Source organism: Flavobacterium sp. (assembly GCF_046153165.1).
Taxonomy (GTDB): Bacteria; Bacteroidota; Bacteroidia; order Flavobacteriales; family Flavobacteriaceae; genus Flavobacterium.
Genome location: NZ_JBJXEN010000096.1, coordinates 57672 through 108463 on the forward strand (window position 1 = coordinate 57672; position 50792 = coordinate 108463).

Genomic DNA, 50792 nt, shown 5'->3' on the forward strand with positions numbered 1-50792 from the left:
TATAAATTGCAAGTGTGTTAATGCTTCTAAACCGCCAAAATCTCCAGATGAAACTGTAGAAAAAGCAATAATCTTATTTTGCCATTCTTCATATAATAAATCGATAACATTTTTTAGACTAGCAGGAATACTTCCGTTATATTCTGGTGAAACAATAATAATTGCATCTGATGCAATTATTTTATTTTTGAATTCAAGTGCTTCTAAACTTGGTGATTTTTGATTTTTTAATCTTTCATCAAAAACGGGAAAATTGTATTGTTTCAAGTCTAAAATTTCAGCAGTTGCTAACTTATTTGTTTTCAAGTATTCTTGAAAATAAAGAGCAACGTTATGGCTTTTTCTATCTATTCTAATACTAGATGATATGATTGAAATATGATACATTTTTTATATTTTTAAATTTCGAAATGAACTTCCGAAGTTATAGGAATACTCAAAGCTTTAGAAATTAAGCAATTTTTTTCGGCATCTTTAGTAATCGTTGCAAATTCTTCTGCATTTATACCTGGAATAGCTCCTGATATATTTAAATGAATTCCAGTAATATTTAATCCTTCCATTGTAAGAGTAGCTTCTGTATCTAATTTATTAGCGGTAATTCCTTTTGCATTAAGCATTGATGAAACTGCCATTGTAAAACAACCTGCGTGTGCTGCTGCTAATAATTCTTCAGGATTTGTACCTTTTTCTCCTTCTTCGAAACGAGTTTTGAAACTATAATTTGTGTTTTCTAGAACGCCACTTTGAGTAGATAATGTTCCCTTTCCTTCTTTGAGGTTTCCCTCCCAATGTGCTTTTGCAGTTCTTATCATGATTTTTTCTTAATTTATTGTCCTTTATCTTCTTCTAAGTCATTGTGATTATCTCCTCCAATACTATAAGAATTATTTTCTTCGTCCTCACTTCCTATATTTTCTTGATCATCATCAAGCTCAGAACCTGGAATATCTAAATCACTACCAGATTTATCTTGATTAAAATTTTTCTCATTCCAAGTAGGAATTTTATCAATTTTAATAATTTCTTTCTTTTTAGAAATATTTTCTGGATCTATATCAAATTCTTTATCAAATTTGTTATAAATATCTTCACTTTCAGGATACTTAGGATAACCATCTTTATTTTCTAACTGTTCATTTGATGCTTTCGGAAATTTTTCTTTCTTTTTCATTTTATAAAAATTTAAGATTTTTTCAATTCTTCTTCTAGAATTTTTTTCTTATCATAATATTCAGATTCTGTTATTTGTCCATTTGCATATCTTTTTTGCAAAACATCAAAAGCAGTATCTTTTTTACGTCTTTGACCAGGAATATCGTAAGGAATTGCGAAAATCCAAAATAATAAGATTACCCATAAAACCCACCAAATGATATTCATTCCCCAATAATAATTTTCGTAATTCATAATTATATTTTTTAATTTAAATAACGTCTTAATATCCAAGCAATCGTTTCATGCTGTTGTAAAATCCCTGTAAGTAAATCGGCAGTTCCTGCATCATGACTTTCATCAATACAAATGTCAATGTCTTTGCGTAATTCGGCAATTAGTATTTCATGATCTGATAAGAGTTCAGAAATCATGGCTTCTTGAACAGGATATTTGTTTGGATGTTCTACAATTCGAGAAAGTAAAGTAAACTCATTCATTGTCCCAATAGTTTTGCCGCCTAATTTGTTTATTCTTTCAGCAACTTCATCTATTACTTGTTCTAATTCTGAATACTGTTTTTCGAATAGTTTGTGTAATTCCATAAAACTTTCTCCAGCAACATTCCAATGAAACTTTCTAGTTTTTATGTATAATGTCATTTCATCAGATAAAATAACGGATAGTAAATTAATATTTTTATGCAAATGCACTTCGGATATTCCAATTTTTGGTATCATATTTTTAAGGTTCTAAAGGTTGATTTATACTAGTGAAAAGTTCTTCTAATCTTAACAAATGTTCTTGTGTAAATTTTAAATGAATAGTTAATGCTTTAACGATTTCGGGGGACTTCGCATTTAAGATCATTTTAGGTAATGATAAATTTAGTCTCTTTTCTGAGTTATAAATTGTCATTAATTCATCAACAAAAACATTGCAATTATCGCTTGAAACATCATTGTTAGTTTTCGATAAAATATGATTATTTATTGTCATTGTTTTTTATTTTTCATTAAAGAATTAGACTATTTATTTTCTAAATTTTGTTGGTATTTATTTTTGCAACAACATTTACATTAATACAAAGTTGTCACAATCAAAGAGTTAATTTGTTATACAACTATTTGATAATGTTATAATATTCATAGATTTTCTATTAGATTGTTTTCATTCCTAAAAAAACTAAAATGCCTACAACCACAAATAAAAAAATTAAGTATATAAAAAACTGACTTACACCATATCTCAGTTCTAAATATTTTACTGGATAAGTAATTACTTCAAAAATTGTAGCACTTAATTTCTTTTTTATTCCTTTCTCTTTCAACAAGTACCCATCACCTTCTTTTTTATGTAGATCAATCGCATTACCAATATCCTCATTATTAGAGAGAATTATTACTTTAGTTTTTTGATTAATATTTTTAATAAAGTTCACAATTTTAGTGCCTTCATCTCCAAAATAATCATAATCTAATACGACTATACTAGTGTTTTCATCTACTTTTGATAATGCTTTAACAGAATCTGTAAAAGTTGAAATATTAAAAATGGTTCCGAATCGTTTTTCAAGAAACTGATGTAATTTCAATGAATTTTCAAGATTATCTTCGACGATAAACAAGTTTTGAGTTTGATTTGTCATAATTTATAATTATTTAAAATGAATCGTTGTCACCAAATTCATTCAATTTTTTTTTAATTGTTTGTTTAGAATTATCAGATTTTGTTTTAGAATTTGAAGCCTCTGTTTTTTTCTTAGCATCACTTTTTTTAGGTGCTATTGTATGTTGTTTTTTAATTGCCATAATTTATATTTTATGAGATTACTTCTTGATTTATGAGACTTGATTTTGAATACTTTTGTGGAGTTTTTTTTACTTTAACTTTTATATATTTTTCGATAGTTAATCTTGCCATCAGATAACTTACTGTCGATTCTGCTCCTTGGTTTAAATTGATATAAGTATCTTCTAAACCATCATAACAACCACCTGTACAAGGGTTATATATAATTTGATTTAAATGGTTTTTACCTAAAAACCAACTAAAAGCTATTTCCATTTTTTGCAAATAATCTTCTTCATGAAAAGCATCATAAAATTTACTTAATGCTATTATTGAATATGACACATCTATAGGCTGTTCCCCTCCTATTATTTCCTGATGCAATTCGTTATTATTATGTAGCCAACCTTTATTAGAAACTACTTTTATAACATTATTTTTGAATATTTTAGATAATAAAAAATCGAATGAAGTTTTAGCAATTTCTTTGTAAACCTGATTATTAGTAGCTAAAAAAGCACACAGCATTGCTTCAGGCAAAATGCTGTTTCCGTAGGTTAAATAACTTTCAAACCAATGCCAATTTTCATCATTTTCGTGCTTGTACATTTGGACTAATTTATCAGCTAAATGCTTTAAAATATTTATATTATCTTCAGAGTAATTTTTAATATTATTATAATAAATTCCTTTTATTATAAATGCCATAGCTCGTGGCGAATGAATTTTGCAAACATTACCCAATGATAATTGCAATGTTTTTTTAGCATTATCAGCCAGTTCAGTTGGCAATAAATCACTTATTGAAACCAAATATCCTAATGCCCAAATGGCTCTTCCGTTAGAATCGGCAAGATTTTCAGAGTTTTGTTTTGTAAATTTTTTATTCTCATCTACATAATTCAAAAAATAGCCTTCTGGTTGCAAGCAGAATCTAATAAAATTGAAAAATTTATTAATATATACTAAATCATTCTCATCATTTTTTAGTTCGAAATGTTGACACATGGCAACTAATGCACGCGCATTATCATCAAGTGTATAACCAGAATTAATATCAGGCTGATTGATTATAGAAAACTGAATCATTCCAAATTTTGTTGTTAAATTTTTAAAATGATTTAGATTTATTTCTGGAATTTTATAATGTAATTCGATATTTTTATTACTAATATTTTCGAATAATAGCGCATGAGCAATTGCTGAATTTTCCCAAGCAGTTGGTGCTAATTTGTGGATTCCGTTTGATGAAATTTCTTTTCTAAGTTGCTCATCATCTAGCAAATGACTAACTTGTTCTGCTAATTGTTTCGGATTTTCGAAATCGATAATTATACCTGTTCCGTTTTCCAAAACTTCGACAGCATGCGGAATGGGTGTCGAAATAATTGGACAACCGCAACTAATTGCATACGAAAAAGTTCCAGAAACTGCCTGATTTCTATCTTTAGATGTAAATAAATAAATGTCTGTTAATTGTAAGTATTCAAGTAATTCATCTAATGGCAAATATTGATTGATAAACTTCACATTTTTATTCAATTGTAAAGCGGTAATTCTTGCTTCAAGATTTTCGCGATATTTTTCTCCTTCATTTTTTACAACAGTTGGATGCGTTTTTCCTATTACTAAGAACAATACATCTGGATGCTTCTTTACTATTGTTCGTAAAGCATTTATAGAAGTTTCTATACATTTTCCTGAGCTTAACAAACCAAAAGTTGAAATTATTTTTCTTCCAGCAACACCATATTTTTCTTTCAAAACATCTTTATTTGAATGTTCTACTAAATGTGTTCCATGAGGAATTACTGAAATTTTATCCTGATCAATCTGGTAATCTTCAACTAATATTTTTGATGAAGCTTTTGTCATTACAATAAACGAATTAGTGCAATTGTCTATCTCCTGCACCATTTTTTGTATTGTTAAATTAGGATTAGGCAAAACAGTATGAAAAACAACAACGATAGGCTTTTTTAATGATTTTAAAAATTGAATAAAATCCTCTTCATTTGTTCTAAACAATCCAAATTCATGTTGAATTAGAACCATCGAAATACTTTTATTTTCATTAATGTCTTCAGCTAATTGCAGATATGAATTTTGTTTATCAGTTTCTAAAATATACTTTACTTCGTTCGAATAATTGTGCTTTTCGAATTCAGATTCTAAAGCACAAATTTTGATACTAAAAGATCTTTGGAATTTGTTATTTAATGCCTTAATTAAATCTTCGGAATAAGTAGCAATGCCACATTCGCGAGGCGGATATGATGTAATAAATAAAATTTCAGACAACTTATCTTCATTTTTCTGAATATTAGATTTGAAATGATTATTACTTTTAGATTGTATCTTTTTTGAAAATTCATTTCTTTTGGTATTTGTTACTTTAGTTTCCATTTTCCTTTTTATTAAGCATTAATTCTGATAACAATTCTGGTAAAGAGACAGATGCACAAGCAATTCTCTCATCGGCAGCTCCGTAATAAATATATAATTTATCATCAAAAACGACTGCTCCTGTTGGAAAGCATACGTTGTTTACTTCTCCTTTCAATTCCCAAACATATTCGGGTTTAAATAAAGGATAAGGTAATCGGGCAATTTCTTTTTGAGGATTTTCTAAATCTAAAAGTGCAGCACAAGCAGAATAAACATAACCATTTAAACTATCTTTCACTCCGTGATATATTAATAACCATCCAAATTCTGTTTCAATTGGAGGACAACCACCTCCTAAGTAACTTATCTCATGGTCATATTTTGGAGAAAGCAATACAAACTCATTAAAATGAAGAAAGTAATTTTGCCAAAAAGAAAGTGTTAAATCTTCTAATTTATCAATAGCCACCACGATTTGAATTTCAGGGCGAATACGGTGCATAAAATAAAGTTTATTGTTTATTTTTCTTGGAAAAAAAATTACGTTTTTATCCCAAACAAGCATTTCTATTCCATCTTTTTCTAATATTCCATTGTGTTGATTGTATCTAAAATATTTTGAATCCATTGAAGGATTTGTGTTAGACAACTTATTAAATTCTTCATAAGTTATTTGCGGAACTATAATACCTCTTTTTTCAAAATGTACTAAATCTGTAGAAGTTGCCAAACAACCTAATGCATTTACTCCATCAAAAGCAGTATAAGTTAAATAATATAGTTCTTCAATTTTTACTATTCGTGGATCTTCAATGCCATGTGATTCATAATCAAATTCAGGAACTAAAATAGGTTTGTAATGACGGTCTTCTATTTGAAGTGGACCTTTTAATTTGCAATAACCAATACTAGAATGATTTCCTTTATGTACTGCTCGGTAAAATAAATGAACAAAATCACCTTCTTTAATAGCAGCTGGGTTGAGTACGCCTTCATTTTCAAAATCTAATGTTGTTTTTTCTAAAATAACTCCTTCTTTTTTAACATTTAACATAGCTAATCATTTAAAAATTAATTACTTGTAAATAATTATAAAGATCATTTTAATAACATTAAAAAAGTTATAGAACTATATCAATAATTTATAATATTCCTAGGTTTTAATAATTATTCGAAAAAAAAGTTTACTAATTTAAAGGCAAAAAAAATGGCAATCATTTCTAATTGCCATTTTTTATTTGAACTAATAATTATTACTTATTCTTTAGCTTCTTGGTTTTCTCTACTTTTTGCTCCTATTCTGTTTACTTTAAACATAGGGGCTAATTTTACTTTAATAACAGCAATTTTTCTATTATCCTCAGAAGATAGACCTTCTTTTTCAACAGTATTTTTTCTACTATCTAATGCTTCATACATTAACTTAATTTCATCATAATCTTCTCTAGTAAAATCAGATTTATTGTCTTTATAAGATTGGAAAAAATTCTCATAAGTTTTAAGAATATTATCTTTATTTACCCAAGCAAAGCTCATGTCATTACCTATTTTTCCTGCTCCAAATAATCTATCTCTTAAAGTTTGTGATGGATTTGGTTTTACTGTTGTAACAACATCTTCCTTTGTAGCTGGTTCTGTCTTATTTAATGCAATAACTCTATACTCATCATATTTAGCATTAGAAGCATCTAATTTTTCTTGAGATTTTGTTTTTGAATCTTGATCAAGACTTGTCAATGCATCTTTTGCGTTTGCATTTTTAGTTTCAAAATCTTCAGAAATTTTACCCCAATTTGCTTCTCTATCTTCAGCAGATACAATTTTTAAAGAATCTACATAACTTTCTAATTCGCTAATTCGTTTATCAGCCATTTCTTTTTCTTTATTTTTACAAGAAACCATTCCTAATAGAATCATTGAAAATAATCCAAATTTTAATACACTTTTTTTCATAATAATTAAGTTTAAATATATATTTAATTAAGTTTAAATATTTAATGTAAATCTACCCTCTTAAGGAACCCAAAATGTTATATAATTCATTATTTTAGTTATATAATTATGATGATGCAAAAAAAAAATGACTGTCAAAAATTGACAGCCATTTTAACCAAAAACAAAACTAATTCTAACTCTTATTTTTAATAATTTGTTTTCAATTCTACTCTACGATTTTTAGCTTTACCTAGTGTAGTTTTGTTGCTAGCAACTGGTTTAGTTTCTCCAAAACCAATACCTGTTAATCTTGTGTCGGCACTTCCTTTTCCAATTAAATATTGTTTTACAGAATCGGAACGTTTTTGAGATAAAGTCATATTAAAATCATCTGCACCAACACTGTCAGTATGTCCTTCAATAGTTAAACTAGCTCCTTCATATTTGTATAATATTTTTGCTAATTCATCTAATTGTGATAATGAAGCTACTTTAAGTTTATCAGAATTATTTTCGAAGAAAATTTTACTTCCAATATAAGTTATTCTTACAATATCAGCTTTTGCAATTTCGGGACAACCTTTATTTGCTAAGGTTCCTTTTGTTTTAGGACATAAATCATCCATGTCTGCAACTCCATCTCCATCACTATCTGGACAGCCTTTTAGAGCAATAATACCAGCTACGTTTGGACAACGATCCATGTCATCCATAACTCCGTCATTATCGCTATCCATTGGACAACCGTTTGCATCAACTCTAGTTCCAGATTTTGTATTGGCACATTTGTCATCAATATCTGCAACTCCATCATTATCCGCATCTGGACAACCTTTTAGAGAGACTTTCCCTGCTTGGTTAGGACATCTATCATTAATATCTGCAACTCCATCCGCATCTGCATCCGGACAACCGTTCAGTGCTTGTGGTCCTGATTGTTCTGGACAATTGTCTAAATAATCATAAACACCATCGTTGTCTTTATCTAAAGGACAACCTTTTTTATCGACTACTACTCCAGCTGGAGTTTCTGGGCAATTATCTTTTTTGTCAGAAACACCATCATTATCAGAATCTTTTGAACTTCCAAGATTGAAAGTTAATCCAACCATGTGTGATAAGTAAGAGTCTTTATCTTTGAATTTAGTAGTTCCATTGTCTACTCCATCACGTCTGTCTTTGTTAGAAAACATAAATGTTTCTTGTAGATTCAGCATTATTACTGGCGACAATCTAAAATTAATACCCGCTCCGGCAGATGGTAAAATATAATCGTATTTTTCTTGATGAAAATTGAGCTGATTATCAAACAAAATAGCTCCAACTCCAGCAAAAGCATAAGGTCTTATTATATATTCTGGTGCAACCATATTGAAACGTAGATTTATCGAAGCTGCGTTAAAATCTGATTTAAAACCTGCCGTTGTTCCGTTATTATACCCAATTGTTCCTTTAGATAATAATAAATTAGCATCAAATAATTTGCCTAAATACCTAGATACGGATATTCCTCCAAAAGCATACATGGTACTATTGGTTTTGTACCAATCTCTCCCTAAATCTCCGTTGTATTGAGTAACACCACTGTGCAGACCAATATTCCATTTTTTATCTTCTGTTTGTGAATTTGATGTAAATGTAAATCCGATACATATACATAGAAATAGTAATTTTTTCATCTTGTTTATATTATAATTGTTCGGGACAAAGTTCAGTCAGACATCGTCACTTTATGTTATAGAACTATTTTTAAAAGTTGTAATATTCACACAAATAGAAAACTAATGTCTATTTTACTTTATAAAACCTTCTTTCTTCATTTGTTTGTAACCGACTTTGGCAATTTCCTCGGTCATATTTTTCAGCTCATCTGGATTTGTGGTTTCAGTTAATGCTTAAATAATTTTATAAATCATATAAAACCAGATTGCGTTTTCTTGAAGCTTTATTTATGTAAATTATATAATAATTTGAATTAGTTATATAACAATTTTACACATAAAGTGATTAACCTTTGGTATTTTACAATTATTTGAACCAAAAAGATGAAACATTTAGTAGATAAAACATTTACCAAAAACAAAATACAACTCATAAAAAGTGGTAAATCCTATTTTGATTTACTAATAAAACTTATAATACAAGCTACCGAAAGCATACACATACAAACTTATATTTTTGATGATGATGAAACAGGGAATTTAATTGTAGATGCACTAAAAATTGCAGCTGCTAAAAAAGTCAAAATCTATGTATTAGTTGATGGATATGCCTCTAGAAATCTATCATCTATTTTCATTAAAAACTTAAAAAAGCAAAATATCCATTTTCACTTTTTTGAACCATTTTTTAAAAATAATAATTTTTATTTTGGACGAAGACTACATCATAAAATGATAGTAATTGATACAAAATATGCTATTGTGGGTGGAATCAATATTGCGGATCGATACAACGATTTACCCATGATAAATGCTTGGTTAGATTATGCAGTATTTCTAGAAGGTCCAATCGCAAAAGAACTTTATGTGTTGTGTTTGAAAACTTGGAATGGTTTTAAAGTTAAACGAAATTTAAAACCATCCGAAGAGGAAAATATAACATTTGAATTTAAAGAAAATGAAAATTCATTATGCAAAATTAGTCGAAATGATTGGGTAAGAACAAAAAATGAAATATCGGCCACTTATAAAGAAATATTTGAAAATGCAGAGCAACAAATTACAATTATGTGTAGTTATTTTATTGCTGGTAGAACTATAAGAAAGCAATTGCGATATGCAATAAAAAAAGGAGTAAAAGTTAGATTAATATTAGCCAGCCAATCTGATGTGAAAATTGCTAAGTCGGCAGAGCGATGGATGTACGATTGGTTGCTCAGAGAAAATATTGAAATCTATGAATATCAATCGACTGTTTTACATGCAAAAATGTGTGTGGCCGATGAAAGTTTTGTAACCATTGGTTCCTTCAATATTAATGACATAAGTGCTTATGCGAGTATTGAATTAAATATCGATATTGATGATAGTGCATTTGCCAAAAAAGTTACACAAACTTTAGATAAAATTATCAGAGAAGATTGCATCCATATAACTGCAGCAATTCATCACAAAACAAATACTATTTTTAAACAGTTATATCATTGGACTTGTTATAAAATTTTTAGAATACTATTTTTCTTATTTACTTTTTATTTCAAACAACGAGAATAAATTCAGTTTCCTTTCATTCTTTCAAAAAGTGACTCGAATGTTTTTTTATTCCAACCTACAAACCTGCCACGTTGCACTACTAGTGTGTTGTCATAAGGTTCTTGCAAAAAATAATGAAACACAAATTTCCCTTTTGGATTTTCCCAACCTTTCATTTGTCCAAACCGCAAATCATTAAAAACAAGTGTATCATTCCATTTTTCTATGGTATAAAAGTTTTGAGAAAATCGTTTTAATTTATATAAATTTTCTTTATTTTCTATAGTTTCCAGCAAATCATTGTTACGGGTAAAATAAGTAAAATCGACTGTTTTTTTGGTGTCAAAAACGGATTTATAACCAACGTAAAATCCTTCTTTATTTCCCGCAACTACATACCATAAGCTATTTTGAAAAGGTGCTGGTGTTGTAAAATATTGAGTATAATTGATATTTTGTTCTTGTAATGATTGTTTTACATCAGCATCAATTTTAATTTTTATGGCAATACAAATCATCAAATAAATAGTTGTAAAACCCAGCCCAAGTCTCCATATTTTTTTTCGGTAAATAGTATTTTTTCTAAAATAAATAAATGCCAAACAAGCCAAACCAGACCATATAGAAAATAATGGATCCGCCACATAAATCATATTGAACGAAAATCTTTTGTGACTAAATGGTTCTAGCCAACCCACACCATAATTATTGAATGCGTCTAAAAAAATATGCCCAAAAATAACTGCCCCAAAAAATAGCATCCAATGTTTTAAACTTATATTATGTGGTCTGTGCCAATATTCTGCAACCAAGGCAAATAGTGGTGTAATGATGAGGCAAAATAAAAATGAATGTGTAAATCCGCGATGAGCGAGTAAGTTTGAAGAAGTATCCATCCAAAAAGATGCTATAAAATCTATATCAGGAATACTTTGTGCCAGTGCTCCCCACAACATAGCTTTCTTGCCAAGCGTTTTACCTGCAAATGCTTCGCCCATACAAGCTCCTAATGCTATGTGTGTGATTGAGTCCATTGTGTTTTATGTAATTGCTTTCAATAAATCATCTAAACTCAATAAATGAACCTGACCAATTCGAGTTTGAGTTAGAATTGTGTATGCTTTTTTCATTTTTGATAGTTTATAATCACATCGTTTTTTCTGTCGCTGTTGGAATTTCCACTTTAGCAATAGCAGTTGGCGGAATTATTCCTGAATGCATTTTGGCGTAAGCCGCAGTAAATTCGGCACCAAAAAAGAGAATCATTGACGAATACGAAACCCAAAGCAATATCAATATAATAGAACCCGCAGCACCATAAACCGATTCTGGCTCTGCTTTTCCGAAATAATAAGCTAAACTCATTTTACCAAGTGTAAACAAAATTCCCGTAACCAAAGAACCCAACCAAACGTGTTTCCATTCGATTTTTGCATCTGGTAAAATCTTGAAAATCAAAGCAAAAAGTGCAGAGATTACTAAAAGTGAAATAATAAAATTTAGTATTCCATAAATGGTCATAATAAATTGTGAACTTTCAAATTGTATGTAATTGCTAATGGCAACCAATGCTGTTGAGATTACCAACGAGATTGTCAACAAAAATGCAATAGCTAAGATTAACCCAAATGAAAATAATCGGGCTTTTAAGATAAGCCAAATGCCACTTTGTGGTTTTACTTTTACATTCCAAATCACGTTTAATGTTTTTTGAAGCTCTACAAAAACGCCTGTTGCCCCAACTAACAAAATTGTTATTCCAACTATTGAACCCCAAGTTGTCGATTTCTCAGTAGTCGATTTTAATAATACATCTTGAATTTGCAAAGCCGTTTCTGAACCAATTGTTTCAGATATTTGTGCTATTAAGTTTTGATTTACCACATCTCGATCAAAAAAATAGCCCGCAATAGCGATAACTAACACCAATAATCCTGGAATACTAAATATTGCATAATAAGCAATAATGGCACTTTGTCTGAATGGATCTTTGTCATACCATTCAGAAAAAGTAGTTTTAAAAAGTTTTCCCAAATTTTTTAATTTAAATGGTATCATTTTTTAGTTTTTACTATTTTTTTAAATTTCTCAACAAATACGCTTTCTTTTTTTGGAATTTGAATTTCTCCAATCAAAAAACCATAAGGCTTCAAAGGCTCAATATGGTCACAAATAATTTTGAACATTGCTGTAATCGGAATAGCCAGAATAATTCCTGGAATTCCCCAAATTAATTCCCCAAGTACTAATGCAATAATGGTAAATAATGAATTAATTTTTACTTGTGGCCCTAATATTAATGGCTCAAGAACCCAACCTTGAATAAGTTGTACGATGCCATAAACGATAACAATACCTCCCAATAACTCAAAATTAGCTCCATGGATAGCAGCCACCAAAACTGTTAACGTTGTTCCTGTAATATTACCTATAAATGGAACAATTTCTAATAATCCGCAAAGAATAGCAAAGAAAATAGCATTTTGCACACCTAGAACACTAAAACCTATGCCATACATAATCCACAAAAGAAAAATCATTTTAGAAAGTCCAAAAAGATATTGTTGCGAAACCGAAGTTACTTTTTGAATAATTTCTTGCATTTCTGCTTGTTGTGATTTTGCTGTAAGTTTTATTAAAAAAGTTTTAATGTGATTGCGATAGTATAATAAAAAAACAAAATAGACTAGCAACAAAATAAAACTAGATAAAAAACTAGTTATAGATCCAATCATAATTTGTACCATACTAGCATATGATGGTTGTTCGTTTTTTAAAATTTTATATTGTTCTTCTATAGATAAATTGAGAGTATTAAAAATATACTTCTGAATTTGAGTTACTGTTTCAATACTTTTTTGTTTTAACACAGCAATGTCATTTATAAGCTCAGAAATCTTATATCCTAAAAGCGAAATTAGCACAAAAACTAAAAGTAGTAATCCTAAAAGGCAAACAAAAACGGCAATTCCTTTTGGTAATTTCTTTTTTTCTAACCAATTGCAAAAAGGTAAAAATAATGTGGCTAAAATCCCTCCTATACATAATGGAATAAGGAACTCTTTGGCAAAAAATAACCCTGAAAATATCAAAAAAAGAACTAAAAGTTTTTTTATAACCGATGCTAATGATGTTGTCATTGTTTAAATTGTTTTAAAATTGCGTTTCCATAATTTTACCAATTCATACCATAAAACTGAAATACTTCCTACTCCAATTGCAATGAGTAATTGGTTACTATTTAGATATTCGAAATAAAAGAATTCTGTTAAAGGTTTTACATAAAGTAGTAATCCGGTAATAATAATTGTGATTCCAATAATTATAGAGACTAAATTATTTTTATACCTCAAAGTAGTAAAAATTGAATAATAAAAAGATCTGTTGACCAAAGTTAAAAAGATATTAGCAGTTACTAAAACAACAAAAACCATTGTTCTAGTCGTTTCTTCATTAAACTGATTGATAACAGCATATTGATAAATGAATAAAGATCCAACAGTAATCATTAATCCTTGAAAAATACTAGTTGATAATTCCTTCCAATTGAAAAAAGTTGTTGTAAATGGTCTAGGTTTTTGAGACATCGTATTCTTTTCCATAGGCTCATTCTCGTAAACAATTGAACAAGTTGGCCCCATAACTAATTCTAAAAATATAATATGTATTGGCGAAAAAATATTGGGATATATCCAGCCCAAAGCTAATGGAATAAATACTGTAAGAATTATAGGAATATGAATAGATATAATAAACTGAATCGCTTTTTTTAGGTTAGAATATATTTTACGCCCCATCGCTATTGCATTTACCATTTTAGCTAAATCATCATTTACTAAGATTAATGATGCTGCTTCTTTAGCAATTTCAGTTCCTTTTTTACCCATTGCAATACCTATATGTGCAGATTTGAGCGCTGGTCCATCATTTACTCCATCTCCAGTCATGGCTACAATTTCTTTATTTTCCTTAAGTGCATTAATTATTTTGAGCTTAGCTTCAGGAAACATTCTAGTAAATAAGTTCGTATCTAAAACTCGTTTCTTTAAATCTCTTTTTGATAATTTCATCAGTTCATCTCCCGAAATACTTTTATCATATCCAATAAATCCTATTTGTTTAGCGATAGATGAAGTAGTTTCGGCATTATCGCCTGTAATTATTTTTACTGAGATTCCTGCTTTATAAAAATTTTGTAAAACGAGATGAATATTCTTTTTTGGTGGATCATAAAATGCTAACAATCCTTTGAACTCAAATTTAAATTCTTGTTGTGTTTTGGGATAATTTTTACCTTTAAAAATAGCTTCCCCAACTGCTAAAATACGGTAGCCTTCTTCAGACAATTTTTTTATAGCAGCTAAAATTTGTTTTTTATCAGATTCAGAAAGTTTAGCAATTGCTAAAATGGCTTCTGCCCCACCTTTTGTAGCAATAATTTGGTTACCTGATTTATTTTCGAAAATATGTGTCATCATTGGTGGTTTACCTGACAACGGATATTCATGAATCATTTTATATTGAGAACGTTCATCTTTTGTTATCTTTTTTGAATATATTTCATGTAAAGCCACTTCCATAGGATCAAATGGTATAGGTTCACTTGCCCACATTCCCATCGTGATTAGTTCTACTTCATCATCAGATAAATCTTCCTCTAAATTGGTTATTTTGTTTGATTTCAGTGTGAAAACTTCTGCCAAACTCATCGTGTTTTCGGTTATTGTACCTGTTTTATCAATACAAATAACTGTAGCGCTTCCTAATGTTTCTACAGTTTTCATTTGTTTTACAATAATGCCTTTTTTCATCATTCTCCAAGCTCCAAGAGCCATGAATGTAGTAAATGCAATAGGAATTTCTTCGGGTAAAATACTCATTGCTAGTGTTAATGCTTTAAGTAAACTATCAAAAATATTATATGAATGAAAATAATTTAAAATCCAAACTATCACAAAAACTATGGCACCTGCAATTGCCATTTTCTTAACAAAATTACCAATCTGAATTTCTAAGGGTGTTTTTTCTTCAGCAATTCCTTCAAGACTTTTACCAATTTTACCTAATTTGGTTTCGATACCAATCGCTGTTACAGTTGCAATTGATAATCCACTTGCAACGGTTGTTCCTTGAAAAATAAAATTGTCTTTTGTTGTTTTATCTTTAGAAACCGATAGTGATTCGCCAGTAAGTATGGCTTCATTTACAGAAAAATCATTTGAATGTATAATTATCCCATCGGCTGAAATTAAAGTACCTTCCTCAACTAACAAACTATCTCCTATAACTAATTCTTCGGTTTTTATCTCGATTGTTTTTCCTTCTCTTATCACTTTGCAATTGGGTTTTGTAAAGTTTTTAAGTTTTTCTAAAGCGTTACGGCTTCTAGAATTTTGATAAGAAGAAATTAGAGAAATGAGTACAATTGCTGAAGCCAAAAAAATACCATCAGATATTTTTCCGCTAAAGAAATATATCGTTGATGCGACAAATAACAAAATAATCATTGGTTCTTTTATGAACTTTAGAATCGATTTTAAGAAGTGATTTTCTTCTTTAAAATTAACTGTATTTTGCCCATTTTTTTTTCTAGAAAGAATAACTTCTTTATTTGATAAACCCTTGATATTGAAACTAATTTCTGACATAATTTGACTATTTTACAAAATTAGGCTTGAAAAGAAGAAAAAATATTATAAAATTTTTATAAAAAGTTATAATATTCCTATTTTTAATATAAGAATAAAAACTACTGTTCTAGAAGTTGTTTTGCCATATACCAGAATAACCTTGAGGCATGTGTTGGTTTATCAATAAGTTCTGAAAGAGTTATAAAATTATTTGTAAATAGTAATTTATCGATATTTACATTGTCTTTTGTACTTAGTTTGTGATATGCCATTGACCAGTTCGGAAAAATACGTTCGTCTTTTTCCGATTCTGTTAAAAGTATTACATTAAAGTGTCGCTCATCTTTTTTTATGTTAGCATAAAGAGCTTGTAGTATGGTTTTTTCTCCTTCAAGAATTTGTATGAATTCGTTGTTGTGAAACAAAAGACAACCTGTAATCTCATTTTTAGAATTAAAATCTCGAGAGGTTTCTAAAATTTTATCAATATCAGCAACATGAAGATTTGGACTTGCAACGGAACGATAAATTAACTCATACATTGTTTCTTATATTTAATTTCAATGTAAATATAAGCTACATTCTATCCATATACCAACTTAATTGTTTTTCTAATTTTTGGTATTTAAAAATGGTGCTTATTGCTTTTTGTAATCGTACAAATGCAGTTTCACTTTTTACAACATAATCAAATGCTTTGTGATGCATACAACTTATAGCAACATCAATCTTATCTTGGCTAGAGAGTATAATTACAGGAATTTCGGCATTAATCTTTTTTATTTTATCTAGCGTTTCTAGTCCATTCATTGCTGTTTTATCTATTCCATCAAGATGAAAATCTAATATGACAACATCTGGATTAATATCCAATTTTTTAATACATAATTCTCCAGTTGCAAAGGTTTCTATATCAAAATCACCATGGTCTAGAAATTGAATTTCAAGTGATTTTAAAAAAAGAGCATCATCATCTACTAGAAATATTTTTATTTTATTTTCGTTTTTCACTTTTTATATATTTAGATTATTAAGTTCTATTTCGAGTTCAGCACAAGCTTGTGTGCATACATTTTCGAGACGTAGTATTAACACATCTAGATCTTTTGTAAGTTCTAATTTGTGTGCATATTCGTGTATATTATGGGCAATTTCAGCAATTTCAGGACTCATTCCCATTATAGTAAATGATGGTATTATTTTGTGCATTGTTGCTTGTAGCAAATCCCAATCTTTATCTAAGAAACTTTTTTTCATAGTGCTTATAAGTGGAGGTGTTTGCTTTAAGTAAACGGTAATCATTTCGGTCATTAGTTTTGGGTTCGATTTCGTTAATTTTAGCAAATAACTCATGTCGACATATTTTACTTTTTCGGTTTTTATGTTTCCCTTTATTTTTTTCTCAATAATAAGAACTGGTTTTTTTATAATATTAATCAGTTTACTATACAATAATCGCTCATCAACTGGTTTCGAGATATAATCGTTCATTCCTACTTCTTTGCATTTTTCAACATCTATAGTGGTTACATCTGCAGTTAGTGCAATAATGGGTATATTAGATTTCATTGTTTTTCTAATGTATTCGGTAGCTTCAAAACCATTCATTTCGGGCATTTGTAAATCCATTAAGATAATGTCAAAATTTTTCTCTTTAAGTTTATCTACAGCAATTTTTCCGTTAGATGCAATTTCACACTCGAAACCAAAATCGTCTAACAATGTTTTCATGAGCAGTTGATTAAGTTCCATATCTTCGGCTACAAGAATTTTAATATTTTTCACATCCGAATTCAATTCTATAATTTCTGGCTCTAGAACTGCTTCGGCAGATGTTTTTTTAAAATCTAAAATAAAACTAAAAATAGATCCTTTATTTACTTCGCTCTCTACTTCTATTTTTCCTTTTTGTCCTTCTACTAATTGTTTTACAATGGCAAGACCTAAACCTGTTCCTCCAAACAATCTTGATGTTCCGCTAGTGGCTTGCTGAAAATTTTCGAAAACTTTTTCTATTTTGGTATTTTTTATTCCAATTCCTGTATCTGCTACCGAAAATTTAATGGTTACTTTATCTTCATTTTCAGACATTAAATTTATACTTACAGTGATTTCCCCTTTATTAGTAAATTTAATAGCATTACTTAATAAATTTAATATAATTTGATGCAAACGCACCGGATCTCCAACCAAAACTTCGGGAATATTCTTATCGTAATTTGTAATTAATTTTAAGTTTTTTTCTTGAATTTTAGTTTCAAAAAGATGCAACATCGCATTTATCGATAATTTGAGTTTAAATGGTGTTTTCTCGAAAATCATTTTTCCAGCATCGACTTTTGCTAAATCTAGAATATCATTAATTAATACGATTAATGCATCTCCGCTCATTTTTATGGCAGTTAAATATTCTTTTTGTTTTGCGGTAAGTTCGGTTTTGAGTACTACTTTTGTAAAACCAATAATAGCATTCATTGGCGTACGAATTTCGTGGCTCATATTCGATAAAAACTGTTGCTTAGATTTTACAGCTTCTTCTGCATGTTTTGTAGCAGCTTCGGCAGTAATTTTAGCATCTTCAGCAATACTTGTGGCAAGTTCTGCAAATATTTTAGCTTCTGTTAGTTCTTTTTCGAGTTGTTTTTGTTCTGTTATATCTCGTGCAACTACAACAGCTCCAATTACTAATCCTTCTTCAGATTTGTAAACAGATCCATTAAATAATACATCTGTTAATTTATGATCTTTAATTGTAAGTGGATAATCTGCTACAAATCCTTTAGAAAAAACTTCTTCATAACTTTCTTTTGCTTTAGCTGGATTCGTGAAATAATCGATGAAATTAGATCCTATTAAATCTTTTTTTGATACTCCAGTTACTCTAACTGTTGCCGCATTAGTATCGGTAATTTTACCCTCAGGGCTTATTGTAAATAATGGGTCACGACTGGCTTCAATAAGACTTAAGGAATATTGCGAAGCTAATTTTAAAGAATAACTGTAATCTTCCAGTTCTTTATTTTCGATAACTCGTTTTTCTTTTTCATCGTTTTGAAAAGCTAATTCCTTGTCAGCAATGACTAACTCATCCGCACGATCTTGTTTTTCTCCTGTTTGAAATAGCAATTCTTTGTTAGCAATCACTAACTCGTCTGCACGATCTTGTTTTTCTCCTGTTTGAAATAGTAATTCTTTGTTAGCAATCACTAATTCTGCGGCACGTTTCTCCTTTTCTTTATTTTGAAAAGCTAGTTCTTTATTAGCAATAACTAATTCTGCAGCACGTTTTTCTTTAATTTTATTTTGATATTCTAATTCTTTATTAGCAATTAATAACTCATTCGCCCGATTTTCTTTTTCTTGATTTTGAAAAGCCAATTCTTCGTTAGCAACCAATAATTCATTTGCGCGACTTTCTTTTTCTTGGTTTTGATATTCTAATTCCTTGTTAGCAACTAACAATTCGTTAGCTCGACTTTCTTTTTCGTTATTTTGATATTCTAATTCTTCGTTTGCAATGGCTAATTCTTGTGCTCTTTTTTCTTTTTCATCATTCTGAAAAGCTAATTTTTTATTAGCTTCTCTTAAGTCTAGTGCCCATTTTTGCTCGGCAATATCTCTTGCAACAATTACAACTCCTAAAACATTTCCAAAATCATCTTTGTAGATAGAACCGTTAAATAAGACATCTGTTAGTTTACCTTCTTTATGAAGAATGGTTAGTGGATAATCTGAAACTGAGCCAGTTTTAAAAACTTCTTTGTATATTTCTCGAGCTTTCTGATGTTCAGTAAAATAATCAAAAAAATCTGAACCAATTAATTTACTTTTTTCAATTCCTGTTATTCTAGCTGTAGCTTCATTAGTATCGGTAATTTTTCCTTCAGTATTTATGGTAATAAGTGGATCAAGGCTAGCTTCAATAAGGCTTAAAGAGTATTTTGATGACAAATTTTTAATCTCATTAAGTAATGCTAATTCTGCATTTCTTTTTTTATGATTATTAAAAATATAAAAAACAAGAATTGTAATTATTGATACAAATATGAACAATAATCCAAGCAACGTATCTGAATTATTGGTGATTTTTCCGCTATCTATTTTCCTTTGCTTGAGTAATACAATTTCTGCAGCATTTATTTCGGCAATTAGACTTCTAATACTGTCGGTAATTGTTTTTGAATTATCTAATTCGATACTTTTCTCATCTTCATTTAAAACAGACTTTCTTCGTAAATTAATCAGCCTTTTTGATACTTCTAGCTTTTTTTCTATCTGATTTCTTAAAAGCAAAATTCTAGCTTTTTGATTAAAATTATCTTTAGTTAATAATTCTAATGCTGATAAGTTTTTTTCTGACTTTGCAATTGCACTATTATATGGTTCAAGAAATTCTTCTTTTCCTGTTAATACGAATCCTCTTGTACCTGTTTCAACATCGACAACATCCAAAAGCACAACATTACTTTTAGAAAGAATTTCTTGTGTGTGTTGTAGTAAATGGTTAGCCAATTTTACCTCATAAGTATTGTAACAATAAATACCAAATAAAATTGCCAGTAAAACAACTGCCAGCGAATAAAAGGGTTTTGTATATTTTTCAGATAAAAATTTCATAATTTATATTTCTTCTATTGGACTTCGTCGTTTGTCTTTTAGTTTTTTAAAATGTGATGGCGATAGTCCAGTAATTTTCTTGAATTGGCTAGACAAATGTGCCACACTACTATAACCCATTTTCCAAGCGATTTCGGTAATGTTGTGCTCTCCGTAAATTATTAATTCCTTAATACGTTCTATTTTATGAGAGATAATAAAATGTTCTATTGTTGTGCCTTGCACTTCCGAGAATAAATTAGCAAGATAAGTGTAATTATGATCTAATTTTTCTGACAAATAATCAGAAAAATTAACCTTAATTGGTTCCTCGGTATGATGTACCATTTGGACAATTATATTCTTAATTTTCTCGATAAGAATGGCTTTTTTATCATCCATCAACTCAAATCCAGCATCAATTAATCCTGTTTTTAGTAATTGTCTTTTTTCTGGATTGATATTTTCCATGATTTCGATCACCCCAAGATCGACCATGATAAAATGCAATCCTAGCTTCTTGAGCTCTTCTCTCACTGCTAGTTTACAGCGATTGCTAACCATATATTTTATATATAATTTCAAAATAATCTCATTTAGTTTGTTTAATCAAATATGAGCTTATTTAGTCATCATTTGTTGTATAATAATAGAAATGTGTTATACAATTCCGATATTTTCGAGGGTATTTCTTCTTTTGTCTTTAAGTTGTTTAAAAAAACTTGGAGTAAGTCCTGTTACTTTTTTAAATTGACGAGATAAATGTGAAACGCTACTGTAATTAAGCATGTAAGAAATCTGAGTAAGGTTTAGTTCATCATATAACAGTAATTCTTTAACCCGTTCAATCTTGTGAGCAATAATAAACTGTTCTATAGTGATTCCTTTTACTTCTGAGAAAATTTTAGATATATGTGTGTAATCTTGACCTAATTTTTGACTTATATAATCAGAATAGTTCAATCTTGGTAGTTCATCTGTATAATGAACCATTTCTATAATTATATTTTTAATTTTTTCTATTAGAATAGATTTTTTATCATCCATTAATTCTAAACCTGATTTTAATAAAACAAGTTTAAGTTTTTCTCTTTTTTCTGGAGATAACTCTTCCATAATTTCAACTGATCCTAAGTTTAAAATAACGCAATTAAATCCAAGTTTTTTCAACTCTTCTTTAACCACCATTTTACAACGGATGCTAACCATATATTTAATATAAAGTTTCATTTATGATTTATATTTTGATATTTTAGCCAAAAACAAGCTTTGCAAGTTAGTCTTCGTAACCGCTTTTTATGATTGTCGAAATCATTTTGAACTGAACATTTGCATTAAAACAATGTTTGGCATGTGCAGGAATTATAATTCCTTGACCTAAAGTAAGTTTGTGTTTCTTTTCGTTGATTATAATTTCAGCGGTTCCGTCGATTATTTGAATATAATTATCAAATGGCGATGTCTTTTCAGCTAACTCTTCACCAGCATCAAACGATGAAGCAGTTATATTTCCTGTAGTTTTTTTTATAATTGTTTTACTTAAAACTGCATTTGGAATATATTGGATGATTTCTACAATAATGTGTGATTTTTCTTTCTCTATTTCTGGATAGTCCATTAGTCTTTTGAGAAGCATATTACTTTTTTAGTTCAAATCCCGCAATAAGCGATAGTATGAAAAAAGAATTTTCCCATACAAATATGATGCTTTAAATTGATTAAGTGTTAGATAATATTAAAAAAATGTTATATAATTCATAGTTCTGTCTAATTTATTTTTTGATTCTCCTAGGAGGAGCGTCTTTAGTCTACTATATTTTCTTAGCAAACCATCATAGTCAAAATCTACCCTATTCAAATTTATTGAGCCGAAACCATATTCAAGAGTGGTGCTAGTAGATTCAGTCATATGGCTTTTCTTTTGTGAACATATTATTCATGGTCAACATGTATCAGGATCTCTGCATCAGAATAATTTTTAACCAAATAGGGAAATATATCTGGAGTAAATATTTTTAAAATAAACTTTCAGTTTCGAGAGCTTCAAATTTTATCCTATTCTATTTTACAATAACTGCTAAGTCAATAACTGGAGGACTTGATTTATTTTGTCTAAACGAAAAAATTAAGCATCTGGAATTTCGGGTTCAACGAGCTTGGTCAACTTTTCTAAAGATTCTTGCCAACCCAAATAACACATTTCTACAGGAATAACCGCAGGAATTCCTTCCTGTACAATTTTTATTTCGGTGCCACAAATAACTTTACGCAACCAAACCGAGGTAATCATCTCACCAGGCAGGTTGGGATCATCAAACTGGTCCGTGTACTTCAAAAATTCATTGGGTTTAATATCTATATATTTCCCGCCGAAGGAATGACCATTCCCTGTAGAGAAATTATGAAAAGACATTTTAAAAGTACCACCCACACGAAAATCCATTTCATGTACAGTACAAAGAAAACCATAAGGCGGTATCCAAAAAGCAAGTGCATTCGCCTCGGTAAAGGCACGATAAATTTTCTCCGGAGAAGATTTTATAACCCTGTGCAACGATATACTATTGTTAGACATAATTTATTGATATTAATTACTACTCGTTTTACTTTTAGGTCTATCCTATCTAGTATGTGAAATTACAGAATTTCAATTAAATAGTTATTGTGTTTTTCGAGATTATGTTTGTTGCGTTTTGTCTTCGTCTTTCTTTCTGTCATTGCGAGGAGGAACGACGATAACAAAATATTGAAGTGTTTATATCTTGCACGGATTGCAAATCCGCGCTATCGGGATTAAATGATATTTAATTCCTGTAAAATATCTTTCTTTAATTTACTGAATGGTCTTTTACTAAAATCTGAATTCTCGAAGTATACACCAAACGCTAATCTATAAAGTTCTTCTTGTGATATTTTCAAATCAGAATATGTCTGAGTTGCTAATATTTTCAAATACCTATCACTATAAATTTGTTTAATTTTTATTAAATCTAATATTTCATCTGTATGAGCATTATAAGATTCAACTATTTTGAATAATGAAAAAGAATTTTTTATTTTCATTGGTATTGATTTATTAAAATCCTTTTTTAAATCAATTTTTATTAAGTTTTTAGATTTGATATCATATTTGTATGTGAAATTAAAATCATCAATACAGTTGTCTACATAAGGGTGTAGGTACTGATTTAACCTCAATACTTTTCCGATTTTTAATCTACTATTGCAAATTGTGCATGAAGGAATTAGATTGTAGAATGATAAACCAAACAATGGATATTTAGATTGAGGAAAAAAATGATCAAAATCTGGTTTTATTGAGCTTGAAGTAACATTAACTGTTGATTGTCTATTACAGTACGGACAATATTGAATTGAAATATTCTCAGCTAAATCATTAAGATTGTATTCTATTTTTTGTTTATTAAAATTAGAATATGAAAATATTTTTTTTAATATATAATCATAACCTCTTTTATTAGTTTTTTTTGTTTTTTGAATTTTATAATATTTTGCATTTAATCTAGAAATTTTTTCGGGATCTCCAACAAGAATAACATCTATATTAAGACTAATAAAATCTCTCAAATAAACGGGTAATCTATTCATATAAGGAGATCTTAAAACTTTATTTTTAAGTTCTAATAAATGAATTTTTTTAGCTTTTAAGGATGCTCTATTATTTATATTAATCATTTCTTAAACTTTCTAAATATTTTATTTGTTCATCTAAAATTTGATTCTTTATTGATATTCCCATTTTTTCCCCATACATTTCAAGTAGCTTAATTTTTAATATTGGTTCATCTATAACATCAATAATTTTTTTAAAAATTTCAGCTTGATTTTCGCTTTCACTTGCGGATTTTATTTCATCAATATTATTTAACCATTCAATCGTATCATTAATTTTCTTTTTAGCAAAATCTCCAATTAGCCCATTTTCAACGAAAAATGAATCTGCTAATAAATCAGTAATGTTGGCAGCGAAAGATTTACTAGGCCGCAATGGATTTTCGTAATCTAAAATTTCAGTTTCACCAGTTTCAATATTTTTATTTAGATAGACAATATTTTTATTTGGTAAGTCTGAAAGCGTTAAAGGGTCATGAGTTGAAAACAATATTTGAATTGTAGGATTATTTTCAAGAGTATTAAAAAAATGTGGAATAGTTTTTATGATTGAATTAACGAACTTTTTTTTCCAAACAGGATGAAAGCCTAAATCTGCCTCGTCAAGCAGTAAAATATAATTTTTAGCTTGTTTTAAAAGTTGTGTTTCACCAGAGAGTTTTGAATTCAAAAAATCATATAATCTTGAAAAGAGATTTAAAAGCGCATTTTCACCAGAACTTAATTTTTTTAATGTAGGCATATAATTGATAAACCCATCTATTTTATTGTTTTTTTCCAATGATCTTTTTCCTTTATCTTCATAGAAAATAGTGTAATAATTAAACAAATTATTAATAAAATTTCTTTGAAGTTTTAATATGTCTATTGCGTCTTTACTATTTACAATTAACATTTCATTTTGAACATTGCTCTCATTTTCAATTTTATCAATCGAAGTATAAAGTGTGTCGATTAATTTTTTTATTACCTCATAATCAAACGCTTGAACACTTTTTTTTCCAAAACTTAGGTGGCATTTATTAATAAAAAGCAAGAATGTATTATAAGCATCGTCACGAGCACTATCCCTTTCAAAGGTTTCATATTCAAATTTTCCTTCAGACAAATAAGTATTTTGTTTTTCCATTTGTCTTTCTAAAACAGATATTAAATCTCTTATTATATATCTTTTTAAAATATACTTATTTACATCAATTTGATTTGAAACTCTTCCCTGATTTTTGAACTTTCTTATCTTGTGCCAATCATCAAGCTCTTTTTTAAGCTTTTCTTTAATTATTTTTAATCCAGGTCTAAATGATGATGGTGTATTCCATTCCCTTTCTTCTTTGTGCCCTCTTATGACCAATCTTGCTTCACCAAATTCAGGAAAGTCAAACAGATTATGAAAAATCTTTTCTTTATTAACTAAATCCGACGATAAGAATAGAATTTGTCTTATTGCATTTTTGAATAAAAGTTCTTGACTGGCAGAATAATTCCAACCTGCTTGACTTGGTTTTTTATTATCCAAATCTTCTAAATCTTCTTCTAACAATTTATCAAATGATATATCAAAACTATCTACATTGTCAAAATTAGGGTTGTGTTTAAAATCAAAATGTGGTGAGTAATAAATCGATTGACAATCACTATTTAATCTATGGCTGTAGATAATTAAATCTTTTTGAGTTGACTTAATAATAATATTTCCAGCTCCAACATCATAAATTGAACTTACAATTTTAAGTTCTTTAATATTATCAGTCTCAAAAAACAAGAAAGTATTATTAAGTGGTAATGCGCTAGGGTTGTCGATAAAAAGACTTCTAATAGAATCAAAAATTGAAGATTTACCTGTTCCATTTTGACCTACAATTGCATTAACTGATAATAATTTCGAATCAAGGTTTGTTTCATCAAAAAAACCTTCGATATATTCATCATTATTTTTTTTGCTAACATTAATGGTGTTTCCTACTTTATCAAAGTTATAGATATATCTTCCTCCCAAATTTATAGCTTGTGAATTTTCAAATAAGTATTCATGTATGTCAATGTATATAGCTGCTAATCTCATATTATAGTTTTTCTATTCAAATTATGGTAAATTATTCATGAGCCAATCTTCATCGATTCCATTCTTTCCAAGTATCGTTTTTAACAAACTCAATTCCTTTTTAAGCAAGCAATAAGAACCATTTGGAATAATTTCATTTTATAAGTTTCCCAAACATACTCATAAAAAAACTCCTACACAATCACCAAATTTAGTTAGATTGATTTGCTATAACAGTTAAAATAATTGTGTGTTAAAATTTTCATTTTGAAAAAAAAAGCACAGTTTTTGTGTTTATTTTTTCAAAGTAAAAAAATAAACACAGATGAAAGATACTACCACTATAAAAAATCTAATAGGTTTATCTCAAGAAGAAATGGCCATGTTGTTGGGAATAACGGAAAGTCAGTGGTCTATGTATAAATCTGGAAAACGAGATATTCCACTTGCAGCAAAGCAACAATTAGCAGCTTTGCTATCTAACACGCAACAAGCTAAATCGGTTTCTCCCGAAAGTATCAAGATGGCCGAAAAAGAGAAAAAGAGTGAAAAGGAATGGTTAAAGCGAGAATATAAAGCCATAGACCACAAACAACAATACTTGGAGCGCAAAATAATCGCAATAGAAAACATACGAGTAGAATGTTTTGCTGCATTAGAAGTTGTACATTATTTAGAATCGCAATCCGAAAATGAATTCACTATCAGTTTGGCAAATAGCATCAAAACAAGAGCAACAAATACTTTAGATAAGCATAGTTCGTCTCGTTTACTGGAAATGAAACTGAAAAAGGAAAGTTGCGAAATGTTAAAATACAGTTTGGTGCAAAAAATAAAAGAACATTAGATCGAGTTGTAATTCAAATAGTTAAAAATATTTTTTAAATGATATATTTTATTACAAAATGTTGAAAAAATAAAACCGCCATTTGCCCAGTAATCTTTGGCATTCAATTTGGAAATGTAAGAATATTATAAATCATTAAGGTATATATAACTGATTTAGAAATGTATTTTGACAAACACAACTTTAATTAACAATGCAAAAGTTGACACTTTTTTTGTTATATACTATTCAAACTAATACTAAAAGTACTACCCAAACCTAACTCACTTTCAACACTAATTGTACCGTTTTGGGCTTCAATAAATTCTTTACTTATGGCTAAACCTAAACCTGTACCAGTTTTAGTACTACCAGGAATTTGAAAATATTTATCAAATATTTTAGATTGGTAACGTTTGTCTATTCCTTTCCCAGTGTCCGTAACCTTAAAAACAATTTGGTTGTTTTCTTTTTTTAATCCGATTCTAATTTTGCTATTTTCCGAAGAATAAGCAATTGCGTTAGTCAAGAAATTGATTAAAACCCAGGCTGTTTTTTCACTATCTGCTTTTACATCCAACAACTCATTTTCAGATTCTATTATCAATTCAATTTGCTTTTGTTCGGCTTGTGCTTTCACTGCTTCTGTGGCATAATGCACAATTTCGTATGGGTTACTTTTTTCTATATTCAACTTTATATTTCCTGTTTCTAGTTGTGACAATTCCAGTAATTCTCCCGTGATCTTTAGTAACCTTTGGCTATCATCTTTGATGCTATCTAGAAGCTGTTTCTGCTCTTCATTAATAATTCCAGTTGATTTGTTTTCAAGTAATTGCAAACTCATTTTTATAGACGAAATTGGCGTTTTTAATTCGTGTGAAATCGTTGCGATAAAATTTGTTTTAGCAAAATCTAATTCTTTAAAAACGGTAATATTTCGTAGAATAATCACATCGCCTATAGCTATAGATTGTTCTTCACCAGTTGGTGTTATAGTAATGTTTACTGTTTCTTTTTCAAAATAACTCTGTTTCCCATCGGCAAAAATTTTCATCGGATTTACTTTTGCTCCTTCCATTTCATTGATGATTAAAGACCTCATTAAATCATTTTCTAAAGCCAGAGTTGAAGATAATTTTCCAACAACAGTTTCTTTTTTCATTCCAATAATTTTCAAGGCTTCATTGTTTACAAATAAAATGACACCTTGACTATCCAATCCAATAATGGGATCATGCATATTATTAATCAGGGTTTCCAAACGTTTCTTCTCAAACAATAATTGATGCAAATTACTACTGTTATATTCCTGCAATTTTTTCGCCATGGTATTGAATGATTTTGCCAAATCTCCAAATTCATTGTGATTGTAAAAATGAACTCGTTTTGTATAATTTTTGTTGGCAATTTCTTTGATACTCGCTGTGAGTTCCTTTATCGGATTGGCAATATTATTGGGCAAATTTACTAACAAATTAAACGCAATGAGAAAACATAAAGTTCCAACAATAGCAATCCATAAATTGGCAGTTTCTGCAGTATGTTTGGCAATATCACTTTTCACTTTTATAGCATTCATATTGAGTTTCATTATCTCAAAAATATCTTGCCTAATTTGACTTTTTACCTTTTCATCGGTTCTGTTTTTTTCCAAATATTTAAACTGATTATGCAAATTATTGGTCGCTTTATCTTCTCCAACTTCAGTAATATTGTCAATTTGTTTTTTGAGATTTATTTCAAAAATTTGAATTGACCGACTTTCATCAATATTAATTTGATCTAGTGAAATCAACATATTTCTAGAATATTCTAACGTATTATAGTTAGCTTTCAAAATGTTTTCAGTGTCTTTTTTTATCGAAAAAATATAAAATGCACTTACCATAGTAAGGAAAATTATTAATATAAATAATAATCCTACACTTAGATTTAATTTGGTTTTTATTTTCATTTTATGATAGTATTACAAGATCAACATTTGATAACGAAAGACTATTTAATAATCTTCTAAAAATCGTTGTTGACAAAATTACTTTAAATAGACTAAAATGTGGTTTTCCAATACAAACTGTTGTGATTTGTTTTTGCTCTACAACTTCCAAAATAGCGTCCGTAATGTTTTTACTTTTTATTTTAATCACTTCGGCTCCCAATTCTATTGCTAGTTTATAATTATTTATCAAGTAACGTTGTTTGTCTAATGCGATTTTATCTGGACTTTCTTTAGGCATTTCTACATACAAAACAAACCATTTACTGTTGTAATAGGTTGCCAATCTTGCCGTTTTCCGAATAACAACTTTAGCCGTTTTGTCATTACTGCTAATACATGCCAAGAGTTTTTCGTGTTTCAAAGCCACATTTTTAGGAACTTCATTTTCAACTTTTCTAACTACTTGACTGGCGACTTCTTTTAACGCAAGTTCACGTAATTGAAGTATTTGTTCTGATTTGAAAAAGTTATTTAAAGCCGATTGGATTTTGTCTTCGGTATAAATTTTTCCTTCTTTTAATCGAGAAATCAATTCATCAGAAGTCAAATCGATATTTACAACCTCATCGGCTAATCTCAAAACATTATCAGGAACGCGTTCTTGAACATCGATATTGGTAATTTGCTTTACATTTTCATTTAAACTTTCAATATGTTGAATATTTACAGCCGAAATTACATTGATTCCTGCTTCTAAAATCTCTAAAACATCTTGCCAACGTTTTTCGTTTTTGCTTCCTTCAATATTAGTATGCGCCAATTCATCAACAATCACAATTTCTGGACGAAGATTAATGATTGCTTGAACATCCATTTCTTCTAATTCTTTTCCTTTGTAGAAAATGGTTCTACGAGGAATAACAGGAAGCCCATCAAGTAGCTCATGCGTTTCTTTACGATTATGAGTTTCTATATAGCCAATTTTAACATCAATGCCTTTTTTCATAAGTGTATGCGCTTCTTGCAACATACGAAACGTTTTTCCAACGCCTGCACTCATGCCAATATACACTTTGAATTTCCCTTTTCTTGATTTTTGAATTAGGTCAAGAAAATGCTTTACGTTTTTTTCTTTTTCAGCATCCATAAGTAACGAAAATAACCTACAAGGTCATAATAACCTTGTAGGATTTATTAATTTTATAAAAATTTCTAACTAGAAAGATATTGCCATAGAAGTAGTAATAAAGAAATTACTAGCTGTAGGATTGTTATCTTTTAAGAAAATTTCATCTTTACTATTCAATGAACGAGCTTCTATTCTAAACATAATATTATCAGATACTAAATAATCGAAATTTGCTGAATATCCAAATGTTTTAAAACCATTAGGTGTTCCTGTTGCAATAATTACTCCTTTTTCGTCTTGATAATATTCACCTCTAGCAGCCAATTGTATTTTAGTAGTTGGTTTGTATTGTGCAATAATTACAGGAGAAAACCACATATCATAATCGCTACTTGCTCTTAATTTTTGTTGTGCTCCAATATCAAAACCTGCTACTAAATTGGTTTTATCAGAAACTTTAAATTGTCCGTAGAAATTATTGAAATAACGCCATTTTCTGTCATTATCAGGTTGTTCGTTTCCTACATAAGTACTCCAATTTAAAGTAACTTTTCCTGAAGGTTTAAAGGTAACTTGAGTTCCAAAAGCTGGTGTTTGATTTCCGTCAACTTTTTGGATTCGTTGCCAACCATTTAAGTACATTGCAGCCAAATACCATTTTTCAGATTTAGAAGTATAACCCAATTTTACACCTGCTTCATAATAAGGTGAATTTTCGGCTGAAATACTTCTGGTTAAATTCATACAATCTTTTCCAATGGCACTTTCAAAACCGATATGTGAAGGCATAATTCCTGCATCAACCCAAAGATTAGCAGTTTTTGAAACTTTTACACCAATATTAGCTTCATAAATATTCTTCATCAAGTCTTGCTCCGCAGCCATGTTATATTGCGCATAAGTTCCTGCCATTAATGCAAAGTTTCCTCTGATATTGTCTTTGGCATAATTAGCTTTTACCAACCCTAAATTTAGGGTTGCTTCATTGTGTTTATTATAACTATAAAAGAAACCTGGTCTTGTATGATTATCTGGATTTCCAAAATCATAGCTGTAATAAGTATCAATATAACCTGAAAAGGTAAATGGACTTGGTGTTTTTTCTACTTCTTGAGCGTTAACTATTGTAAATCCGAAAGCTACTAAAGCAATTACTATTATTTTTTTCATTTATTCTATTATTTCAATTTATCTAAAGCGATGTTCAATTCTAAAACATTCACTGTTTCAGTCCCCATAACTGTTGGTTTGTTACTCATTTTTTCTACTAAAGCTTTAACTTTTTCTTCTGGTAATTTTCTTGCTTCAGCTACTCTTTTTACTTGAATTAAAGCTCCTTGCGGTGAAATATTTGGATCTAATCCGCTACCTGATGCTGTTACCATATCCGAAGGAATATCTGCTTTTTTCAAATAGGGATGCACAATTAAAAAAGTGTCAATTCTTTTTTGAACTTGTTCCAAATAATCGGCATTACTTGCACCTTTGTTACTACCTCCACTTCCTGCGGCATTATAATCTACAGCAGATGGTCGCCCCCAAAAATAGTTTATTTTATCAAATTTTTGTCCTATTTTTTGATAGCCAACTACTTTGCCGTTTACCGAAATAGTTTCGCCTTTACCGTTGTTTGGAGCGAATTGTGCAATTCCCCATATCACTACTGGATATATAGCTCCAAACAAAATTACTGTTAAAATTGTAAATGTTATAATTGCTACTATTTTTTTCATCTTATTTAATTTTTAAAAGAACATTGCTACTACTAAATCAATCAATTTAATACCAATAAAAGGTATGATTATTCCACCCAAACCATAAATCAAAAGATTTCTTTTTAAGATTGCACTTGCTCCGATTGGTTTGTAATCCACACCACGTAATGCTAACGGAATTAATATTGGAATAATGATGGCATTAAAAATAACTGCTGATAAAATAGCACTTTCTGGACTGTGCAAATGCATAATATTCAAACCTTGTAATGCAGGGATAGAAGATATAAAAAGAGCTGGAACGATAGCAAAATATTTAGCAACATCATTGGCGATGGAGAACGTTGTTAAAGTTCCTCTGGTCATTAATAGTTGTTTTCCAATTTCTACAATTTCAATTAACTTGGTTGGATCATTATCTAAATCGACCATATTTCCTGCTTCTTTAGCTGCTTGTGTTCCGCTGTTCATGGCTACACCTACATCGGCTTGAGCAAGTGCTGGAGCATCATTAGTTCCGTCACCCATCATGGCAACAAGTTTACCCAATTGTTGTTCGTTTTTGATGTAGTTCATTTTATCTTCAGGTTTTGCTTCTGCAATAAAATCATCAACACCTGCTTTTTCGGCAATAAACTTAGCGGTTAATGGATTATCTCCTGTAACCATAACGGTTTTTACCCCCATTTTTCGCAAACGGTCAAAACGTTCTTTCATCCCGGTTTTAATGATATCTTGCAATTCAATCACACCTTGAACGACACCATTTTTAATTACAACTAAAGGAGTTCCTCCATTGGAAGAAATTTCTATAACTTGTTTTGCTGTATCTTCTGGAAATTTGTTTCCTGCTTGTTCGGTAATATTTCTCGCTGCATCTTGAGCGCCTTTTCTAATATTGGTTCCATCTTTTAAAACCACACCACTTGTTCTAGTTTCAGCAGTAAATTTGATTAAAGTTGCTCCTTCAATAGAAAGTTTTTTAGCCACTTCATTACCTGCTAATTCTACTATACTTTTTCCCTCAGGAGTGTCATCAGCCAAAGAACTTAATACGGCAGATTGAATAAAATTTTCATTTGAAACGCCATTCGTTGGGTAAAAATTAGTGGCTTTTCTATTTCCAATAGTTATTGTTCCTGTTTTATCTAACAACAAAACATCAATATCTCCAGCAGTTTCAACCGCTTTACCTGATTTAGTAATTACGTTAGCACGCAAAGCTCTGTCCATTCCTGCTATTCCAATTGCCGATAATAATCCACCAATAGTGGTTGGAATTAAACATACAAAAAGCGATATAAAGGCTGCGATAGTAATTGGTGCATTAGCATAATCTGCAAATGGTTTTAAAGTAACACAAACGATTACGAAAATTAAAGTAAAAGCAGCTAACAAAATTGTTAAAGCAATTTCATTTGGTGTTTTTTGACGACTTGCGCCTTCTACCAAAGCAATCATTTTATCAAGGAAACTTTCGCCTGGTTCGGTAGTAACTATAACAGTTATTCTATCGCTTAACACTTTTGTTCCTCCAGTTACTGAACTTTTATCACCACCTGCTTCACGAATAACTGGTGCGCTTTCTCCTGTAATAGCACTTTCATCGATAGTTGCTAAACCTTCAATAATTTCACCATCGGTTGGGATAACATCACCTGCTTCACAAAAGAACATATCGCCTTTTTTAAGTTGTGAAGAAGAAATCATTTCAATATCATCAGAATAGATTTTGCCTAATTCGGAAACTTTTTTTGCAGGAGTTTCTTCTCTAGTTTTTCTTAAACTATCAGCTTGTGCTTTTCCGCGTGCTTCTGCAATTGCTTCTGCAAAATTGGCAAACAAAAGTGTAATGAATAATATTAAGAATACAACAAAATTATAGATGAAACTGCCTTGATTTTGTGCGCCAAATAATATGGCAATACACACAATAAACATAATGGCAGTTCCAATTTCCACAGTAAACATTACTGGATTTTTGAACATTACTTTCGGGTTAAGCTTCACAAAAGATTGCACTAATGCTTCTTTTACTTGCTTACTTTCAAATAATGAATTGGATTTATTTTTAGTCATTTTATATAATTATTTTAAGGTAAAATATTCTGCTAATGGTCCTAAAGCTAATGCTGGGAAGAAAGATAAAGCAGCAATAATTGCGATTACAGCGAAAACCATAATTCCAAAAATAGTCGTATCTGTTTTTAAAGTTCCTGCACTTTCTGGAATGTATTTTTTATTGGCTAATAATCCTGCGATGGCAAGCGGTCCAATAATTGGTAGAAATCTTCCTAACAATAAAACAATTCCAGTAGAAATATTCCAAAACGGATTGTTATCACCTAAACCTTCAAAACCTGAACCATTGTTGGCAGAACTTGAAGTAAATTCATAAAGCATTTCAGAAAATCCGTGATTACCAGGATTATTTAACCAACCTGTTGCATTACCGTTAAACCAATAACCCATTGGAGTATCATTGGCAGCAAAATAAGAAGCTAAAGCAGTTCCTGCCAATATTAATAAAGGGTGAAAAATAGCAATAAAAGCTGCTATTTTTACTTCACGTGCTTCGATTTTCTTGCCTAAAAATTCGGGGGTTCGACCAACCATTAATCCTGAAATGAAAACTGCAAGAATTATGAAAATATAGAAATTCAACCAACCAACTCCACAACCTCCATAGAAGGCATTTACCATCATAGATAATAATTGCATTGCTCCCGACATTGGCATCGAACTATCGTGCATACTATTTACAGAACCTGTAGAAATTACGGTTGTGGCAATACTCCAAAAACCTGAAATTGCTGGTCCAAATCGCACTTCTTTGCCTTCCATTGCCCCTGTTGCTTGGGTTATTCCCATTTTAGCAATGGCTGGATTTCCATTTAATTCCGTGATTATTGTTGGTATAACCAAGAGCAAAAATCCGATAGTCATTACACCAAAAACAACATAAGATAGTTTACGTTTTTTAAGATAAAATCCTAATGCAAAAATCATTGCAAATGGAATAATCAATTGTGCCCAAAGTTCAACGGCATCAGTAAAATATGTTGGATTTTCTAAGGGATGTGCCGAATTAACTCCGAAGAAACCACCACCATTGGTTCCGATATGTTTAATACCAATGAATGCAGCAGCTGGACCACGAGAAACTTCAACGGTATCACCTTGTAAAGTTGTGATATGATCTTTACCTTCAAAAGTCATAGGTGTTCCACTAAAAACTAATACAATGGCAACAATAGCTGAAAGTGGTAATAAAATACGGGTACAACTTTTTATAAAGTAATTGTAGAAATTACCTAAATGTTCGGTTGTTCTTTCTTTCATAGCATTGAAAACCATTGCTGCTGCTGCCATTCCGACACCTGCTGAAACGAATTGCAAAAACATCAACATTAATTGTCCTAAATAAGACAAACCTGTTTCACCTGAATAATGTTGCAAGTTACAATTAACAACAAATGAAATAGCCGTATTAAAAGCTAAATCGGCACTCATTGAAGGGTTTCCATCAGGATTTAATGGCAAATTTCCTTGAAAGATTAGTACAAAAAAGCAAAGGATAAACCAAACCATATTAACACTTAAAAGTGCTTTTAGGTGTTGTTTCCAATTCATTTCTTCTTTGTCATTGATACCGCTTATTTTAAAAATAAAGTGTTCAATTGGATTAAAAATGGGGTCTAAAAAAGTTTTGTCTCCTAAATATACTTTAGCGATATATTTCCCAACTGGAATGGCTAAAACAATGGTTAGAAGAAAAACAGTTATAACTCCAAGAATTTCTGTGTTCATAATTTAATTATTTGTTATTTAATAAAATTTTGGCTTTTATATAAACAAAGTAAGCCATTGAAAATGCTAGTAACCAAGCACAAACAATGAGAAGAATTTCTTTAAATTTTGCCTTGTTCATTTTAAAATTTTTCGGGTTTAATTAAAACATAAACCAAATAGCCAAAAACAGCTAGTGCGACAATAAATAGTGCTATCATAATTTAGATTTTTTCAAAAAATTCGACAGATTTAAAACAAATTGCAAAAAGGAAAATCCCTAATGCGAGTAAAAGAATAGTGCTTATCATATAGTTAATTTATTAGTTTAGAATTATACTGAAGTTGCATTAATTTGCTTGATGTATTCAGCTCTCAATGCTTGAGGAAAAAGGTTGGAAATACTACAATGTCTTAACTCCATAAAAGAGGAAACGGAATAGACATAAACATTTGAGATTACATTTTTAGTTTCATTGCTACCAGTCTCTAAAAGATTTTCAGCAATAGCTAATAATTTTTTTGCTCTTGAAATATTTCCTGAAATGATAGCTTTTTTGGTAATTTCCGCAAAGCGTTCGGCCTGTTTGTAAATCGAATTTATTTTATTTTTCATGACGATGAATTTTTATGTTCTTCATCGCTTATGCCAAAAGTTGTTCCAATAAAAATAAAATTTTGTAAGGTATTGTGATTGTTGACTTTGTGATTATCGTGCCAAAAATTGAGCATAAAAAAACCTATCAAAATGATAGGCTTTTATTAAAATGATAAGGTTGTTTATTGAATATTGTATTCCTCTAATTTCCTATATAAAGTGGCAATTCCTATTTCAAGTAATCTTGCAGTTTCTGCTTTGTTTCCTTTGGTGTAATTTAATACTTTCTGAATATGCAGTTTTTCTACGCTATTCATTGAAAATGCCGACATTGATTTGGAATTATTTTCAGTTTTATGCTGAATTTCATAAGGCAAAACATCAATTGTCAAAATATCTTTGTTAGCTAAAATTACAGCTCTTTCAATAACATTTTTTAATTCTCTAACATTTCCTGGCCATTGATAGGCTTCTAATTTGTGAAGAAATTCTTCTTCAATATGCAATGCTTTTTTATTGATTGAAGTTGAAAATTTATCTACAAAATAGTGAACCAAAGGTGCAATATCTTTAACCCTTTCTCGCAATGGCGGAATATTTATTTCAAAAATATTTAATCTGAAATACAAATCGGAACGAAAACGGTGCTCATCGCTTTCAACTTTTAAATCTCTATTAGTTGCCGCAATTAAACGAAAATTGGATTTTTTGGGAGTTGTATCTCCAACAGGAATAAACTCGTTAGTTTCCAGAACTCGAAGTAATTTAGCTTGTAATTCTATAGGCATTTCTCCTATCTCATCTAAAAAAAGTGTTCCTCCATTAGCTTCTTCAATAAATCCTTTTTTATCTTTTATTGCACCTGTAAAAGCACCTTGCTTGTGGCCAAATAATTCGCTTTCCAAAATTTCTTTGCTAAAAGTGCTGCAATTTAAAGCTACAAACGATTTACTTGCGTGTAAACTATTTTCGTGAATGGCTTGCGCAAAAACTTCTTTTCCTGTTCCTGTTTCTCCAGTTAATAATACAGTTGAATTGGTTTTAGCTACTTTTTTAGCCAAATCAATAACTTGTTCCAATGCTTTTGATTTTCCAATTATAGCATCAAACGAATATTTATCGGAAATTCTTTTTTCAAGTTGCTGGACTTTTTTCTGAAGTTGAACTTTTTCAAAAGCTTTGTAGAGTAATGGAATGATTTTATCGTTATCATCTCCTTTTACAATATAATCGAAAGCACCATTTTTCATAGCTTGAACACCATCTGAAATATTACCATAAGCCGTTAACAGAATTACTTCAACAAGTGGAAAACTAGATTTTATTTTTTGAAGAAAATCAACACCATTACCGTCAGGAAGTTTTACATCACAAAGCACCACATCTATATCATTCAGTTCCAATTTCTTGAAACTTGATCTTAAATCGGGTGCTTCAATGACATTAAATCCTTCTGATTTTACAATTCGAGCCAAAAGCCCGCGAAGTTTTTCTTCGTCGTCAATGATTAGGATATTTTTCAAGAGAGTAAAGAGTTTAATTTAAGCAAAATTAGATATTATTTTTTTGAGAATCGTATTAATTATTTATTGTTTTAAGTTCATTTGATAGATTTATTGCAGAAAACTTATCTCTCAAAATCTTCATATCTTCGCTTACTTTTTTATCTAAAACTTTTGCGCAATATGACCCATCAAAAGGCAACTAACTGCCTGTCAATATTATCACGAGCTATTTGTTCAGCATTTTGGTTGACCATGTATTTGAAATGGAATTCCCAAAACTTACCATTAAAAAAATCCTACACAATCAGTAAATTTAGTTAAATTACTTCGCTATGGCGGTTAAAATAATTGTGTGTTAAAATTTTCATTTTAAAAAAATAAACACAGATTTTGTGTTAAAATTTTCGTTTTGAAAAAAAAAGCACAGTTTTTGTGTTTATTTTTTCAAAATAAAAAAATAAACACAAATGAAAGATAGTCTTATCTATTTTTCTGTAACGCCAAACAAAAACCTTTAAAAAACAAAGCCTTTTCAGTTTTATTTTTTAAAGGTTACTATTCTTTTTTAATTGTTATCAAAATTCTATTTTAAGCACCTACATTATTTTGTTGCTAATTGAAAGAAGTTGCTAATCAATTACTATACTCTCAATCGCTTTTTCCAGAGCAGTTTCTTTTATACCTACTACTTTTAATCCCTCAGCACGGAATACCGTTAAGTCTGCCATACCTAAAAAGCCAAGAAAAGCCTGTAAATAAGGGGCAACAAAGTCATTGGCTTTGCCTGGACCTTCTGAATAAACACCGCCAGAAGCCATAGCTACATAAACTTTTTTGCCTTTTACCAATCCCACTGGACGACCATCTTCAGCATAACTGAAAGTGATTCCAGCTCTGGTAATATGGTCAATCCAAGCTTTTAAAGATGAATGGATAGTGAAATTGATAAGCGGTGCACCAATTACGATGATGTCTGCATCAAATAATTGTTTTACTAATTCGTCAGATAATTTAATTAATCTTTTGTCTTCATCTGTCAAATGATCTGTAGGAATAAAAAAAGTACGAAGTACAGCAGGTGTAAGATGTGGAATTTGGATTTCGACAAGGTTTAATTCTTCTACCGAATTATTCGGATATTTTTTCTGAATTTTTTCGACAATAGCATTACCTAACTTAATGCTGTAAGATTCTTTGCCCATTAGGCTTGATTTTAAATGAAGTATTTTTTTCATAAGAAATTTATTTATTTTCAAAAACAAAGGTATTCCATTCGAGTATGGAAAAGTTAGTAGTTACCCAAAGGAAAGCGGTTACTTTTACGAAAGTTTATATCTTTGCTACTATGAAAATTATTGAAAACAAAACACTTCCGACTAAAGAAGAATGTGCAGGATCGCTCAAAAATGTCTTTGATTCAATGTATGTTCTTAATGGAAAATGGAAACTTCCTTTGGTACTTTGTCTTATGCAATCATCAAAACGTTTTAACGAACTTCAGAAGGAAATTAAAGGTATTTCACCCAAAGTATTGGCTAATGAATTGAAAGATTTAGAATTAAATTACCTTGTTAAACGCAATGTTTATCCAACAACTCCTGTAAGTATAATTTATGAAGCTACGGAATATAGCCACAGTTTAAAGAATGTATTAATTGAATTAAGTGCTTGGGGTGAAAATCATAAAAATAAAATTATTGGAAAGTAATTATCAAAATTTAACTTTTTAGCAACTACTTTTTTTTGAATAAGGACGTATTATTTTATTTTTACTTAATTGAATTATAATTATTGAAGCCAACACAAAAAAGATGATAGCTTGTATTGTTCCTTCTGGGTTTTGGACATCACCACATAATTACATCACATCCAATTAAATTTACATGATTCTATTCCTCCCTCATCGAACCCGAGCCTGAAAGTGTGAACAGGCGAAGCAATGACAAATATTGTATTAGTCAGTATGTAATACTAATGTTCTATTTTCTTTTTTAATTTCACGTCGGATGCCTTCGAGTAAATCCTGATTGCTAACTATTGTTTCATTTTTTTGAATAACAGTTAGGGCACAGTGGCGTAGTACATTAATTATGGCACCTCCAGACAGCTCATATTGCTCGGCAATATTTTCTAAATCAATACTTGGATCCAGTTCGCATTTTCCTGAAAAGGCATTTTTCCATAATTGCAATCGTTCTTGCTGATTGGGCATGGGAAAATGGATTATAGATTGGAAATTTCTTGTAAAAACGTCGTCTATGTTTACTTTTAAGTTGGAGGCTAATATGACGACTCCAGGGAATTCTTCTATTCTATGTAATAAGTACGCCACTACCTGATTGGCATACCTATCATTTGATGATGCGATTGCTGTTCGTTTACCAAAAAGAGCCTCCGCTTCATCAAAAAATAAAATCCAATCCTTATGCTGTGCTAAATCAAATATTTTGGAAAGGTTTTTTTCGGTTTCTCCAATGTATTTTGACACGATCATCGAAAGATCTACTCGGTACACGACTCTATTGGAACTTTTCCCCAACAGTGCAGCAGTGAGTGTTTTTCCAGTGCCCGGCGGTCCATAAAATAAAATTCTAAATCCAGGCTTTATTTTGTTTTCCAGACCCCATTCTGTCATAAGAGTTGTACCATGGTTTAACCAAGCGTTAATTTCTAATACCTGTGCCATGACATGATTTTCTAAAACTAAATCCGCCCAATTCATAGGAGTCATTATTTGTTGTGCAGGAAAGGAAGAGCTGTATTCCAGTTTTGGGAAAGTGCCTGTAATAAAGTACTGTAGCCAGCGCTCATTAAGGGAAAGAACACCATTTAAAACAGGGAATTGTTTTTCTGCCGACTCTATCATTACAACTTGTTCTTTCAAAAGAATATTGTCAGCGTTAAGTATGTTAAACACTTCCAGCCTTAATTCCGGATTAATCCCTGAAATCAAAAAGGAAAAGGTTTGACCCGTAGGTAAAAATCCGCTATGACTTTTGTTGATGACTCCTCCAAATTCGGTAAAATAGCGATCATATGTCGCATTTTTCGTAAATAAAACATCTAATATTTCAGGTTTAATTTGGGGAGCAAGGATTAAAGCAAGACAAAGTCGTTCGTTATAGTTTAAATTCCATTCTTTTATTTTTGCATGGTAAGTAATATCGGTGGGATCTAATTCGGGCATAGGAAAATCCAGCTCCTGTTTTTCGGTCCCATCAATATGAAAAAAATTAGCTATTACTTGTTTTATTACTTTTTGCAACCAATCCATTTCGTTAAGTAACGCAATACTATTTTTATTTGATGTCATAGGTGGGAATTTTCACGGAGTTATTTGATTCAAATTTAGACTATTATTTTTAAATCAATTTGGTGCCATTATACTGTTTTACTAATTTTTTATTATAAAATACCTTGTAGAAATCCGATATAACTGTGTTTAATTTTTTTAAAATTTGTAATCTAACTTTCATTCCTATATTAATGGTAACTTTATTCCTAATTTATAAACTTTATAATAAGCTACTATTTCACGCTTAATTTCCTTAATATTTGAAAATGTTAAATCATCTATTCCGTTTTCCATATCTGGATAAATAATCAAACAATCAATGTTTATATCATCTGTTACTTTTAACTTCTCTCTTACTTTATTCAATCTTGCATATCCTGCAACCTGACGAATATCTTCATGTAGATGTCCTTTTAAATAATGTAATTTGTATTTAGCATCTATAACCATTTGTGAACCTTCTTTAGATACTAATATATCTAATGCATTACCATAAGTTGAAAATTGATAATGTATTGTTTTTTTATCGGCTGGATTAGCTTCAATCATTTTACTAAATACATATAGTTCAAACAATCTTGGCATATCTATCCAAAATGGTGGTGTTGTTACTTTGTTTTTAGTTGTTTGGGTAATATTATAAGCAAATCTTTTTAATATCTTTTTTCCTAAATCTATAGAAGTTGCATAATCTTTATAAAAGGGATTGTGTTTAATATGCTTTAATTCGTAATCATTGACATGATTAGAAATAAGCTCAAAAGCTGGACGACAATAATTAATGGTATGTTGTAATTCAACATATTTATTTCCAAAAAGGTCTTTATGATTTTCAATATAGCTACTGGCAAATTGCAATACTTTTTTTAGAAAACGATTTTCAGCATGATCTTCACCAAATTGTTGGTATTCACAAAAGGTTTTTGTGAATCTATTTTTAAAAACATTTTGTTTGATGTGTTGACCAACTAAAATTTTACCCTTAACTCTATTGTTTAAGTTTTCCTGAACTTTATAATAGTTTTTCTTTAGTCCTTTTCGAACAATAGTTTTCACTAATTGAAGGTACTGAACAACTAAAAATGGCGTTAGTTTATCTTCTTTTTGTTCTATTTCAATAGGTTTGGCATTCCAATAAATTTTCACCAAATCCTTTATTTCAGAATTACTTTCAGGAACATTAGTTATTTGTAATAACATTTTCAAATAATCTAATTCTCGAATTTCTGACGAAATATTGATTAATTTTTCATCTACTTCAGAAATTACTTCTTCAGAATTGGTTATTGCATCAAATAATTGGGAAGATTTGGTATTGAGTTTAGGCTCAATATATAAATATCTTCCCGAATTTTCCAACCAATCTAATCCAATACAATAATCAGCTTTTAGTTCAAAGCTAATTTCTTTTTTCTCAAAAATATAACAATGACTACTATCATTAAACCGTTTAGATTTAATAGTATCAAACAACAAAACATCCTCATTCAAAGAATCAGTTGATAATTCATTGAAAAGTATTTCTATACTATTATGTTCAGATAATCTAAAACCCATTATATGTGAGCTTTTAAATCTTCTATTTTATTTTTTATATCAGTTCCTATTAAAACTCCATCTTTTACATATTCCAATAAAATAGGTTTTATTTCGTACTCAAAGCGAATATCCATTCCAGCTCCATTTTCTTCATCTGATTTATCTATAAAATAAGAATGACCTAATTGCACATCATGTACTTCAAATTCAGGAGATGTATGTTCCTCAAATAATTTTTCAACTGCTAAGAAAAGTGTTTCATTGAAATTATGAAGACCTTGTTTCTCTTTAAGATTTTTTGGTAGAACATCCACAAAAGCAAAACGTCTTCTTATAGCATAATCTATATGACCTACAGAACGGTCAGCGGTATTCATAGTACCAATAATATAAAGATTAGGAGGTAGAATCAATTTAGTATCATTATTTACTGCATACATAGAATCAACTGCTTCACCACGATATTCCAAAGCATAAATTAGCTCTCCTAAAACAGAAGAAAGATTCGCTCTATTGATTTCATCTATAATTAAAACAAAGTTTTTTAGTGTAGTTTTTTCAATTTCTTTTTCACCGACGTTTTCTAAATTTTCATTTTCAATAAATTTTTGAAAAAGATTTAAAACCCTAACAAAATAACTTGCATGTTGCCTAGCTAATCCTGAAATTTTTGTGTTCTTTTTGATATCTTTTCTTGAGGAATCTCCAGTCATAAAAGATTGCAAAATATCTTTGTATAAAATTCTGTTCCCATTTTTTAACCATCCTTCTTTAACACCTTTATATCTAAAAGCAAATTCATCATCAGTAGAAATCAACCCTACATTATCAGTCAAAGCATAGAAACCATTTGCTATTTCAATTTCATCATTTATAAACTCAACAAAATTTTCAAAGTTTTCTTTAATTTTAACCTCTTTAGAAATTGATTCAGCATCTTTATTACTATCAAGATAATTATCTAAAGCAATTTTACAAAATATACCAAGAGTTTTGTTTTCTGGTTCATATATGACACCTTCACCTTCAGGGTTAGGTTTTGCAATAATTCCTCTAACAAAATCCTCATAAGTATAAGACGGGTGGAATTGAATTAACTTAAATTGTTCTTCAAAAAGTTCCTCAAATTTAAATTCATTCAAATGTTTTGCAACTGCTAATGAATAAGGATCCATACCATTTTTATTTGATGGGTCTATTCCTTTAGTCAATTGATTATATTTTTCAATAATTTCTTTAAATGTAGGATTCCAATCTTGGGTAGTTCTATCACTTATTAAAGTAACAGAATCATCATTTATAGCTTTAATAGAATAATACTCCTTTGCTCCGCTTGCATTTGCTATTTTACTTCCAACAACCAGTTTGTTTTTTATTATATCAGAAGTTAAAACAATCATTTCTTGAGCAATTAACTTTGCCTCTCTTGTTTTACCAGTTCCTGGAGGACCTTGCAAAATGATTTGCTTTTTATATTTTAATAAATCTCTGTTTTTATAGATACTTGACATTAATTTTTCTATTTTTTCGTTTTTTTGGAAGGTTTCAAATCTTTGCTTAAAAGTTGTATAAAAATCAATTAACTCTTCTGAAATTTCGTCGTCTTCAAATAACTTTAATTTTTCTAAGGAATATTCCTTACCCGAATTTACTCTTCTTGTAGGTTCTTCCCAATAAATAAACTCATCTTGATACAAACCTGTTATCTGATTATTTTTCCATCTTGCTAAAACATTTAAACCTGTACCATCCCAATTTAAATAACATTTAACTGATTTGTAAGAACCATAATTACCCTGAACATTGATACAGATTTTACCACAAGAATAGGATTCCCAACCTTTGATTTGATTTTGTATTCCAGCACCATCATAACCTTGACCAGTCATTTTAAAACTTCCATTATCTACATATGGTTTTATATACTTATCGTAACCAACAAAAGTGCTCTGTTTATTTTGAATCCATTCTAAATGTGAAACAAAATATTCTAATAATTTTTTAAATTTTATATACTCTTCTTGCATTATATTTTACTTGGAATTTTATAATTATTTATTTTAGGTTTATAAACCTTTGCATACTCTTATTCCTTTATCTTGTAATAACAACACTTCTTTGATTTTTGACATATCTTTTCCTTTAGAAGAACAAAAATCTATCATATCACACTCAATATCACGTTTTATAACTTCTGCTTTATCTGAAATAGATTTAATTTTATTAAATAACTCTTCTTTTATTTTTCCCGCATTAAAATCTTCTTCATTTCCAATAATAACACTGTGGACTAACCAATTTCTTTGTTCTAAAAATGAATTTAATTCCTCTTGAATACCCATTTTAAAAAGTTTCTTTTCTAAAGCAGTTTTAATTGCCATACCCAAAGTATAACGCTGATGCTTTTTTAAAAATTCATCCGCTTGTTCTTTTGTTTCGTCAGGATTCATTTTAAGAGTAATCGAATAACTCAAAGCTTGTTCCAGCATTTGAATTTTTAACAAAGCTTCTCCAAGAAAACAATACAATTTAATTTCACTGCTGTTGGCTGGTATTCTTATCATATTTTCTTTGATGTTTTTTTAACACTTTTTCAATAAGAAATGGTATTAATTATTTAAACTTTCTCTCATCTGAAATTTCAAACCCCGTTGGAAAAGGTTTAAAAGGCTTGTTTGGAGGAACATTATTGGTTTGATAGTTTCTAAGTTCATAAATAGGTAATTCAGAAATCATAAAGTTATCTAATTCTCCTCCGTGAATTTTTTGCATATCTCGCTTCCATTCATCCTTGTATGGTGCACGAATTCTTGTATCTCCAAAAATCTTATTGTTACATAGTGAAACAAAACAATGAACATCTAAAGAAGCGGATTTCACTAAGTGTTGATATGTCTCTAAATCTTGATTCCAAGCAATCACAAATAAAGCATCAATTTCTCCCCTTAAATTACATCGGTTGTTAATATCCAACAAATCATTGCATATTAAGCCACTGAAAACAAAACTATTATGCTTTATAATTAACTTGTCATTAAATTGCCCTTCAATTTTAAAATTCGCCTTATTAAAAATCTCGGCACTTTCATGAACTGCTCCTATTGGTTTTGATTGGTATAAAGCAATACTTCCTCCGTTTTTGTTGCCAGTTTTCAATACATATACTAACTGATTATCAACTATTTTTTTATTTTGATTAATTTTGTATTGAAGACCTGCAACTAAATTCACTCCAACAAAACCTAGCTTTTCAGCAATTTGAACATACAAATGTCTTGGAAGTGACAATTCATGGAAAACTACATAATCTATACTCTTACTATTACGTATTAAATTATTAACAATTAGTTTAAGCCTGTCAAACCTATTTTTATCAGGTTCAGTTAATTGACGTACCATTGCATCAAAAGATTCATCTTTCGTAAGAAAATGGGTGTTACAAACTTTTGGGTTATTTTGACTTTTAGATTCAACAAAATGTATAAAGTCATATTTATTATCCTTTGGGACAATATTTACGTCAAACTTGTGATAATATCTTTTTGCTAGTTTTAAAAAAACATCATAATCGGATATCACTTTATTTTTAAAAGCAACTGACAATTCCAACAATGAAATTCTTCTGGTAAAAAAATAAAAACCAGTTGATTCAAAAATTTTATGACAATAATTATCACAATTTTGATCTTCACAAGCACATTTACTAGATTGAATATTATAACTTATAAAATCTTTCAAGTCTTCATTAAAAAAAGTATTTGTTAAATCTTCAATATCCTCTTCATGTAAATTACTTGTTATATACTTAAAATATTCTTGATATTTAAAATAACAGTTTTTAAATGGAATGTTGTGTAAATCTGTATTGAAATATCTTTTTACGTTATCCTCAAAATTTCCAATATATAAAATTTCAGTATTTAATAAATCTAAGGCATAGATGGAATTAATATTTAATAAACTATTTGAACAAATAAAATTCTCATAAATCTTTCTGTAAATAAAACCTTTTGCTTTATTAAACTTATTAATATTTTCTTTTTCTGTATGTTTTCCTAAAACAATAAAAACATTAGCTAATTCATTAAAATACTTTTTAATTATTTCTTCATTACCTGAGTGTATAATTAACCCAAAAAGCCTAGGAACATACTTGTTTAAATCAATGAAATTATTAATATCGTATATAAAATCATAGGTAATATTTAGAAAATTATTGAGTCTACTTACCCAAATTATTTTATCATAATTCTTAATATCACTTTCAAAGCTTAAAATTTCTTTTATGAATTTATTTCGCTTCAAGATAAGACCATCGGATTTTCTTAAACTATTGACTTCTTCTGACTGTTTGTTTATACTTTGAAATAAATCTAAATCTTTATCATCATCATACTCCGATGTGTCAGGTAAAAGCTTCCATTCACTAGAACTACTGTTGATTGATTTCCTAATCTGATTTAGTTCGGCTTTATCTTTGCAATTATTGAAAAGGAAAATATTTTCTTTATCTGAATTAAATGAAAGTTCAAAACTTTGGTTTTTTAAATTTTTTAATTTACCGTCTTCTTCTATTTCAAACTCTTTTAAATTACCTAATACTTTTTCAAATTCTAAATTGTCTTTATCACTATTATATTCAACAGCAATTATTAAATCGTCAACATAGCGCCCATAATAAATTGGTCTTACATTTTGAATGATATCCTTATCGAAATCTAATAAGTAAATATTAGCTAAAACCCTTGAAACATTAAGTGTTAGAGGCAATCCGAATTTTTTGTAGTCAATTTTTTCACTATCATAAAAATCCTTATAATCTTTATTATTAGTTTCATTAAACTTATTCAGCATTATAAATACTAAATCGTTTAAAAACTTATCTTTCTTACTTAAATCAATAATATGTTGATTAAATAGACTTTCAACTTTATCTTTTAAATAAGAAATATCAATTAAATGATAGTATTTTTTTAAATCTGAAGTAATAACAACAATATCTTTATTTTCAAAAAATTCAATTTTATCAAATAAATCATTTTGCCATTTTCTGTAATCATTAAAATAAGGTTTATAAAGTGAATGATTTTGTTTGTAGTACGGTAAATCTATTAACTCATCGTCAAACTTTTTTAATCTACACCCATAAACATTATCTGGGAAATGTTTATCTAATTTATACCCTATTCTATTAATCCATAAACCTCCAATTATTTGAAAAAAAACAGAAACATGACTAATATATCTAAATTCTATACTTTCTTTTGAATCTGGTTTTTTATTTTCCTTTGAATCAAATTCAAAAAGTTTCCTGTTTAAATTTTCAATTGTTTTCTTTATCTTAAATTTACCTGTTGGTTTAAAATTGACTTTTTTGAAAATAAAATTTGAGCTACCAATATTTTCTACATTGTTTATAAACAAATTTATTAACTCCTCAGATTCTTCATTTAATATATCAAATAAATAATCTATATTTTCATATAGATTTTCTTCAAACAGAACAATATCTTCTAATAAAACATGCTCTTTTTCATTGTAAAGTTCTCTTTTAACTTTACGATATGTATATAATATTTCTTCTTTTGAAAAACCACCTATAATGTTATTGTTACTTAAACTTTCCATAAAATTTTACTTTTCATTTTCAATCTTTCCTTTCGCTACAACCCCAAACTTCTCTGAAACATCCCAAACACTATATAGACCATTTATCAATAAATAAAAAAACCCTTCACCCTTGTTTTCCATTTTCTATATTTTAAAATATCTTAATAATATCTTCCGTTCTAGTAAAAATATAAGTATCCCAACCCACTTTTTTAATTTCTAATCTCTCTTTTGTTCTTATCAGAAAATGATTATTTTTTTTATCAAGCTCGTATTTAGTACCAGAATGATAAATTTTATCCTTAAGATTCTCATGAATATAAAATAATAATTTCTTGTAGCTTTTATAGTTCCAATTGGTTATGGAATTTTTAGGAGAAACTTTAAAATGTTTTTCATTTAACCATTCCAAATTAAAATCTTGTGCTGTAAAAAAATTAATTCCCAAGGTTATATGATCTACTAGACGATTATCATAAAAAGTATATCTATTTTTAGGTGATGTAATAAAATCCATTTCTGTATTTAATCCCATTTTACTATTGGGTACTCCCATCATAGGCTTACCAATCAGAAAGCGCCATTCATCCTCATATTTCCATTTATCTGATTTTACATTTGTTGCATAAAAAAACGGGATGTGCATAGAATCAAATTCACTTATGTCAATTGGGTTTAAAAATTCTGTATAATTCATCGGAAAAACCCCAAAACATTGACCTTGACCAATTTTATCATTTATACTTACTTCGAGTTCAGAAGCATTAAATGTTATTTGAAACCCTTTTTCTTGAGTATAATGAGGCCACATTAACAAACTATTTTCATTTGCTGTTAATGATATAATGCCAAAAATATTTGATATTATTTCCCAATATTTTGATATGTATCCTTTACATAAATTTACATTACTTGCATCAGCTTCATAAAACTTTATCAGCTCATCTCTTGGCACATCTTTACCTAAAAATTCTTTATAAAATTCAAAATCAAGTGGTTTTAATGCATGCCATAAAAAAGGACTTGAATCTAAATAATCATTTAATTCAAAAGTATGTGAAGCGTAAAAATATCCATTCACTAAAGCATCCACACTGAAACTATTAATTGGGTAAAATTTATGTAACTTTTCTGGATAAGGTATGGCATTAATTATTTTTACTCCACCTTTTTCGCTACTACTTTCTTTTTCGTATATAAAATTGTTATATGAAAATTGCTTACTCATAATTATTTTTTTTAGCATCCCCAACATCCCCAACACTAACCTGCCCATTCATCAACATAGGCAACAACCAATCACGAAGTGAAACTAGTTCTTGGTTTTCTTTTTGATTTTTATCAATCAGTTTTAAATATGGAGAAACAATTTTAGTAAATTCATCGATTAAAATTTTGTTATTGGGGTAACAGTTTTTAAAAGCTTTCATTGGGGTAATTCTAATTCCTTTATGAATACTTCCAGTTGAAGCATTTTTACATAAATCATTAAAGACCTTACTACTAAGCAACATAAAAAGATATTCCGAGCTAACTAAATCATAATTTGGTTTAAAACTAAAAACCGATTCGTTAATGTTCCAATTTGTTGGTTTTTCTGATAGTAAATAAGTTTTCCCAACAGGTTCAATACTTGTAAAAAGAATATCTCCTTTTTCAAGATTAGACCTTTTTTGTATTCTCTCCATTGCTTCATCATCAATTCTGTCACAACTTTTATCAAAAGAAATACGACCATACTCTATGTTTTTTATTGTAATGTAATAATTTAATCCACCACCTAATTTAAAGTGCTCTCTTGGATTTAAACCAGTTTTTATATCATAAACTATTTCCTCAGTTTTTTTTACTTCCCATCCCACAGGAATCTCTCTCTTCAACTCATTATTCCAAACCATTTTACCACCATTAGTTTTATATGGTTTTCCATTCGCATCAGGAAAATCAAACTGCACAAACCAATAGTCATAAAACGTTTTTGCCATCGCTTCTAGCTCGGTATTGATCCGATTATTTATTTCTATTTTGGTATTAATAGAATAAAGAAAATCACCTGCTTTTTTTTGATTCTTATAATCGGGTAGAATTAATTCTAAATAAGAGAATATTTGCTCGTTTAAACTAGCTCTCAAAGTCATTATAGAATTATTTGTCATTGTTTTTCTAAACAAGTCACTTCTTAAATAAAATGCCATAAACTTATCATAAGTTATGTCATCTTGAGTAGGGCGCAATCTTTTTAAAAAGCCACTAAAAGAGGATGCAGAATAATCTTTTACAGCAACACAACTCATACCTAATTCATCTAATGTTTCACTAGTTCTAGTTAAAAAAATATCACCTTTTTTTATAGAATAAATTTCTTTCTCTTTTTCGGAAATATCCATAAACTCAGTTAGAACATCTGGCAAAAAATAGTTATTAAAGACTGTTTTGAAAGAAACAAATTGAGAACCATGTCCTGCTTGTTCAGGTTTTGATGAA

45 protein-coding genes (1 of these 45 only partly in view) are annotated in these 50792 nt (G+C 29.3%); 3 read left to right on the forward strand and 42 right to left on the reverse strand.

Features of this window, described 5'->3' with window-relative positions; translation table 11 throughout:
- The 12 genes from ACKVOV_RS11285 to ACKVOV_RS11340 all read right to left on the reverse strand — a co-directional run.
- Positions 1-387, reverse strand: the 5' portion of a protein-coding gene (locus ACKVOV_RS11285; protein WP_409206857.1) for an NADPH-dependent FMN reductase. Its footprint begins 165 nt before the window's first position; only the first 387 of its 552 coding nucleotides appear in the window; the start codon lies at positions 385-387; the stop codon falls past the left edge of the window.
- An 11-nt stretch (positions 388-398) separates the two neighbouring features.
- Positions 399-815 carry an OsmC family protein gene (locus ACKVOV_RS11290; RefSeq protein WP_409206858.1) on the reverse strand — a complete coding sequence of 139 codons (417 nt, stop codon included), beginning with the start codon at positions 813-815 and terminating at the stop codon, positions 399-401.
- 14 nt (positions 816-829) lie between these two features.
- Positions 830-1174 (reverse strand): hypothetical protein, encoded by a 345-nt coding sequence (locus ACKVOV_RS11295; protein ID WP_409206859.1) that lies wholly within the window; start codon positions 1172-1174, stop codon positions 830-832.
- Positions 1175-1185: 11 nt separating this feature from the next.
- Positions 1186-1410, reverse strand: coding sequence for an SHOCT domain-containing protein (locus ACKVOV_RS11300; protein WP_409206860.1), 225 nt, complete (start codon positions 1408-1410; stop codon positions 1186-1188).
- A gap of 11 nt (positions 1411-1421) precedes the next feature.
- A complete protein-coding gene (locus ACKVOV_RS11305) occupies positions 1422-1895 on the reverse strand; it encodes a Dps family protein (protein WP_409206861.1) in 474 nt (157 codons plus the stop codon).
- Between the two features lie 4 nt (positions 1896-1899).
- On the reverse strand, positions 1900-2154 hold the full coding sequence (locus tag ACKVOV_RS11310) for a DUF892 family protein (protein WP_409206862.1): 255 nt from the start codon (positions 2152-2154) through the stop codon (positions 1900-1902).
- Positions 2155-2314: 160 nt separating this feature from the next.
- Complete coding sequence (locus ACKVOV_RS11315) at positions 2315-2803, reverse strand: response regulator (RefSeq protein ID WP_409206863.1); 489 nt, start codon at positions 2801-2803, stop codon at positions 2315-2317.
- A gap of 13 nt (positions 2804-2816) precedes the next feature.
- Positions 2817-2966: a hypothetical protein gene (locus tag ACKVOV_RS11320; protein WP_409206864.1), complete on the reverse strand. Its 150-nt coding sequence runs from the start codon at positions 2964-2966 to the stop codon at positions 2817-2819.
- A 10-nt stretch (positions 2967-2976) separates the two neighbouring features.
- Complete coding sequence (locus ACKVOV_RS11325) at positions 2977-5352, reverse strand: glycosyltransferase (protein ID WP_409206865.1); 2376 nt, start codon at positions 5350-5352, stop codon at positions 2977-2979.
- A complete protein-coding gene (locus ACKVOV_RS11330) occupies positions 5342-6388 on the reverse strand; it encodes a pesticidal protein Cry7Aa (RefSeq protein WP_409206866.1) in 1047 nt (348 codons plus the stop codon). Before ACKVOV_RS11330 ends, ACKVOV_RS11325 begins: the two co-directional genes overlap by 11 nt.
- Before the next feature lie 203 nt (positions 6389-6591).
- Positions 6592-7287: a hypothetical protein gene (locus tag ACKVOV_RS11335; protein ID WP_409206867.1), complete on the reverse strand. Its 696-nt coding sequence runs from the start codon at positions 7285-7287 to the stop codon at positions 6592-6594.
- Positions 7288-7475: 188 nt separating this feature from the next.
- Positions 7476-8948 carry a thrombospondin type 3 repeat-containing protein gene (locus ACKVOV_RS11340; protein WP_409206868.1) on the reverse strand — a complete coding sequence of 491 codons (1473 nt, stop codon included), beginning with the start codon at positions 8946-8948 and terminating at the stop codon, positions 7476-7478.
- 366 nt (positions 8949-9314) lie between these two features.
- Here ACKVOV_RS11340 and ACKVOV_RS11345 point away from each other — a divergent pair, with 366 nt between their 5' ends.
- A complete protein-coding gene (locus ACKVOV_RS11345) occupies positions 9315-10484 on the forward strand; it encodes a phospholipase D-like domain-containing protein (RefSeq protein WP_409206869.1) in 1170 nt (389 codons plus the stop codon).
- Positions 10485-10486: 2 nt separating this feature from the next.
- Here ACKVOV_RS11345 and ACKVOV_RS11350 read toward each other — a convergent pair whose 3' ends face one another.
- From ACKVOV_RS11350 to ACKVOV_RS11410, 13 genes are all read right to left on the reverse strand, one after another.
- Complete coding sequence (locus ACKVOV_RS11350) at positions 10487-11497, reverse strand: metal-dependent hydrolase (protein ID WP_409206870.1); 1011 nt, start codon at positions 11495-11497, stop codon at positions 10487-10489.
- Positions 11498-11609: 112 nt separating this feature from the next.
- Complete coding sequence (locus ACKVOV_RS11355; protein WP_409206871.1) at positions 11610-12521, reverse strand: YihY/virulence factor BrkB family protein; 912 nt, start codon at positions 12519-12521, stop codon at positions 11610-11612.
- Positions 12518-13603, reverse strand: a complete 1086-nt coding sequence (locus ACKVOV_RS11360; protein WP_409206872.1) for an AI-2E family transporter — start codon at positions 13601-13603, stop codon at positions 12518-12520. The genes ACKVOV_RS11355 and ACKVOV_RS11360 overlap by 4 nt, the downstream gene beginning before the upstream one ends.
- A gap of 3 nt (positions 13604-13606) precedes the next feature.
- Positions 13607-16111 carry a cation-translocating P-type ATPase gene (locus tag ACKVOV_RS11365; RefSeq protein WP_409206873.1) on the reverse strand — a complete coding sequence of 835 codons (2505 nt, stop codon included), beginning with the start codon at positions 16109-16111 and terminating at the stop codon, positions 13607-13609.
- 101 nt (positions 16112-16212) lie between these two features.
- Positions 16213-16635 carry a BLUF domain-containing protein gene (locus ACKVOV_RS11370; RefSeq protein ID WP_409206874.1) on the reverse strand — a complete coding sequence of 141 codons (423 nt, stop codon included), beginning with the start codon at positions 16633-16635 and terminating at the stop codon, positions 16213-16215.
- A gap of 34 nt (positions 16636-16669) precedes the next feature.
- Positions 16670-17104, reverse strand: a complete 435-nt coding sequence (locus tag ACKVOV_RS11375) for a response regulator (protein ID WP_409206875.1) — start codon at positions 17102-17104, stop codon at positions 16670-16672.
- 3 nt (positions 17105-17107) lie between these two features.
- Positions 17108-20710 carry a CHASE3 domain-containing protein gene (locus ACKVOV_RS11380; protein WP_409206876.1) on the reverse strand — a complete coding sequence of 1201 codons (3603 nt, stop codon included), beginning with the start codon at positions 20708-20710 and terminating at the stop codon, positions 17108-17110.
- A gap of 3 nt (positions 20711-20713) precedes the next feature.
- Positions 20714-21253, reverse strand: a complete 540-nt coding sequence (locus tag ACKVOV_RS11385) for a helix-turn-helix domain-containing protein (protein ID WP_409206900.1) — start codon at positions 21251-21253, stop codon at positions 20714-20716.
- Positions 21254-21349: 96 nt separating this feature from the next.
- Positions 21350-21919 (reverse strand): helix-turn-helix domain-containing protein, encoded by a 570-nt coding sequence (locus tag ACKVOV_RS11390; RefSeq protein WP_409206877.1) that lies wholly within the window; start codon positions 21917-21919, stop codon positions 21350-21352.
- Between the two features lie 46 nt (positions 21920-21965).
- On the reverse strand, positions 21966-22307 hold the full coding sequence (locus tag ACKVOV_RS11395; RefSeq protein ID WP_409206878.1) for a cupin domain-containing protein: 342 nt from the start codon (positions 22305-22307) through the stop codon (positions 21966-21968).
- A 507-nt stretch (positions 22308-22814) separates the two neighbouring features.
- Complete coding sequence (locus ACKVOV_RS11400) at positions 22815-23243, reverse strand: SRPBCC family protein (RefSeq protein ID WP_409206879.1); 429 nt, start codon at positions 23241-23243, stop codon at positions 22815-22817.
- 239 nt (positions 23244-23482) lie between these two features.
- A complete protein-coding gene (locus ACKVOV_RS11405) occupies positions 23483-24385 on the reverse strand; it encodes a hypothetical protein (RefSeq protein WP_409206880.1) in 903 nt (300 codons plus the stop codon).
- Positions 24378-26384, reverse strand: coding sequence for an AAA family ATPase (locus ACKVOV_RS11410; RefSeq protein ID WP_409206881.1), 2007 nt, complete (start codon positions 26382-26384; stop codon positions 24378-24380). Before ACKVOV_RS11410 ends, ACKVOV_RS11405 begins: the two co-directional genes overlap by 8 nt.
- A 304-nt stretch (positions 26385-26688) precedes the next feature.
- Between ACKVOV_RS11410 and ACKVOV_RS11415 the strand changes: the two genes are divergently transcribed.
- Complete coding sequence (locus ACKVOV_RS11415) at positions 26689-27210, forward strand: helix-turn-helix domain-containing protein (RefSeq protein ID WP_409206882.1); 522 nt, start codon at positions 26689-26691, stop codon at positions 27208-27210.
- A 217-nt stretch (positions 27211-27427) separates the two neighbouring features.
- Here the strand turns inward: ACKVOV_RS11415 and ACKVOV_RS11420 are convergent, their stop codons facing one another.
- From ACKVOV_RS11420 to ACKVOV_RS11465, 10 genes are all read right to left on the reverse strand, one after another.
- Complete coding sequence (locus tag ACKVOV_RS11420) at positions 27428-29146, reverse strand: ATP-binding protein (protein ID WP_409206883.1); 1719 nt, start codon at positions 29144-29146, stop codon at positions 27428-27430.
- 1 nt (position 29147) lies between these two features.
- Complete coding sequence (locus tag ACKVOV_RS11425; protein ID WP_409206884.1) at positions 29148-30275, reverse strand: sensor protein KdpD; 1128 nt, start codon at positions 30273-30275, stop codon at positions 29148-29150.
- Positions 30276-30344: 69 nt separating this feature from the next.
- Positions 30345-31427, reverse strand: a complete 1083-nt coding sequence (locus ACKVOV_RS11430) for a porin (protein WP_409206885.1) — start codon at positions 31425-31427, stop codon at positions 30345-30347.
- An 8-nt stretch (positions 31428-31435) separates the two neighbouring features.
- Positions 31436-31990 (reverse strand): K(+)-transporting ATPase subunit C, encoded by a 555-nt coding sequence (locus tag ACKVOV_RS11435; RefSeq protein ID WP_409206886.1) that lies wholly within the window; start codon positions 31988-31990, stop codon positions 31436-31438.
- Positions 31991-32002: 12 nt separating this feature from the next.
- A complete protein-coding gene (gene kdpB / locus ACKVOV_RS11440) occupies positions 32003-34051 on the reverse strand; it encodes a potassium-transporting ATPase subunit KdpB (protein ID WP_409206887.1) in 2049 nt (682 codons plus the stop codon).
- A gap of 9 nt (positions 34052-34060) precedes the next feature.
- On the reverse strand, positions 34061-35782 hold the full coding sequence (kdpA, locus tag ACKVOV_RS11445) for a potassium-transporting ATPase subunit KdpA (RefSeq protein WP_409206888.1): 1722 nt from the start codon (positions 35780-35782) through the stop codon (positions 34061-34063).
- 122 nt (positions 35783-35904) lie between these two features.
- On the reverse strand, positions 35905-35982 hold the full coding sequence (gene kdpF, locus ACKVOV_RS11450) for a K(+)-transporting ATPase subunit F (protein WP_091314114.1): 78 nt from the start codon (positions 35980-35982) through the stop codon (positions 35905-35907).
- Between the two features lie 113 nt (positions 35983-36095).
- A complete protein-coding gene (locus ACKVOV_RS11455) occupies positions 36096-36377 on the reverse strand; it encodes a hypothetical protein (RefSeq protein ID WP_409206889.1) in 282 nt (93 codons plus the stop codon).
- Between the two features lie 164 nt (positions 36378-36541).
- The gene (locus ACKVOV_RS11460) at positions 36542-37882 is read right to left on the reverse strand and encodes a sigma-54-dependent transcriptional regulator (RefSeq protein ID WP_409206890.1); all 1341 of its coding nucleotides are present in this window, start codon (positions 37880-37882) and stop codon (positions 36542-36544) included.
- 611 nt (positions 37883-38493) lie between these two features.
- Entirely contained in the window at positions 38494-39099 is a 606-nt protein-coding gene (locus ACKVOV_RS11465) for an FMN-dependent NADH-azoreductase (protein WP_409206891.1), read from the reverse strand.
- A gap of 44 nt (positions 39100-39143) precedes the next feature.
- On the opposite strand from ACKVOV_RS11465, the gene ACKVOV_RS11470 reads away from it, so the two are divergent.
- On the forward strand, positions 39144-39572 hold the full coding sequence (locus ACKVOV_RS11470) for a winged helix-turn-helix transcriptional regulator (protein ID WP_409206892.1): 429 nt from the start codon (positions 39144-39146) through the stop codon (positions 39570-39572).
- Positions 39573-39818: 246 nt separating this feature from the next.
- Here the strand turns inward: ACKVOV_RS11470 and ACKVOV_RS11475 are convergent, their stop codons facing one another.
- The 7 genes from ACKVOV_RS11475 to ACKVOV_RS11505 all read right to left on the reverse strand — a co-directional run.
- Positions 39819-41177 carry an ATP-binding protein gene (locus tag ACKVOV_RS11475; protein WP_409206893.1) on the reverse strand — a complete coding sequence of 453 codons (1359 nt, stop codon included), beginning with the start codon at positions 41175-41177 and terminating at the stop codon, positions 39819-39821.
- A gap of 165 nt (positions 41178-41342) precedes the next feature.
- The gene (locus ACKVOV_RS11480; RefSeq protein ID WP_409206894.1) at positions 41343-42716 is read right to left on the reverse strand and encodes a 5-methylcytosine restriction system specificity protein McrC; all 1374 of its coding nucleotides are present in this window, start codon (positions 42714-42716) and stop codon (positions 41343-41345) included.
- A complete protein-coding gene (locus ACKVOV_RS11485; protein WP_409206895.1) occupies positions 42716-44725 on the reverse strand; it encodes an AAA family ATPase in 2010 nt (669 codons plus the stop codon). Before ACKVOV_RS11485 ends, ACKVOV_RS11480 begins: the two co-directional genes overlap by 1 nt.
- Positions 44726-44764: 39 nt before the next feature.
- Positions 44765-45262 carry a hypothetical protein gene (locus ACKVOV_RS11490; RefSeq protein ID WP_409206896.1) on the reverse strand — a complete coding sequence of 166 codons (498 nt, stop codon included), beginning with the start codon at positions 45260-45262 and terminating at the stop codon, positions 44765-44767.
- Between the two features lie 49 nt (positions 45263-45311).
- On the reverse strand, positions 45312-48326 hold the full coding sequence (locus ACKVOV_RS11495; protein WP_409206897.1) for an RNA-directed DNA polymerase: 3015 nt from the start codon (positions 48324-48326) through the stop codon (positions 45312-45314).
- Positions 48327-48459: 133 nt separating this feature from the next.
- Complete coding sequence (locus ACKVOV_RS11500; protein WP_409206898.1) at positions 48460-49536, reverse strand: DUF2971 domain-containing protein; 1077 nt, start codon at positions 49534-49536, stop codon at positions 48460-48462.
- On the reverse strand, positions 49529-50792 hold a 1264-nt coding region (locus ACKVOV_RS11505), incomplete at its 5' end, for a restriction endonuclease subunit S (RefSeq protein WP_409206899.1). The genes ACKVOV_RS11500 and ACKVOV_RS11505, both read right to left, overlap by 8 nt.

Excerpts from the sequence above, each read along its gene's own strand:
- ACKVOV_RS11455 (WP_409206889.1), bottom strand. The coding sequence starts at position 36,377 with ATGAAAAATAAAATAAATTCGATTTACAAACAGGCCGAACGCTTTGCG.
- ACKVOV_RS11475 (WP_409206893.1), bottom strand. The coding sequence starts at position 41,177 with ATGACATCAAATAAAAATAGTATTGCGTTACTTAACGAAATGGATTGG.
- ACKVOV_RS11310 (WP_409206862.1), bottom strand. The coding sequence starts at position 2,154 with ATGACAATAAATAATCATATTTTATCGAAAACTAACAATGATGTTTCA.
- ACKVOV_RS11355 (WP_409206871.1), bottom strand. The coding sequence starts at position 12,521 with ATGATACCATTTAAATTAAAAAATTTGGGAAAACTTTTTAAAACTACT.
- ACKVOV_RS11290 (WP_409206858.1), bottom strand. The coding sequence starts at position 815 with ATGATAAGAACTGCAAAAGCACATTGGGAGGGAAACCTCAAAGAAGGA.
- kdpF (WP_091314114.1), bottom strand. The coding sequence starts at position 35,982 with ATGATAGCACTATTTATTGTCGCACTAGCTGTTTTTGGCTATTTGGTT.
- ACKVOV_RS11380 (WP_409206876.1), bottom strand. The coding sequence starts at position 20,710 with ATGAAATTTTTATCTGAAAAATATACAAAACCCTTTTATTCGCTGGCA.
- ACKVOV_RS11430 (WP_409206885.1), bottom strand. The coding sequence starts at position 31,427 with ATGAAAAAAATAATAGTAATTGCTTTAGTAGCTTTCGGATTTACAATA.
- ACKVOV_RS11495 (WP_409206897.1), bottom strand. The coding sequence starts at position 48,326 with ATGGAAAGTTTAAGTAACAATAACATTATAGGTGGTTTTTCAAAAGAA.
- ACKVOV_RS11295 (WP_409206859.1), bottom strand. The coding sequence starts at position 1,174 with ATGAAAAAGAAAGAAAAATTTCCGAAAGCATCAAATGAACAGTTAGAA.
- kdpB (WP_409206887.1), bottom strand. The coding sequence starts at position 34,051 with ATGACTAAAAATAAATCCAATTCATTATTTGAAAGTAAGCAAGTAAAA.
- ACKVOV_RS11320 (WP_409206864.1), bottom strand. The coding sequence starts at position 2,966 with ATGGCAATTAAAAAACAACATACAATAGCACCTAAAAAAAGTGATGCT.
- ACKVOV_RS11350 (WP_409206870.1), bottom strand. The coding sequence starts at position 11,497 with ATGGACTCAATCACACACATAGCATTAGGAGCTTGTATGGGCGAAGCA.
- ACKVOV_RS11335 (WP_409206867.1), bottom strand. The coding sequence starts at position 7,287 with ATGAAAAAAAGTGTATTAAAATTTGGATTATTTTCAATGATTCTATTA.
- ACKVOV_RS11470 (WP_409206892.1), top strand. The coding sequence starts at position 39,144 with ATGGAAAAGTTAGTAGTTACCCAAAGGAAAGCGGTTACTTTTACGAAA.
- ACKVOV_RS11420 (WP_409206883.1), bottom strand. The coding sequence starts at position 29,146 with ATGAAAATAAAAACCAAATTAAATCTAAGTGTAGGATTATTATTTATA.
- ACKVOV_RS11305 (WP_409206861.1), bottom strand. The coding sequence starts at position 1,895 with ATGATACCAAAAATTGGAATATCCGAAGTGCATTTGCATAAAAATATT.
- ACKVOV_RS11370 (WP_409206874.1), bottom strand. The coding sequence starts at position 16,635 with ATGTATGAGTTAATTTATCGTTCCGTTGCAAGTCCAAATCTTCATGTT.
- ACKVOV_RS11425 (WP_409206884.1), bottom strand. The coding sequence starts at position 30,275 with ATGGATGCTGAAAAAGAAAAAAACGTAAAGCATTTTCTTGACCTAATT.
- ACKVOV_RS11360 (WP_409206872.1), bottom strand. The coding sequence starts at position 13,603 with ATGACAACATCATTAGCATCGGTTATAAAAAAACTTTTAGTTCTTTTT.
- ACKVOV_RS11500 (WP_409206898.1), bottom strand. The coding sequence starts at position 49,536 with ATGAGTAAGCAATTTTCATATAACAATTTTATATACGAAAAAGAAAGT.
- ACKVOV_RS11340 (WP_409206868.1), bottom strand. The coding sequence starts at position 8,948 with ATGAAAAAATTACTATTTCTATGTATATGTATCGGATTTACATTTACA.
- ACKVOV_RS11315 (WP_409206863.1), bottom strand. The coding sequence starts at position 2,803 with ATGACAAATCAAACTCAAAACTTGTTTATCGTCGAAGATAATCTTGAA.
- ACKVOV_RS11385 (WP_409206900.1), bottom strand. The coding sequence starts at position 21,253 with ATGGTTAGCAATCGCTGTAAACTAGCAGTGAGAGAAGAGCTCAAGAAG.
- ACKVOV_RS11330 (WP_409206866.1), bottom strand. The coding sequence starts at position 6,388 with ATGTTAAATGTTAAAAAAGAAGGAGTTATTTTAGAAAAAACAACATTA.
- ACKVOV_RS11405 (WP_409206880.1), bottom strand. The coding sequence starts at position 24,385 with ATGATTAATATAAATAATAGAGCATCCTTAAAAGCTAAAAAAATTCAT.
- ACKVOV_RS11345 (WP_409206869.1), top strand. The coding sequence starts at position 9,315 with ATGAAACATTTAGTAGATAAAACATTTACCAAAAACAAAATACAACTC.
- ACKVOV_RS11415 (WP_409206882.1), top strand. The coding sequence starts at position 26,689 with ATGAAAGATACTACCACTATAAAAAATCTAATAGGTTTATCTCAAGAA.
- ACKVOV_RS11325 (WP_409206865.1), bottom strand. The coding sequence starts at position 5,352 with ATGGAAACTAAAGTAACAAATACCAAAAGAAATGAATTTTCAAAAAAG.
- ACKVOV_RS11490 (WP_409206896.1), bottom strand. The coding sequence starts at position 45,262 with ATGATAAGAATACCAGCCAACAGCAGTGAAATTAAATTGTATTGTTTT.
- ACKVOV_RS11465 (WP_409206891.1), bottom strand. The coding sequence starts at position 39,099 with ATGAAAAAAATACTTCATTTAAAATCAAGCCTAATGGGCAAAGAATCT.
- ACKVOV_RS11435 (WP_409206886.1), bottom strand. The coding sequence starts at position 31,990 with ATGAAAAAAATAGTAGCAATTATAACATTTACAATTTTAACAGTAATT.
- ACKVOV_RS11395 (WP_409206878.1), bottom strand. The coding sequence starts at position 22,307 with ATGGACTATCCAGAAATAGAGAAAGAAAAATCACACATTATTGTAGAA.
- ACKVOV_RS11410 (WP_409206881.1), bottom strand. The coding sequence starts at position 26,384 with ATGAGATTAGCAGCTATATACATTGACATACATGAATACTTATTTGAA.
- kdpA (WP_409206888.1), bottom strand. The coding sequence starts at position 35,782 with ATGAACACAGAAATTCTTGGAGTTATAACTGTTTTTCTTCTAACCATT.
- ACKVOV_RS11365 (WP_409206873.1), bottom strand. The coding sequence starts at position 16,111 with ATGTCAGAAATTAGTTTCAATATCAAGGGTTTATCAAATAAAGAAGTT.
- ACKVOV_RS11480 (WP_409206894.1), bottom strand. The coding sequence starts at position 42,716 with ATGGGTTTTAGATTATCTGAACATAATAGTATAGAAATACTTTTCAAT.
- ACKVOV_RS11390 (WP_409206877.1), bottom strand. The coding sequence starts at position 21,919 with ATGAAACTTTATATTAAATATATGGTTAGCATCCGTTGTAAAATGGTG.
- ACKVOV_RS11485 (WP_409206895.1), bottom strand. The coding sequence starts at position 44,725 with ATGCAAGAAGAGTATATAAAATTTAAAAAATTATTAGAATATTTTGTT.
- ACKVOV_RS11300 (WP_409206860.1), bottom strand. The coding sequence starts at position 1,410 with ATGAATTACGAAAATTATTATTGGGGAATGAATATCATTTGGTGGGTT.